This is a genomic window from Alteromonas sp. WD8-37 (assembly GCF_055326825.1).
In genome coordinates, this window is record NZ_JBUZOV010000004.1 from 57,672 (window position 1) to 115,342 (window position 57,671).

Below are 57,671 nucleotides of genomic sequence, written 5' to 3' on the forward strand. Positions count from 1 at the left end.
AAAACACAGAAGCAACTGTGTATCGTGCATCAAATTCGCCACTCGCTGCGCCACGTGAACTGGGAACGTTTATGCGATTTCTTTGATTATACGGCCGAGATGCGCAAGGCCATTTACACCACCAATGTGATTGAGTCGCTGAACGCGTCACTGCGAAAAATCATCATGGTACGCCGGACGCTCTCGAGTGACGAAGCCCTCATGAAACTGCTGTACTAAGCCTTGCATCAGGCTTTGAAAAAGTGGACGATGCCACACGCAACTAGAAACCGGTCATGGCGCAATTCGAAATAATGCAACAAGACCGGATTTAACTTCTTAATCAGTCATTTACATAAAAAATTTTACACTCTTGGTTTTATTGTCGAACGCTTGTCTGCTTTTAGGCGTCGAATTAAGCAAGAGTCTTTGATTCTTTTAATTCTTGTCCTAAATACGTTCTCTCAGATTGTTCAACAACTTGCTGATAAAACTGATTCATTCTTTCGCCAATTTTTTCTGCGCAATAATTCTTCTCAACCCAGCTGCGAGCATCCGTTTGAATTTTTGTCCATGAAGTTTTTTTGTTTATTAAAAGCTCGATTTGCTTTGTGATAGCCAAGGCGTCTCTGTCAGTTACCAAGAACCCAGATTTTCCGTCGTCTATACATTCCGGAATACCTCCTGTCTTAGTGGCGATCGTTATAAGTCCGCTAGCTTGAGCTTCTTGCAGAACAACACCTTGAGTTTCTTCATGAAAGCCATCAGTTGAACGTAAACTGGGAAGTATAAAAAGATGCGAACCGGCGTATATCCTTCGAAGTTCAGCATCAGGCACCTTTGTTCGAATAGAAATATGGGCATCCAACTTAAGCTTTTTGCAGTAATCTCGAAGGTTTTCAACCTCTGGACCGTTTCCCACCATTGTATAGTGGACATTTATTCCTTTATTCAAAAGCTGCTTAATCGCATCTATAGCATAGACATGGCCTTTATCGACATGAAATCTTCCCACAGTGAGGATTCTAACTGGTCCCGATTCAGGAAATGGCTTTGGAAGAAATGGCCAGTTTTTAAGATCAATACCTTGCGGCACTACTTTCACCTTATTTTCTGGTCCGCCTAAGGCCACATAGTGCCGCTTTGCAAATTCTGTGTTCACAAAAACCATATCTACAGATTCGGTGTACTGCTTCCTTATTTCCGGGCTCAACTTAGTGACCCCAACGGGAGGTAGGCCGTGAAAAGTTACTACATGAGGAGCGTTAGTAACCCTAATTAAGTTACTCAACTTAGCCCCCGCCACTTCTGCATGAGAGTGTACAATGTCTGGGTTAACATTAAATGCCGGAGAAAAGAGTAGTTCAAATACTAATTGTTTGGGTTTTGGAAATGTTCTCCTTACAGCGTACCCTTTAAGAAGTTTAGCAGCCGCGATTAGACGCTGGGGTTTGATTGCATTAGCAGAGAAGTGTTTCAGTAAGGATTTTCGATCGTCTGCAACACAGCAAAACTTTTGCAGGAGACCATGCTCGAGTACGGTATTGCTAAATACGTCTTCCTGACGTCTAGATATAACTCTATTGTCACCACCACGTTTTGCGATCTGGATGAGGTGATTTACTAGCCATGGCTGAATCAAGCTGGGGAAGGTTTCTGTTACCGTAAGAACATTCAAAGCGTTCTCAGAGCTCTTCTGCTCGAAGGGCTCAAAATATTTACATTCCATGTTGCTTTCTCCTTTGTAAGAGAAAGTATAATAAGTATTTCAATCCTAAAGTGCACGAAATATCACCTAAAATACTTACTTTTTAATACAATGCTTCTTCATAGCTGATTTGCCAGGCAGTCATCCTGTGGTACGCCGTATTATTCCAAATAATTCATAGTGATAGTCTGACTGGCGAGTGTTGCATTTTTTGCCCTAGCAATGCTGTGAAGCGTCTGTAGGAACATTTTCATTCAGAATAGACAAGATGCGTTACAGACACTGTGCACAAACCAGCTTTTTAGGCGAAAATTTGAGCTCTCGGTTATTAAAACCGTTTACGGTGAAACAAAAAGGTAGCTTTTGCTGTAATAGTTACTTCAAGTGCTTTCAGCCAAAATAATAGCGAGAAATCGTTGATTTAAGTTATGTTGCGTCAGCATCTTTGTATATGCTGTGCAGCAAACATTACAGAACAGAAGTCTATGTTTGTATCAGATTCATTGGTCTTTACCGAATTACACAAAACCGCAGGTAGCCACCTTTTAAAGTTATTATCAACCTACGTGGGCGGCCAGCAGGTGGGTAAACATAATCGAATACCGAAGGAGCTTCGTAGTAAGTTCGTCTTAGGTTCAATTCGTAACCCCCTTGATTGGTATGTCAGCTTATGGGGTTATGGCTGTGACCAGCAAGGCAGTGTGTATTTGCAGGCTACCCGCGGCACTAGCTGGCGTTATTGCTGGCAACAGCTACCTAAAGAGATGGGCCAGACTTACCCTGCCCCGGGCCAGTTTTACCGCCAGATGCGCCATGATGCTAACAAGGATTATCGTGCCTGGCAGGAAGTCTATGCCGATTCATCGGACGTTGAGGCGTTTCGAGCCTGGGTCAGAATGATGTTCGATCCGGCACGGGCGCTGGACATTGGTGAAGGCTATGGTTTTAGCCCATTTAGCCGGAGCGCGGGCCTGCTGAGTTACCGGTTTTTTAAATTATTTACCGGGCTGGACCAGAAAATTTATCATCCAGCGCTACAAACTGACGTAGAAAATTTAAAATTGATCTGGAAACGCGATGGCTTTGTAAATGCATTTGTTCGCCAGGAACAGCTCGAGCAGGATTTTATCCACGCACTGAACCAGGCAGGGGTCGCACTGAGCGATGCCGACAAGCAAGCCATCATGGATGGCAAAAACAACAAAACCAACACGTCTTCCCGCCAGGCCGCCGACCATTATTATGATACGGCTACCGCCGATATTATTATGCAGCGAGAGCAGTTTATCGTTGAGCGGTTCGGGTATGATGTAGAGACAGTACTGAGGTAATACATGGCTGGTACCCGCCTAAGAGCAGTGGCAAGGGAGTCGCTGGGAAATATTCTGCGCGAAATTAAAATAGGCCTCAAACCTACACCCAAACCCAAAAAATGGGTGTTTATTGTGGGCTGCTATAACTCTGGCACTACGCTTCTTTCAGAGCTGATGGGCCGACACCCGGATATGTCCGCTCTGCCCACCGAAGGCCATTTTATCACTGACCAGTTTAAAAAAGACTTTGAATTGGGGATCCCGCGCATGTGGGTGGATCGCGAGGACATTTTTTGCCTGAACGAAAATGATGTGGGCCCGGATGTGGAGCGCATCAAAAAAGAATGGGGTATGCGGCTGGATTTAAGCAAACCGGTACTGGTCGAGAAATCTCCGCCCAATGCCGCGCGCACCCGCTGGTTCCAAAAGCATTTTGAAAATGCCCATTTTATCGGCATCGTGCGCAATGGCTATGCCGTGGCCGAAGGGATCTCACGTAAAGGCGACCCTAAATCTATCAAAGATGGCTGGCCCATTGAAAAATCGGCCTGGCAGTGGGCGCGCAGTAACCAGGTGATGCTGGATGATGCCGAGCATCTGAATAAATTTCATTTGCTGAAATATGAAGATTTAGCAAGCGATCCGCAGGGTGAACTAGACCGCATCGCCGGCTTTCTGGATTTACCGGCATTTCCAGATATTGCCTCGCAAAACTTTGCTATCCATGAACGCAATGACAGCGTCAAAGACATGAATGCATCGAGCATCAAAAAGCTCAGCGAGCAGGAGATTGCGCAAATCAACCAGACAGCCGGCTTTATGCTCGACCGCCTGGGTTATCCTCGCCTGCCCTAACGGGCTTGCATCGCCTGGTAGAGCTCTACAATCTGCCGGGCGTTTTCCTGTGCCGAGTAGGCTTCTGGCAGCGACACCTGCGGGCGCTGGCTGACCAGCTCCACCAGCTTTTGCGCATAGCCTTCTGCAGTATGCTCGCTGACCAGCCCGTCACACTTTGCTGCGTTTAATAACGGTACCAGCCCCCCCACCGCATGAGTGACCATAGGCACATTAAGCGCCAGGCTTTCCAGAGCCGTCATGGGCAGGCCTTCATGATCTGACGGCATCACCAGCGCATCCATCTGCTTGATCCAGCCACGGATCTGGTCGGTATGGCCGTGAAACGAAAAGACTGCGTCTAAGTCGTGTTCCTGTACCCATTTTTGCTGGGCTTCACGCTGGCTGCCATCACCAAACACATGGTAGTGCACGGGTTTATCCAGCAACTTATTGGTGTAGATATGCCGCGCCATCTGTACAAACAGATCCAGCCGCTTTACCGGCTCCAGCCTGCCCACAAAGCCCACATGGTAGGAGCGCTTATCAACATTCAACACCATCTGCGCGTTGGCCTGAGCTTGCACAGCTTGTGCATCGATACCATTAGCAATGGTGAAGAGTTTATCGCTCGGATACAGATGTTTTAGTTTGCCGGTGAGATCGTCCGAGACACTGATAATGCCATCCTGCAGGCGCGTGCCACTAAAACGGTCCAGGGCCACTTGCAAACGCTGGCGAAAGTTAGGGGCAAACTCTGGGGCGCCGTGCACAGTACGAAAGCTGGGCACCCGCACCGTCATACGATTAGCCAGCGCGCCCAGAATATTCTCTTTTTGCCGGTGGGTATGCACCACGTCCGGTTGCCAGCGGTGCAGCTCCAGTTTGATTTTATCCAGTAGCCGGCGAAAGCCGAACTTGTTTTCATCATATACCGTGACGGTAACCCCGGCGCTCATCAGCGCCTCGGCCAGCTGGCCAGGGTTGAGTATAACAGCGTGCACCGTATGGCCTTGCTTAACCAGCTCGGTGCACAATGTCCATACCTGCACTTCCGCCCCGGCCCACTTATCGCCGGAAGCTATATGCAGAATTTTCATCCACGTACCTCAATTTGGGTCAGGGCTTTTAACTGCGGTGTCAGTGATTGTGCCATCACATCTGGCGCGGCACAGCGCACACTGCAGTTGACCTGCAATACAAAAACACTGGCTACGGGTGAACTGAAGACCTGGGTCAGTTGGGCGAGCTTGGTTTGCAGGCCGCCGGTGGTGACCTTATCGCCGACCTTGTACACCCAGTACACATTCTGGCCGCTGGCGGTGACACCTGCATTCACACTGACGCCATCCACCGCCACAGTACCCTGCTGGGTCATTTTGGCGGCAGGCCGGTTGGCATAGTAAATCAGCTCTTTACCCTGGGCCTGGCGCAGGTATGAGGCGACCCCCAGGGTAAGCCGGTAGTCATTGGCCTGGCCGGTAAAGATCTGGCTAAAATCATGGCCTTCATAGGTGGCACCAATACGCTGTAAGTTGGCGTTGCTGGGCGCCACACTTTGCAGCGGCTCTGGCAACTCCACCCCTAGCTGGGCACTTTGCGCCTGACCGGCTGACTGATTCCACCATAACGGCAATACCACAAAGGCCAGCATGGTGGCACCTAATGCCCCCAGCATTTTGCCGTTCAGTGGCAGTGATGACTTACTTCCGGTGCCGCTGAACTCGCCATCCTGACGCTCCAGACGCTTGGCATAAAAAAAGAAAAAGACAGCTAGCACAGCAAAGATGACCCAGCCGAAAAAGCCGTGTTCGTATACCAGCTCACTTTGCATCTTGGATTCATAGCCAATCAGAATCAGCAGGAACACCCGTAACCAGTTACCCACCAGCGACAGTGCGACAATCAGCGCTACTGCCTTAAGCTGTAAAACGCGGCTTTGTAAATTCAGGTACGCATAAAATACCCCTAAACATACACCGGCCAGCAGGTAATTTAAGCCCGCGCAGCCGTGGGCAATGCGCATCACCCCGTATGGCATGTGGATATCGTAACCATCAATAAAGGCGGTGATACCAATGGCGTGGATCATTTTGGTATTCACCCACGTGGTTAAGTTTTGCAGCGGTACCACCAGCACATCCATAATGGGCAATGCCAGATAAAGCGAGAGCACCGGCACCAGGGTTTTCATACTGTTTTTGATGCCGACCATGGCGGCCAGCGCGCACCACAGCACCACTGGCAGTATCAGGGTTTGAAACAACATGACCTGCACGGCATCGGCGGCCAGCCAGACCAGCCCGGCACCGAGTGCAAAGGGTAGCGGCCAGAAAGAAGGCGAAAATTTTTGCCAGCGAAAGTCGGTGACCAGTACATACACCACAAACATCAGCAAAATATACCCATGGGAATAGGTTTCGTTATTTTTGCTCCACAAGGTATGTAGGGTGAGATAAGTATCGGGAACAGCCAAACCGGTAATGGCCAACACCACCATGATGATCACCAGCGCTTTCACGCTTACCGATGACATAAAACCTGCTTTGTCCATATTCTTTTTTGTATCCTGTTACTACAACGGCTTGCTTAGGGTGGGCTCATCACATATTTGCGGTTAATACGTACTTACGTTTAAACAAATTTAATGTGCTGTTGAGCCTTATCTTACTCGTTACGTATATTAGTGCAACACGTGCCGCCAGTGCGCATTTTTTTAGCTGTAACCAGTCTTCGTAGATGCTTGTACTTCACTGAATTTTCTCTGTAAAGTAAGCATCTTGGGCTGTCAAACAAAGACAAATGGATATGACGTTTTTATTCTGGATACTCCTGCTACTTTCTGTATTTAGCTATTTTATTTACCCTTTTACCCTGCTTTTGCTTAACCGGTTCAAAGCAGACCATGCGGCGATCAATCCGCCGGATGAGGTGGAGGGCTATCCGCCGGTGACGTTAATAGTGACCGCCTACAACGAAGAAAAACGCATTCGCGAAAAAATCGAAAACTCCCTGGAGCTGGAATATCCCGAAGATAAACTGACTCTGGTAGTGGCGTCGGACAGCTCAACCGATGAGACCGACGAGATCGTTAAGAGCTATGCTGAGCAAAATGTGCGCCTGGTGCGCGCCGAAGAACGCTTGGGCAAAGAAAATGCCCAACTGGCCGCGATCAAAACGGTGGAAAGCGGAATCATTGTATTTTCTGATGTGGCCACCCGAATTGAGCCGGATGGTATCCTTAAGCTGGTTCGCTATTTTGAAAATCCGGAAGTGGGTGCGATTTCCAGCGAAGACCGCTTTGTCAGTAAAGACGGCCAGGTAGCCGGCGAAGGCGCCTATGTAAAATACGAAATGTGGTTACGCCAGCAAGAGTCTAAACTGGCAGGCCTGGTGGGCCTGAGCGGGTCATTTTTTGCCGCCCGGGTCGAAGTGTGTGACCAATGGGATATCCACGCGCCCAGTGATTTTAACACAGCGCTTAACTGTGCCCAGGCTGGCTACAAAGCCGTGACGGCACCGGATGTGCTGGGCTATTACACCGACCTGGCCGATCCAAGTAAAGAATATGCCCGCAAGATCCGCACTGTGATCCGTGGTATGACAGCCTTAGAACGTCATCCTGAAGTGTTGAACCCCAGCAAGTTTGGTTGGTTTGCTTATCAGGTATTGTCTCATAAATTACTGCGCTGGTCGGTTCCCTGGACCTTACTGGCGCTGTTCATCGTTACGCCGTTTTGCATGGATGAGGGCGGCTTTTATACTCTAGCCTATGTGGCGCAGGTGGCATTCTACGGAATCGCGCTGGCAGCACACTGGTCAGAATCCCTGCGCCAAAAATCCTGGGCCAAAATTATCTACTTTTTCACCCAGGTCAATATTGCGCTGTTTGATGCCGGCATTCAGTTTTTGTCGGGCAAACGTATGACGGTGTGGCAGCCTTCTGCGCGATGAAATGGTCGCAACTTCCCCCGGTGGGCACTCGTGCCCTGCCTCATTCCAAAGATTATCGCTCAAGCCCGCTGACATTCAGCGGGTTTGACCATCAGCTGGTCAATTCCGGCACTGCCGCCCTGGGAGCCATTCTGGCCTGGGCAGTACAGCGCAGTGATGGCACAGACTTTAATGTGGTAGTACCCGGCTATGCCTGCCCGGATCTTATAGCAGCGTGCGACTACGCCGGCGCGCATGCCCTGATTGTGGATTTGGCGGCGGATGCCTACCAGTACAATCTAACCCAGCTGGCATCTCTGGAGCATCCTGTGCATGCGGTGATCTGCCCGGCACTGTTTGGCTTGAGCATGCCGCTGGCTGACATCCGTCAGGCAGTGGGCGATCAAGCCTTGCTGATAGAAGACAATGCCCAGTGGTTTCCCGAAAAACGCTACACCAGTCAGTTGGCCAGCCTGAAAAACTACCCACTCCCGGAAGCCACCGAACAGGCTGACTTTTTTATTTGTTCGTTTGGCCGCGGCAAACCGGTGAACTTGCTGGGTGGTGGCTTACTGGCCTGGAATACCAGCCGGGTTAACGACTTTGCGCCACAGGTGGGGCCCGCGCCTGACGCGCCGCGAGGCTACAATACAAAGGCCCGGCTGTTTAATGCCATCTGTCAGCCACTGGCCTATGGCGCACTGACTCGTGTGCCCGGTATGAATCTGGGGGCCACCGAATATCACCCGCTTAGCGAGGTTACCCGGTTGGACGCGCTACGTGAACAGCGCCTGCCGGCCAGTATTCTGGCTTATTTGCGCCAGCGTCCATATCCGCAGCAGATTTTGCTGGCCGCTATCCCGGTGTTATGGCCGCAGCAAGCGCGTGCTAAGCGCTTACTGCGCTTTCCGCTGTTGACCCAAAGCAAACAGGCCCGCGAAACCTTGTTACGGGCGCTGAATCAGGCCGGGCTGGGCGCCTCGCCAATGTATGCCAGCACATTGCCCGCCATTGCCGGGGTGGCCGAACGCAGCACCACCTGCGGGCCGCTGCCGGTCAGCCAGGCACTGGCAGATCAGCTCATCACCCTGCCGGTGCATCAGGGCGTCAAACCGCATCATCTTCGTCGCATCATCAAAATTGTCGATAACCACCGTCAGTGGCTTACCGACAGACCGTTTCAAGAGTGACCCGATCATCATGGATATTGCAGCAGTAAAAGCCAAGCTAAAAACATTGAAAAGTGAAAAAGGCAAGATTGCCCGCCAGTTTAAACAAGTGGAAAACGGCAGCGCCGAGCATCAGGCATTGATTGAGCGCATGCAAGAGGTGAGTGGCCAGGTTAAGCAGCTGGAGAGCGAGCAAAAAGCGTTGCTCAAAGCACAAAATGACGAGACCCCCAAAGCTGACCAGCCGCCGCCTTTGCCAAGCCAGTTCAGCCAGCCCATCGCCCATTTGAACAGTGATTTTACCATCAGTCGGGTGGGCCCGGACGGCGACCTTAGCCAATGGTGGGAATATGTTGCTAAGAGTAACACCGCCAGTATCTATCATAGCCAGGCAGTGTGGGAGTTTTTATGCGAGCAGCCGCATACCGCCCCGGAGATCCTCATCGCCCGCAATGACAAAAACGCCATCGTGGGCGGCCTGCCGCTGGTCTTTATGGCGACCCCGTTGCTAGGTACATTTGGGGTGTCCCTGCCATTTTTTAATTACGGCGGGCCTGTGACCCGTTACACCAATGTGTTTGAAAAACTGCTGGAAGTTTGCCGCACTGATGCCAAGGACACGCAATCCGGCAGTAAATATACAGAAGTCCGTACCACGGTGAAAAGCACACTTTCCGCCTCGACCAAAAAAGTGTCTATGTTGCGGCCATTGCCAGAAACAATTGAACAGCTGGATGAGGAAATAGGCGCCAAGGTGCGCGCCCAGGTAAAAAAAGCCGACCCGTACAGCCCTAAGATCCGCTTTGGCCACAAAGAACTGCTGGATGATTTTTACACGGTGTTTGCCCGTAACATGCGCGACCTGGGCACTCCGGTCAACAGCAAAGCCTTTTTTGCCGACTTGCTGGACAAGCTGCCCCGGCACAGCCACCTGGTAGTGGCGTATGTTAGCGGTAAACCCGTAGCCACCGGCTTTTTGCTGGAGCACGGTGAGATGATGGAAATTCCCTGGGCCTCAACACTGCGCGAAGCCAATAAGATGGACATGAATATGTGGCTGTACCAGCGCATATTACAGTTTGCCATTAAAAAACAATTGCGCTGGTTTGATTTTGGCCGTTCTACCAAGGATGCCGGCACTTACCGATTCAAAAAACAGTGGGGCGCACAGCCGGTGCAGCATTATTGGTACAACTTTAGTGCCCAGGAGCAAACCGAGTCGCTTAACCCGGACAACCCAAAGTTCAAACTGGCCATAGCCACCTGGCAGCGATTGCCGGTGTGGCTAACCCGGCAGATTGGCCCGTACCTGTCACGCCAGTTGCCCTAATTATGAAGATCCGTATTGTGGATGGCCAACCGGCCATGGCCACCCTGCAACCCCACTGGCAACAGCTGGCGCAAGATACCCAGGCCAGTGTGTTTATGCACTATGCCTGGTGTGAACATCAGGCTCAACTGTCTGACAACCCGGTGCTGGTGACCGCTTGGGAAGGCGAAACCTGTGTAGGTATTTTACCACTGGCGGTACGCCAACTGTCAGCCAAGGCCTCGGTGCCGGTGCTGACCCATTTGTGCCAGCGGTTTACTGATTATCAGGGCATGCTCATCGCCGCCACCTATGATGGCCAGATCATGCTGGATGCCATGGTCGCCGCTCTGGCGCGTTCGGTATTCAAAGGGCATTCTTTGTTTATCCCCTTTGCCGACGCCCAGCTCGCCAAACTGTTGTCCCACTTGCCCGGCATTAAGTGCTGCCAGCACTGGCAACACACCCGCTTTGACCGACGCGGACCGGCGATAAAGGGCAAACTGGGCCGCGAGGCGCGTCGCCGGGAACGCAAGCTGGCAGAACAGGGCGAGCTGAATGTTCAGATTGGTCAGGCATTTGACCCGGAAGTGGTGCACTGGGTACTGGATACCGCGGCGCAGCGCCACGGGCCCAATGCGTTAACCGATCCAGCCCGTCGCAATGCGGTGTTGGCCTTGCTGGAACAGTGTGGACCGTCACTGCACCTAAGCTGGATTAAACAAAACGGGGAATTTCTGGCGGCGCATATGGGCTTCTGCCACGGGCAAACCCTGTATTATTATGTGCCGGTCACCAGCGACCGCCAGCGCCAGGCTTCGCCAGGGATTATATTGCTGAATCACATTATGGCCGGGTTGGAGCAAGCCGGGCTGACCACCATCGATTTTCTGCGCGGTGAAGAAGACTACAAACAGGACTGGGGAAATGTGCATGAACAGCAACATGCCTGGTTACTGCCGGCCAAATTTGGCCTGAATATTAAGCGCCGGGTGATGACCGCGGTGTGGTTACGGCGCAACCCGTAATTTTGCTTACGTAAGCAGCGGCCGGTTTACCCGGCCTGCCCCGCATAGTTGCCACTGGCCACACTGAGCCAATCACCCAGTACCGGAAAGTCTTTATCCAGATAGGCCTGTTCCATGGTTGTCCATTGGTACTTGCTGCACAGTTTAGACAATTTTTTAATCGCTGTTTTTTGGTTCACATGATGGCGAAAACGCGATTTAAAATTGCTTTCGATGCGCGGCTGATCCGGGTCAAACTCCCACGGGTGGGTATAAAAATTGGCGATCCGATCCTGTTGGCCTTTGCCAAACAAGAAGTCGAATACCCAGAAGGGCAACAAGCGAAAATAGCCGCCGCCACCGGCTGGAAAAACCCGATTACGCCACACTGCGGTGGTGACCGGTACTTCTAACAAACCGTTGGACAACCGGTAGGCGCCTCGCGGTGCATTGGGTACGCCGTATAAATCGTGCTGAATGGGGTAGCTGCTGGAGCTGTACTGATAGCCAGCTTTGGCAATCAGGTCATGGGCCCAGTTATTGTCGGCGCTGATGGAAAAGCACGGCGCGCGGTAGCCTTTCACCTGGACTCCGGTGATATCTTCGATCAGGGCCTTGGCTTTGCTGATATCCTCAAAAAACACATCGGCATTTTGTTTAGATAAATGCTGATGCATAAAGCCATGACTGGCTATCTCATGCCCTTCTGCCACGATGCGTTTAAGAATATCCGGATGCGCCTTGGCAATCCAGCCTAAGGTAAAGAAGGTGGCTTTAACGTCATTTTCAGCAAATGTGCCAAGCAATTTATCCATCTGTAGGGCCAAACGAGATTCGTATTTGGTCCACTCGTTCACCGAAATATCCTGCGCGAAAGCTTCGACCTGGAAATACTCTTCCACATCAACTGTCATCGCATTCACATTTGCCATTTTCATTAAAAACCTATATTCACGAGCCTGTTTGCAGGCTGACTTACTACTTTTATCTTATAGTTATATCATGCCGCAGAAGATCGTTTTTCAGGTCACTGTTTTTAGTACATTTACAAGCGGTGCGCTGAAAAACGCATTGCCCTGTCAGGGCTGCTACCAGATTGGCGCTGCGGCCAGATTGGCGCTGCGGCCAGATTATGGTAGCTTAAACAACCGACAGTATACAGCGATTGTGCTGGCGCGTCTTTGCAAGTCGGTTGCAAGATAAAACCCGGCCCGACAACACCTACCATGCCAGGCCAGCACAATAGTGAGTGCCAACCTGCTGGTGATAAAGTGGCCGTTTGAAAATTTTATCTGCTGCTTTTTTTTTGCTGGTGCGTATACAGGGTCGTGTACAAACCCAGGCCGCGGCGTTAGCCGCGGATGTTGCCAAGCAGGCATGCAGTCAATAAATGAGAAGTTGGACTAGACACTTGATACATTCGCTGTTTCTGAACAAGGGATTGAACTGGCTGTTAAATAAAGCCCTGAGCCAGCACGTTTGCATCTTTACCCTGCACCGCCCGGTGGGGCCACACGGCTTAAACGGCGTGGATTTATCCATGCTGGAGGGCTTTCTTCGCCTATTACGCCGCCATGGATGCGAATTTATCAGCGTGGATACTTTATTTGCCCGCCGTGCGCAGCTGGACCCGGCCAAAAACTATGTGTGCTTTACCGTCGATGATGGCTATCAGGACCAGGTAGAATCTCTGATCCCTATCTTGCTCAATTATGATGCACGCCCTACCCTGTTTGTCATCACCGACCTTATCGATAAGCAACAACTGCCCTGGGATGCGCAGATTGCTACCACTATACGTGCCACTAATCACACCGAGCTGGATGCCGGCGCTTTGGGTGTTCCCGGCGAACGGATCCTGTCATTACGTGATAAACGCCATGCCCGGCGGTATTTGTCGCTGCATGCAAAACGCCTGGAACGCAATGCCCGAGGCGAATTCGTGCAGGCGCTCAAAGAAACGTTGTGCGCCGATACGCCGATTGATACACGCCACTTTGAACCTACCAACTGGCAGCGGTTGCAGGAACTGGAAGCCCAGGGCCTGACAGTAGGCTCGCACACTTGTAGCCACAGCCCGCTGGCCACATTGTCCAAAGAAGATATTCGGCAGGAATTAAGCGAGAGCCTGAAGGTGCTGCATCAGTATCTTAAGCAGCCCTCTGATGTCTTTTGCTACCCGGTGGGTATGCAGGAAGATTTTGATGAGCGCGGCAGCGCTATTGTGGCAGAACACGGCTTTATTGGCGCGCTGACCTCAGAGCCGGGTTATTTTGTGCTGGAAACAGTCAACAAACATCCTTTCACTGTACCGCGCTTAAGCCTGCCAGCGACCACCAATACGGCGGTACGCTATGCCTCCTGGCTGGAAAAACTGCGCGCTGGCCAATAAACGATTTGAAACAGCTTAAACGGGCGTCAGGGCAGCTTTGAGGCTGTGGATTCAGTTATCTCAGTGACCGGCGGCGCTGTTACCGCAGTTTTGGTTTTTCGCCGTAATGCTTGTTTGGTTCGCCCCATAATGGCTTTCACCGGTCGCCAATAGGCGTCGGCTACACTGTGATGGCTGGCCTCTTGCCGGCCTAAACCAAAACGCAGGCGCTGCACTGGTGCCGACAGTGTCAGGCTGCCGGCCATCCTATCCCACAGTGCCAATGTGGTACCAAAATTCTTATCAAAATGTTTAGGATTGGTGGAATGATGAATCTGATGCTGCGCCGGGCTGATCAACCAGCGCTCCACCCTGTCGCCCCATTTCCAGCGCACATGTGAATGGCGCAGATTGGAGCCGGCCATATTAAACACAAACACAAAGATGTTGGCACCTAAGATGTCCAGCATACTGAGGGTGGGCCCGAACAAAAAGTAGCTAATGCCCACAGCGCAGCCCTGTGCCAGCGCCATGCGGGTGGCATACAAAAAGCTTTCCAATGGATGAGAGCGGTATATCGTCAGCGGGGTTAAGACCTGCGCTGAATGATGCACCTTGTGAAACTCCCACAGCCAGGGCACTTTATGCATGGCCATGTGCAATAAAAACCGGGTCAGATCATCCAGGATAAAGAGCAACAATGTAAAGCATACGGTTACCGTGAGTGCATCGGTTGTTAGCGGAGGCTGTTTGCCAAACAGGCTCTCCAGCATATCCGACAAGCCCAGTGCGATGGGTACCATGGAAAACAGCACCGGCGCCCAGATCACCAGGCGCACAATGCGATTGACCACCCATAAGCGGTAATCCAGGGTGGCTGAACGATGCAGCCAGACTTTGGGATTAAAAACATATCGCAACATGCCGCGCCACGAGCGGTGCTGTTTGGCCTGTACGCCAAACACCAGCATCGCCAGCACCGCAGCACTAACGGTATAGCCCACAAACAGCCGGGTATTGGGGTTGATTAATGCCCCAACCATCGCGCCGGCTTCGTTAGTGAGTGTTTGCCATACCGTTTCCCACATACGCTAATTATCCTGCCTTAGAACTGGTATTGATAGCCCAATTGCACCTGGCGCGGTTTACCCGGCCGGGCACCATAGGGCCGGCGGCTGACAATGTCTTCTTCTTCACTAACATTATCCAGCTTCAGGTACACTTTGCCGCGCCCGGATACGCGATAGGACGCCGCAATATCCAGCGTGAGCATGCTATCGGTACGAACCCCGGCCAGGGTGCTGTCACGGCTATCACCGGTCAGTGCAGTTTGCGCCGCTTCGGGCATATCTGACACATAGTTGGCCAGCAGGTACACATCCCAGCGATTACCCTGCACCCCAACACTGACTGAGCCGGTGTTTTCCGCCAGATACGGCACCGGGTTGCCCTCTTCCACAAAACCCCACTGGGCAAAAGAAGAATAGAAGGTGTTGTTAAACTCTGACTCGGTGCGGGTGTAGTTCACTGCTACCGGCAGGGTCCAGCCGTTAGGCAGACGGAAGCTGCTCTGCCAGGAGGCCTCCAGACCATAGACATCCACTTCACCGGCGGCAAAGGTTTGGTCGGTGGCACAGCCAGAAGACAGTGAACACGACTCAATCAGGTTGCTATAGTCACTGTAAAAGCCGGTTAATTCAACGCGATCGCCGTTGTTGATATAACGCCAGCCGGCTTCGTAATTGACACTTTCTTCCACGGCAATAGAGGCTGCCTGGATAGGACTGGTGGGCACAAAGCCTTTGTGAACCCCGGCAAACAGCCCTTGCTGGGCGGTCAGCGCATAGTAGCCGCTCAGGCTGGGTAACCAGATGCGGGTGGTTTTGTGCTGAAAATCTTGCTCAAAACCCGGATTGCGGTTCTGGTAGAACCCATCAATCAGCTCACCACGTACACCGGCGGTCAGGCGTAAGTCACCCAAAGTCACCGTGTCCTGCACATACACACTCAAGGCTTCGGTGTTCTCAGTATTGGTGGTAGTGGGCCGGGTGGCTTCACCCGTGGGGGTCAGCTCACCGCTGCGCATAAAATGATTGGTGGCTGTGTGGTTACGCTGAATCTCATCTTCGTGCCAGCGCAGGCCGGCAGCCACTTCATGGGTCAGGCCCCACACCGCAAACTCAGTATCCAGGTCAAACTGAATGCCTTGCGAGTAAAACTCACGGTCATTGCTGTTGAGCTGCAAAATTTCCTGCGAGGTACTGTCACGCTGGCCGGTCAGTACCTGATAAAAGCGCTGGTTGGCTTCGCTTTCTGGCCGGGTCAGTACTTCCAATAAAGTAGGCACCTGGCCACCCTGGGAGCTGGTAAAGTTATCCAGCTTAAACCAGTCACGCTCAAAGTCATTACGGTACAGCCGGGTGGTCAGTTGAATGGTGTCGGTTTCCAGCACATGGGTCAGCTGGACCTGGCGGTGGTCAGCTTCAAATGTATCCAGCTGGCTGGCGGCGTAGCGGCGATACGGATCCGCCGCAAAATCGGCATCGGAAAGGCCCAGGTAGGTTTCATCTGAGGTTTCATCGCTGCGGCTCAGCTTTAGCTCAATCAGTTGCGCGGTGTCGCCTACCGAAAACTGGTAATTGAACTTGGCCATCAGGTCGGTTTTATCAAACCCGGTATCACCGCCGCCATCCAGTTCTTTAAAGCCATCGGCACCCAGGGTGATAGCTTCCAGCAAATAACCAAATGCACCGTTGGTATTACCATAGTGCACATGACCTTTGTAATAGCCATCACTACCGGCAGACACATCCACGCGACCTTCGCTGTCGGTGGGGATGGCACGCGATACCAGGTTGATGGCGCCGGCCACGGTGTTCGGGCCATACTGAATGGTCGATGGTCCCTTGGTTACCTCTACGGCGGTCATGCGCGAAGCCATGGGAAAGTAGTACGCAGCCGGGGCAGAATATGGCGCCGGACCGATCAGTACACCATCTTCCATGATATTGATTTTTTTACTGCGCTCCGGGGTGACCCCACGAAAGCCGATATTCGGGCGCAAGCCGTAGCCATCTTCCTGGCGGATGTTCACGCCCGGCACCTGGCTTAAGATCCGGTTGATATCATCAAAATTAAATTGCTCAAGCTGCAATTCATCAATCACATCCACCGCACCGGCGGCCTGATCCAGTTTTTGCTGGCTACCGATGATGCTGATCCGGTCAATACTGGTGTCGCTACTTTTGTCAGCTTGCTGCGCCAGCGCAGGCGCACTACAGGCCGACGCAATCAGGGCGGCCAGAACAGACAGGCGACGCGTGCCTGCGCCACCAAAAAAGTTTACTGAATTAGTCATTGTCACCTGCCGATGTTGCTGGTAATTCCAAAGCCAGGCTTTGAATAAAGTCGGTCTTTAGGGTGTCGGTCACCTGTTTCACCCGATTATGCAGTTCTGTGGCCTGCTCGGTTTGATTTTCTACAATGCTGGCAAAGCTGCCATTCAAGCTTTCGGCAAACTGAATCGCATTGTCCAGGTCACTTAACATGCGCTCAGCAGTATCGGCATCCCCTACATCCACTAAAAAGTCATCGAAGCCAGTGTTGCCAGTGTCTTCTGACATGCCGCCGGTCAATAACAAGCGCATAGCTTTTAAGTTGGCGATGATATTTTGCAACGAGTGCTGGGCATACTGAGATTCAACATTTTGCGGGCACGGAGCCAGACCGCAGTCATTGGCCAGGATCCCAATTGGCGTAGCCAGCTTGGCATCCTTGGTTACCTCGGTCAGGTAAAACATGCTGTCGCTGACTTCATTGACCGCTTCTAGTGCCACCTGGTAATCACTGTCGGGCAAGCCGGCATTTTTCAGGCGTGCACCGTAGCCGCTGTCACCTTCCCAGGCATCCACCAGGGTTTGCGCGTTCGCAATAAGATCGGTCACAGCCAGTTGCGAATATTCACAGCGGGCCGCCTTACGGCTTTGTACGGTCTGATTATTCCAGCCTTCCGGCGCAGTCCCAAATGCGGTGCAGCTGTGATTTAGCTGGGTTGCAAATAAGGTATATTCCAGCGCATCCAGCCCCTTACGGGTGGCAGTGCGGGTTGAAATATCATAGTCAGCGTTGGCTGCAGCCATGGCCACATCCTGATCCACCGAACAGCTGCTGACATTAGGCCAGGAATAAATACGATTACGCAATGCGCTGTTGTTGTCGCTTAGCGGGCCCAACTGCATCATCTCGGCCAGTTGCCACACACTCATGGAACTTTGCCAGGCTTGCTGCACATCATCACGGCGCGGCGCTTCATTGTCGGTACCAATGGCGGCGCAGTAACTGTCCACAGAGTTTTGTAGCTGCTGAGCGCGGCTTAAAAAATCTTTGTAGGTAGGGATGATGGCATTATCCACCAACGACACTAATAGCGCGGTCTGATCAAACGAGGTATTGACTGGGGCCTGCTGTTCTCCATACTGCGCACCGGTTTCGCTACTGGTACTCTCACCACACCCAGACAGCGCCAGCACGCACGCGGTCGTGATTGCACTTAGGGCAACCTTGGTTTTCATATCTTTGCTCCTGAGACAAACAAACAGGGCATAGGGCCCTGTTTGTCAAATTGTTTGCAACAACTAATCAGCAATTACCAATTGGCGGTAGTCTCGCTGTCAAACTGATACGCGGCTTCCAGGATGGCGCGCGCTTCTAAAAGGTTTGCCTGATACGCTTCTACATCGCCGGTTAGCACTGGCGCGGTGCCCATCAGGTTGTGCAACTCTACAAATTGCTCATCGGTAACCGGAGAATGCGGGTTGAACTGCAGGCCCAGGGCAAAGCCCTTCATTTCAGACCAGTGCTTGGCCAGGTCGCTGTAGTTGAACTCTTCGCTGCCAATTGCGGCTAAATCAGCATTGGTATCGTTGATGTAGTGGATCACCGTGGCTGCGATGGATTGTTCCCAGGCAGACAGCGCGGTGTCACGGAAGTCTACCAACTCTTCCATTTGCGCGTCGGTCAGCGCCGAACCAGCTGTTTCATTTAACAGCGCACGGCCTTGCAGAAACGCGTTCATGGCATCAGCCGTCAGGTCAGTTGCCACGGTGGCACCTAAATCACGCTTAGCAGCGTTAGTCGACTGGCCAAAGTTGTACTCAGCGGTAAAGTCGATATCGCCGTCGCCGTCGGTATCATGATAACCCTGCCAATCATCCCGGCCACCTTTGCCAGCGATCTCGGCATCTGAGTAATCTAAGTAGTTGCGGGCTGCACCAAAGTAACCAAAGCCTTCATCAAACTGATGTTCCAGCGCGGTGTAGTTTTCACCGGTGTCAGTGTGATCAGACAGCAGCCCCTTACCTTCGGTGTCGTTATCCAGATAATCATCCGCGCCTTGTGAATAGGCGACTGACATCAGCAGGAACTTTTGGATAAGTTGCTTCAAGTCACGGCCATCTTCGGTCAGATACGGGGTGGTGATCTCACCGCCAAACGGGTCGAAGCGTGCTTCGCCATCAATGGTTGCCTGTACATTGTCACCCAGCATGTCGAAGAAGGTACGTACCAGGCCTGTCGGTGTGGTATCGCCGACCGAGCCCCAACCTGCAAACTCGGTTGCCCAGTCTTTATGTTGGCCGACTTCATCGGCACCGGCAATTTTGCCTACCAGATTTTTCTCAGAAGAAGATACTTCGGCCAGGGTGGTTTGTTCTGCCTCAGGTGAGGTGGTGGTCAACAGCGCGCGGGCTGACAAGGCTTCATAGTCAGCCACATCAAAATAACTTTCCAAAGCTGCAATTACGGCTGCTTTATCCGGGAAGGTGCTGGTGTCCAGGCTGTTGGCATCGCCAAAGTTGTTACCAATTAAAATGTTCAGATCGTTGATCAGCAGATGGCGGGCTGTCTGGCCGCTGTAAGACACCGCGGACTCGCCCGCAACAAAGGCACTGTCAAAGGCATAGATGTCAACTTCATCGTTGATGCTAATGGTGAAATCTTTGGTGTAGCTGGCGCCTGCTGCATCGGTAACTGTAACGGGTACCGTGGCGCTTTGGGTGGTCTCAAAGTCAAAGGTAACATCGGTGTTTAGTGCCAGCTCATTACCGTTGATAACAAAATCATCGTTGCTGGTTGTGAAGGTGAAGCTATCGTTTGCATCAGCATCTGTGGCAGACAGAGTACCGATAGTTACACCGGCTTTGTTTTCGGACACCGTGCTGGCACTTAGTGTGATATCTGTCGGTGCGCTGTTAACCGGCTGCTCGGGGGTGGGTTCCGGGTTGCTATCCGATGAGCCGCCGCATGCGGTAATCAAAAACGTAGAGGCTACGGCCAGTGCAATCGAATTAAACTTCATAACTGTTCCTTCGCTAAGTTGTGCTGATTTGTAAGCTGTAATGACAATACATACTATACGATTACAAATGAGAATCAATATTATTTGGATTTGTTTATGAGGATATGCTTATTTTTTGAGCGCTTGAGTGTGAAGATAAGCCGAACTGCCTGAATTGCAGGTTTGAGAAGCTAGATTATGGGGAGGGTAAGAGCATACAGCGCCCTTTTAGAGATGGCCGTTTAGAGTTACCCACTGGCCCAGGCGCCCGGTTCTAAATTAAGGTGTTGTTGTTACTGACATACAAAAATGCCGGCACAGCGCCGGCATTTTTAATCAGGATTGGTATTCTTTATCGGAATTGATAAGTCAGACCCACCTGAAGGCGGTTTTCAGTAAAGTTGCTGCCAAAGGCATTTTCGCGAATATCACCGCTACGCTCATTAAATGTATACCCTGCGGTAGCATTTAACTGTGGTGACAAGCGGTGAGACAACGACAGGCTCAGCGCAACATTGTCCCCTTCGCCCGCCGCAAACGGCTGGGTACTAAAGCGGCTTCTGCTTTGCGTAATATCCGCAAAGCTTAGTACCGCATTTAACCGGGTGAATGCGCCCACGCGGTAATTCAGATTAGTCCCATACGAAATGGTTTCACGCTGACGACCCTGCCCCAGAAAATCATCTTCTGAATAGCGGGCAAAAATCCCCAGCCGGGCAACGCGCGACTCATATCCCATCTCAAATGCACCCGCTTTACGCAAGATTACGTCATCTTCGATAGCATTGTTGTCATCGGAAAAGCGCACAAATTGCTCGCCATTTTGCAACTGATAGCCCAGTGACGGGGTTTGAAAGCAACCCGGTGAAAAGCCCGCGCCGGGGCACACAAATACGCCATCAATTTGGTTATCATTGATGAATTGCGAAAAGTTACGGACCTGTTCGGTGTAACTGACCACTGTACGAATTTTGCGTGTGGCATGCTGCAGCCTGACATTGGCCGAATCGCCGTAAAAACGCTGACCAAATTTAGCCTGCAAACTGGTGCGGGTAGTAAATGCCCAGTTGATATCCACCCCCGGATAGACGTCCCCATCATTATTCGGATTGGACGAGCTGGCTGAATTAGCGGTCAGCGAGATATAACGGTCATCACTGATCCTGTAAGTCAGACCCGCACCTACACTGTCGAACTCCCGGTCATTTTGAATAAAGTCGCCCAGGCTGCGAAATTCATACGACTCCGAATAACCAGTGACGCGTACGGCAACTTTGTCGAACACGTGACGATCGATAAATGCACTCACTTCATGCGAGGTAAAGTTGCCTAAATCTGCCTGTGAGCGATCGGTATCGCTGTAATTGCCCGAAAACTGCCACTTAAACCCCTGCACTGCCGAGCCTTCGGTAAACTGTGTGCCCACCGAAAAGGTCTCGTTATTCAGCCGCTGAGTGTTAATGAACTCACTGTCTTCAGACTTAACCTTACTGTATGACACCGACGCGGTACCCGACACAAACGGATTCTGACTGAAATCGGTCAGCGCCTGTATGGTGTCTGATTGGGTGCGCGCCAAATCGTTAGCATTGGTTAAAAAATCTGACACCAAAAAATTATTGGTGTTGGTATTCAAATAACTCGACCGGCCTTGAGCACTAAGTTGCAATAACCGCTCAACCACATCCAGGCTGGCGTTATAGTTATACTCAACATAGGTATCCTGCGTGGCGAAAGTATCATTATCGCGCTGCAGATGAGTGCCGGTCACAGTCGCCGACGCTCTGGCGCGCTTGGCGGTATACAATGCCCGTAAGGCAGGCTCCACCCGCCAGGTCAGAATATCCCGATCACCGCGCCCTTCCGAGTCAATTTGCTGAAAAATCGCACTGGAAGAAACACTGGGTTGCAAGGTGATATCACCCGCGAGAGCAGCCGGTGCCGCTAACGCGGCAACTGTACAGGCTGCTACTGAAGAGGCGCGCAAATTACGCCCCATTGGCCGTTTCCTGCTCTTGTGCATAATAGTATCCATAGTAGCCCGGGTCGTTAGCATCCTTATTTACTACCTTGTTTACCACAAACCCTATCGCCATATCGGGGTTCAAGCGCTCTACACTCAAGCGAATATCAGACAGCTTAGAACGCCCTTCCTCGGTCACCACCACCGCCTGGCCGGCAAAGTTGGCCAGAATCGCACTTTCGGTGATCCCGATAAGGGGCGGCGTGTCGATGATCACAATCCGATCCGGATAGCGATTGGCAAATTCATCCACGGTTTCGTGCATCTTTTGACTGGCTAGCAGCTCAGTCGACAGATGGTGTGTCCGGCCGGCTGGAATAATTTTTAGCTTATCCACATTGGTGGGATACAGCACATCGGCAATATCATCCACCTCACCGGTCAGGTATTCCATCAGGCCACGCTGACGTTGTAAACCAAAGGTATTAAGCACATTTGGCTTTAATACATCGGCGTCGACCAGCAATACGGTTTTGTCCTGCTCAGAGGCAATACTCAATGCCAGGTTGGTGGCAGTAAAGGTTTTGCCTTCTGAAGGACGGCCGCTGGTGACCATGATGATGTTGCTGTTTTTCAGCGTGGACGATAGCGGGCCAAACGCATTGGCCAGCAGTTTGCGCTTAATCTCACGGTATTCTTCATTGATGCCTTTACGCACCCCTGACAATGACACATGGCCATTGCGTTCCAACCGGTCTAAGTCGATATTTAGGGGTTCAACCAGGGTCTTGTCACCCATCGGGGCAGCGGGCCGTTTGGCTGCTTTGGCAGACGGTCGGGCCGGACTGGCCGGTGCGCCGGCAACCGGCTCGCCAGCATCGGCGGCCTGTTGCTCTTTTGCTGCTTTTTCTGCAGCCATCGCTTCGCGACGGCGCTGAAGGGCTTTTTCGATTGTACTACTCATGACAACACCCCATGCAAGTTGACGTTCATCAGCTCGGCTGTCATCAAGGCACCGTACACCACGACCAGTGCCAGCGAGGCGACAGCAAATACCGCGATATTACGCTTGTTGGCCTTGGTGATAGTCTCAACCTCAAGATGGGTAACCGTACCCCAGATAGGGAAATCGGAAAAATCCTTGAGCTGACGCGCCCGCACCAGAACCGGTGAAAGCTGATTAAGTAAAAAGGCCACACCGATCCCCACACCAAAGCCAATTAGCAATACCAGGGTGTACAGCATTAAACGCTGTGGCCCGGAAGGTTGGCTGGGTACCAGAGGCGGCTCGATGATTCGAAACTGGAATTCTTCGGCCGACACATCAGCCCGACGGCTTAAGTCTGCCGACTCACGCCGTGCCAACAGTTCTTCATAACGCTTTTTGGTAATACCATAATCACGGTTAAGCGAGGCTTGCTCGGCTTCAATCTGTGGCACCAGGTCGATCTTAGATTCCAGCTCCGTGATTTTTTCCTGCAAATCTTCTTCTTTCACGCGTAGCGAGGCAATATTGCTTTGCAGGCGACTCACATCCAGCGACAGCTGGCTGTTGTACTCGCCCAGCGGCTGATCTTCATCCACGCCCTGCTCTTGAAGAAAGTTGTCGATTTCTTCCTGACGCGCCTCTTCCAGACTGGTCAGCAACTGTTTGGTTTCAATAACATCAGGATGCTGCTCGGTATAGCGCAACGTCAGGCTGTCCAGTTGATCTTCTAAGGCTTTGATCCGTTGGTCGTAACGGGTTTGCAGCACCGAGCTACCCTCGTTACGCACGCCGAAGCTATCGGCCATTTTGGATGTAGAAATCTGTGCCTTCATAGCATCAATCTGTTGCTGGGTCTGGCGGATTTCTAACCGGGTTGTTTCCAACTCGCTGCGGGTGCGCTGCACTGACTCATAATAGGTGCCAGACATAGGCAAGATATCGCTGTACTTACGTTTAAATGCAGCCAGCTGTTGCTCTGCATCGGCCAGCCGATTTTCGTAATCAGCAATCTGCTCATCCAAAAAGCGCCCGGCTGTATCCGTGTCCCGTCGGTTGTTGCCTAACGACCCTTCTACAAATAAATCCAGCGTTTCCTGTACCACGCGCTGAGCGGTGGCCGGTAATTCGCTTTCATAGGCGATGTTATAGATATTGTCTTCACCGGTATCAATCAGTTTAATGTCTTTACTCAACCGGTTAATGAGATCGTTGAACTCTTCATCGGTGGTAGTGGTGATATCCAAATCACTTTCCCGGGCGATGGTTTCGAGGTTCGACCGGCTAAGTAAGGTTCTAGCCATCATTCTAATCTCTTCTTTAGGATTAGACTTGATGGCAATACCAGTTAAAACAGGCTCTAGAGGCGAACCGGTATCAACATATATTTTTGCCGCTGACTCATATTGGTTAGGTAAAGATGCCACATAGAGAAAGCCGATAGGGCATATTATCCATGAGCATATAATGATGATGCGCTTTTTTATCCATATTCCTTTGAGCAAGTCAAAGAATTGCGCAATAGATGGCTGTAAATCCTGCATTTAATATTGTTCCGCTACTACTAGAACCACGCTTCTGGGATAATTACGATATCGCCAGGCAAAATATCAACATTTTGAGAAATGTCTCCGTCACGGATTAAGTCATCTATGTTGATGTTGTAAGTACGCTTTTCGTCACCCTCAACCCGTACCAGCTTGGCGCTGTTACCATCTGCAAATTCAGTCAGGCCACCGACCTGGATCATCAGGTCCAGCAGTGTCATGTGTTGAGAGTAGCTAATTGCACGCGGGTTGGTTGCTTCGCCAATGACCCGGACTTGTTCGCTGAGCGGACCGGAGAAATTGTTTACGCTAACAGTTACGCGAGGATTGTTAATAAAGGTAGAAAGTTTTTCTTCGATTTCCCGTGCCAGGGTAGAAGGAGTGCGGCCAGCGACTTCAATGTCTTCAACCAGTGAAGTTGTGACCTTGCCGTCGGGACGAACCGTATATTGACCAGAGATCTCTGGGTTACGCCACACGAAGATGTTCAACGAATCACCGGGACCGATCAGGTATTGGTAATTATCCACACTTGTCGTTAATGATGCGCGAGTTTTCGCTTCAGGCAACTCGGAAGTGCTGGTACAGCCGCATAACAAAGATACCGCTGCTCCTAAAACAACCGGAACGATGCTTTTAGTCTTGTGCATAAGAGATCTTCCTAAACTCGTTATGGTGAAATTTTTTTGTTGAGACAATTTACCCTACGGTAAATACCACTATAATGCCAACATCATTTATAGTCTATTACATTGAATAGCTTTACGATGTACTTCGACTTTGCAGTATCAGGGGGCCAGGAATGGCATTAAATAGGCACAATCAAAGTAAACGTTCCAACATTTTAGTTGTAACGGAAGCATTACTCATAGCGTATATGGGGTACATTACGCATTTCATTTTGGTTCAGTTAGAGCTAACAAAATCTGTATCCATTGAGAAGCTTGCCGTTAACGTTGGATTGCTCACCGTAGCTATTCTTCTTTGCTCACTCTCTGTGGGCCTGTATGAAGCAAAACTGCGCGAAACCTTTCGCGGCATCATCAGACGCATCTTTGTCAGTGTCGGCTTAAGTTACTTCATGGTTGAAGTCATCAGCCGCGCATTTTTCGACAATCTGATCATGCATCACTACTACTTACCAGCCTCAGTGGCCTGCATTCTTATTACTTTAGTTGTTTTTCGCTATTTTACGAATCGGCTTGGATTGCTTGGGCTGGGCAAAGTCCGCATCGTGGTACTGGGTGCCGGCGAACGCGCCTCTATAATAGAAAAGCGGATGCGCCGGGATGTGGACCGAATCGCCTTTGACCTGGTGGGTTTTATTCCTATCCCGGGGGACAATCGCGAAGAAGGCATCAAAAATGAAGAAGTTATTCATGTAAAAGTGGATGAAAACTTCCAGCAGTTCATTATTGATAATGAAGTGGAAGAGATTGTGATTGCCTGTGATCAGCGCCGCGGCACCTTACCTATTGAAGTGTTGTTTGAATGTCGTTTACGCGGTATTGAAGTTACTGACCTGTTGGATTTCATGGAGCGGGAAACCGGCCAGATTGTGGTCAACCTGATGTACCCCAGCTGGGTCATCTATTCCAATGGCTTTCACAGTCAGAATTATCTGCGCGATGCGCTGGATTACTCCATCAATGCCCTGCTGGCAACGATAATCTTCCTCTTCACCTGGCCGTTTATGCTGCTTACCGCCACCATTATCTGGCTGGATGACGGCCTGCGTACCGGCACTTCGGTGTTCTACAAGCAGGAACGTGTAGGCCTGAATGGCAAGCTGTTTAAGATTATCAAATTCCGCAGTATGCGCCCGGATGCCGAAAAAGACGGCGCCAAGTGGGCCAGCAAGAATGATGATCGGGTAACCCGCATCGGCCACTTTATTCGCAAATACCGTATTGACGAACTGCCACAGTTGTTCAATGTGTTTAAAGGCGAAATGTCATTTATCGGCCCGCGCCCTGAACGCCCCGAGTTTGTAGAAAAGCTGGTGCGCGAAGTGCCCTACTACAATCAGCGCCATAATGTGAAACCCGGCCTGGCGGGCTGGGCGCAGCTGAACTATCCGTACGGCGCCAGCGTGGAAGACTCCATGGAAAAGCTGAAGTTTGACCTGTACTACGTCAAACATCAAAGCATGTTGCTGGATATACTTATCCTAATCCGGACTGTCGAAATCGTACTATTCGGTAAAGGCCGCTAAATCACTACGTGATACCAAGCCGGGGCAAGCCCCGGCTTTTTTGTGTCCGTGATTTGTGACAGATCCCTTTCATAGCCCTTGGACACCCACCTTTCCCCTGGACACCCACCTTTCCCTGGGCACCCACCATTCCGCTGGACACCCACCTTTGCCAGGACACCCACATGTTAATCACAAACAAATCAGCTTTTTATTATCAAAAAAAAAAGCCCGAAGGCTCTTTTTAAATTGCTTATGTAGTCTTAGCGTTGTCTTCTGCGTAACAGGAATAGCAAAGCCAGACTAGATAGTAGGCCAGTGGCCGGTGCGGAGACTTCAGGAATATCCGCAGGGTCGCGAGCCCACACAGAAATATTTGATAAGCCAGCGGGGTTTCCGCCACGATTGATCAAAGTTGAACTCATATCCCAGGTGCCTGTGAAGGCATAATTAAAATCATCTTCAAATACAGGATCCAGACCCAGTTCCGCCAAATCGAACTCATAAATAGCAAACCGATTGGCTGATTTAAAAACGATACCGACACGGTCGAAAAACTGGCCACCCAATAGTTCCATTAGCTCAGGTGGATTCATCGCAGGGGGATCCCAGCTGAATTCACCTTGCACAGCATCTTCGCCACAGCTTGTCGCCATGCCATCTTTATCCAGACAATTATCCAGCGTTAATAAATCATCGATGAATGTATAGGATGGGTCCCCACCTTCATTCATTGTGGCGCCTTCAAAATCGATATTATCGCCTTCGCCTTTGCCCACATAGATCCAGCCTGGATCAATGTTGCCCAAACCCTGCAGATTCTGTAATTCGCTTTCTTCAACAAACGCTCCGGGCGTATCCCAAAAGCCTAGATAGCTGTCCATATTGAACCAACCATCATCCTTATACCCCAGATTTTCGTCAGGATTCAGGAACAGGCTATTATTGCCTTCATAAGCGCCTAGACACGCTGTGGCTGACAACGGTTCAGCTAATACTTCAACGGGACTACCGTCGAGTACCTGAATAGTGTTTATATGCACGTCACCAACACTGCATGACTCGATTGTCGCAGCAGCATTGTGTGCAGCAGCAAGTAATAGTGCTCCCAATAACGCTTTTTTTGAATATTTCATTTTAACATCTCCAGTAATGGCAACCACGCCTTCACCCTCACCATGCACAACTCAGGCCAAAATTTAACAGATTGAAAAGTATAGTAAAAAAACTAACCAGAAAGAAAATTGTAAAATTTACAGACACCTTTGTATTAGCTACTTTTAAACTAAGACTTTTAATAGTGTCATGTAAAAGCTACAGACAAACATGTAGTTTTTGTGATGGCGTCAGTATAACTTACAACTAAGGCACTTCCCCTTTAAAACATTGAATCTATGCAGAATCTAACAGCTTGTATTTAGTGTACTTTCTTGTTTGTTAGTAAATGCACCCTGGTTGGCATCAGGTTTGCTTTAAACTTATTGGAATATGGAATGTGTAATATGTCTGCGAAGAGGCTTACACATAGCCTTGTAGAACAATCCGCGAACCCTTGTTCTCTAGGTGCAAAAAAGCGGGCAAAGCCCGCTTGGTAGTGTTTGGAATATGGACTTTGTAATTAGTAAAAGCGTCCGCAAAGAGGCTATCACATGAGCTTGAAGAACAATCCGCGAACCCTTGTTCTGCAGGCGAAAAAAAAGCGGGCAAAGTTCGCTTGGTAGTGTTTGGAATATGGAATTTGTAATTAGTAAAAGCGTCCGCGAAGAGGCTTACACATAGCCTTGTAGAACAATCCGCTAACCCTTGTTCTGCAGGCGAAAAAAAAAGCGGGCAAAGCCCGCTTGGTAGTGTTTGGAATATGGAATTGTAATTAGTAAAAGCTTCCGCGAAGAGGCTTTTTTTATTTCTCAGCTTTATTATGACACTACTTCGGTCGAAATTACCAGCATAAAAGTATGCTGAATTAATACTTTAGTACCAAACCCTATACCTTTGGCACTTTTGCTTCGCCTCTCTATTAGCTCCTAAATCGCTTTTTCAACATTACCATTCGGTATTGCAGTTTGCTCTGTCGAGCCAGATAACCAAAAAATTAGAAGCCGGGATAGTGGCTATCCCGGCTGACTTATTAATCGTCTTCTTTTAACCGCACATAGGTTTGATACTTTTTCTTAAGCAGCTTATCGATGTACTGGGTGAGTTTGATTTTATGGCTAATAGCATCGTCCAATGCATCCACTAATTCCCCCAGCATGGCTTTGTAATACTCGGCATCCTGTAATTCGTTGCCATTTGGCGTCAGCAGCTTTTTCTTCGGCTTGTGAGGCACACCCGGACCGACCGACGTTTCATACTCGGCCTCATCAATTTCTTCGTGCTCTTCCACTGTGGGCGTCTCAGGTAAAAACATTTCTTCGCTGACCTCATCGATCACCGCTTCCACTGCTTCACCGTTAAGTGTTTCCAGCTCTTCAAGAAATCCATACAGCAGGATCCGGTCCATCAGCGTATTAATTTTGCGTGGCACACCGCGGGTAAACTGGTAGATGCGCGCGTAGGCGTCTTCGTCAAACAAAGCACTGCCACTCCAGCCAGCGTGATGTAAACGAAAGACGATGTACTCTTTGGTTTCATCCAGCGTCAGAGGCGCCAGGTGACAAGATGCCACAATCCGTTGGCGAAACTGTTCCATATTGGGGGCACGCAAAATAGGCTGCAGCTCTTCCTGACCAAGCAAAAAGCTCTGCAGCAGCGGCTTGCCAAACTCTTGGAAGTTCGACAGCATGCGCAATTCTTCAATGGTTTCCAACGGCAGGTTTTGCGCTTCGTCCACCAATAACAACGCCCGTCGCCCGGTCTTGCTCAAATCGTATAAGAACACTTCCAGGCTTTTTAAAATATCGGCTTTGGTTTTGCCCGCCACATCCAACTCGAATTTGGATGCCACCATCTTAACCAGTTCATCTGGGGTCAATTTGGGGGTGACGATATGCGCCACCACAATATCATCCTCCAGCTCTGCCACCAGCGAGTTCGCAATGGTGGTTTTGCCGGTGCCGATATCGCCGGTAATCACTATAAAGCCTTCAGCCTGAGACAGGCCGTACTGCAAATACGACATCGCCCGTTTGTGCCAGCGACTGGCAAAGAAAAACGCGGGGTCTGGCGTCAGCTGGAATGGTTTGGAGTCCAGCCCATAATAACTTTCATACATGAAATTACCGCTTTACTTCTGGTTAACTGACTAAAAGATAGTCTAGCTTAGACTAAACCTGCGTGGCCGACTACCAGCTTCAGTTAACAATAATTCAATTCATGGGAGTTTTCACCTGCCCATCACGACCAACTATCTGCTCGATGATGCCGGTGGTCGAAACCCCCTGCTCAAAATGCAACACCTTGACCTGTCCGCCGTTGGCCATCACTTCAACGCCTCCGGCAATATCTTCCACCTTATAGTCACCGCCTTTTACCAACACATCCGGTAACAACCGGGCGATCAGCCGTTGCGGGGTATCTTCAGCAAATGGCACTACCCAGTCTACCGCGCCTAAGCCTGCCAGCACCGCCATGCGCCGTTGCACATTGTTAATAGGCCGGCCCGGTCCCTTTAAGCGACTAACCGAAGCATCATCATTGACCGCTACAATTAACCGGTCACCCAAGGCTGCGGCTGCCTGCAGATAAGACACATGCCCGGCATGCAAAATATCAAAACAGCCGTTTGTCATTACCACGGTTTCGCCCCGTTTTTTAGCCTGCGCCAGGGCTGCAGCAAGCTGGTCTTCCGCCAGCACGCCATTGTCTTTATGGCGATGCTGGTCGCCCAGAGCAATGGCCAGCTCTGTCGCAGTTACCGAGGATGTGCCCAGCTTACCTACCACAATGCTGGCGGCCAGGTTAGCCAATACACAGGCATCCTGCAGGCTCGCGCCCGCCGCATAAGCCACCGCCAAAGTTGAGACAACCGTATCGCCGGCTCCGGTCACATCAAACACCTCCTTGGCTTTGGCCGGCAGATGAAAGTCTTCCTGCTGCGCCTGATACAAGGTCATGCCTTCCTCCGACCGGGTCAGCAACAGTGCCTCCAGCGCCAGCTGCTCTTTAAGCTGATGTGCCTGAGCAGCACGGCTAGGTTCGTCATCGGCTACACCGGCGACCGCTTCAAATTCACTTTTGTTCGGCGTGATCAGGGTCGCGCCTGTATACTTCGCAAAATCTGTGCCTTTTGGATCAACTATCACACATTTATTGGCTTTTTTTGCAGCGATGATCAATGGCTGAGGATCGGCCAGGCATCCTTTGGCATAATCTGACAAAATGACTATGTCGGCATCAGCCAGTAGTGTTTCATATTGGGCGACCATGGCAGCTTTGTCGGTTTGCGCAAACGATTGCTCAAAGTCCAGGCGCAGTAACTGCTGATTTCTGCTCATTACCCGTAGCTTGGTGATAGTGTCTTTATCTGGCACCGCAGTAAAATGGCATTTCACATCAAATGCGGCCAGCCGCTGTTTTAAAATCGTGGCATTTTCGTCCTCGCCACATAACCCCAATAGATTTACCTTTGCACCTAGCATCGCGGCATTGATAGCCACATTGGCCGCGCCACCGGGGCGGTCCTCATTGGTGCTGACGTTGACCACTGGCACCGGCGCTTCAGGGCTGATCCGGCTGGTGCTGCCGCCCCAGTAGCGGTCAAGCATCAGGTCACCGACAATCAATACATTTGCGTTGCTAAACTCTGGTAAAATCATGATGGAAAAAACACAACTGTTGAAATAAGAATTGGCGCAAAGTATATCAGTCTCCACAGCAAATGAGGACAGCCCGGCCTGGTTTGTGTATATCCTGCAAAATCGCCTTGGTCATCTGTACACGGGCGTGACCACCGATCCTGCCCGGCGCATTCGCCAGCATCGTGGCGAGCTTGTCGGCGGTGCCAGAGCACTAAAGGGCAAGGCGCCGCTGGTATTTCAAGCTATCTGGCAATGCACTGGGCGCACCGACGCGCTTCAACTGGAGTACGCCCTTAAACAATTAACCCGCGCCACCAAGTGGCAAGTGATCCGGCAACAATGTGCGTTACCTGGCGGTATTGAGGCTACATGGGTTACCGGCGTTTTTTTATGATAAGAATTCCAAGATACCGTTGATAATTAGCGCCACACCCACGGTCAGACATAATTCCAGGCAGGCCACCCCAACATTGTGCTGTTTATCCACTTCCATGCGATAATCCAGCCCCCATAGAATCAGTTTTTTGCCTACATTCACCAGGGTGTACAACGCCAACGACAGCACCACTGACACTATCAGCCACCCAGTCACATTGCTCACATAGCCATCGGGGTGGTAGTTCAACAGGTGTCGCGCTGAAGCAACAATCAAGGCGGTGCCTAACAGGTTTCCGGCATGCTCAATGGCTAGGGCCAACTGGCCTTTTTGCAACGCGCCCTGAAAAGAATCATTCTGGTTGTCGCGCGCATAGCGCACTTCATAGATGCGGGTCATAAAGATGAGGATAAACAGCACCACAGTAAAGCCAGTGGCGATGGCGATCATGGCGTTCATGTCACTGCCATCCACCCACAACACCATGCTACGTAAAATGATAGCACTGGCAATCAGGCTAGCGGCATCCACCAGCGCGATGCTAACACTGCGATCATTGATCAGTGCCCGAGTGTCCACCCGGTTTAATACCAACTTGTCGTGAGCAAAGCGGCCGAAATTCACCAGCACAATACCAATCAGACCAAAGCTGATCATGCCCATGGCAGCGGATTCGAAGCCCTGCCCCACATGCCGCCCCACCACTGAGCCCAGTACAATGCATAACGATAACATGCCGCCGGCAATACTGATGCCAAAGGCAAAGTTGTCTTTTACCGCTAATTCTTCGGCCACTGAACTATTGCGAATTAATCCGGCAATCAGTTTGAGCAGTACCAGCAGTAGCAAGGCCAGCCCAAGGTCAATGATCAGATAGACCCATAAATCACGGGGAAGCGGCACTAATTTAACCAGTGTTTCCATGCAGGTTCCTTTAACGATGGTAAGTGCGGGCTGTAATAGTGGAGCTGTTCGCGATGATGTGACAGACTCCGTTCAACTATTCACCTCAGATATGGCGTGTATTATGCCTACGCAAGAGCAAATGAACAGGATTATCGCAGAGCGCACTCAGACCTTTTGGCAGAAGTTCGACGCTGACGAGCATACCGCGCAACCCGAGTCTGCGGACTACTATCTGCCCGGTTTAAGTGAATTTGTCAGCCGTTATCTTGAGCTGCATCCGGACTGGTTAGCGCAACCCAGCGACGACCCGGACTCACTCGATTATCCTGCCTTACTGCAAGCGCGGTTGGCCGAGGTTAACAGCGAAGATGACTTGCACCGTGCACTGCGTCAATTTCGCAATGCGCAGATGGCTAACCTGGCCCGCCGCGATTTGCTCAACCAGCAAAGTATCGAGACCTCCATCATCGCCATGTCTGATCTGGCTGATGCACTAATTTTAGCTGCCCGTGACTGGCTGTATCACCATTTAAGCCAGCGCTATGGCACTCCCGCCGGTCCACACGGTCCGCAGCCGCTGTTGATTTTGGGGATGGGCAAGCTAGGCGGACGGGAACTCAACTTTTCCTCTGATATCGATCTGATTTTTTGCTATCCCACCAAGGGTATGACCGAAGGCGGACGCAAACAAATGGAAAACCAGCAGTTTTTTAATAAGCTGGCGCAAAAGCTTATTGCAGCACTGAACACAGTGACCGTGGATGGCCAGGTTTTTCGGGTGGATATGCGGCTGCGCCCGTTTGGTGACAGCGGCCCGCTGGTGACCCATTTTGCTGCGCTGGAAGATTATTATCAGGAGCAGGGGCGCAGCTGGGAGCGCTTTGCGATGGTCAAAGCCCGGGTGCTTGGCGCGGAGAGTCCGTATTTGGCAGAGCTCAAAAATATCCTGCGCCCTTTTACGTTTCGTCGCTATCTGGATTTCACCACTATCGATGCGCTGCGTCATATGAAAGGGCTCATCACCCGGGAGATCCGCCGCCGAGGACTGACCGACAACATCAAGCTGGGCCCGGGCGGGATCCGCGAGGTCGAATTTTTTGCCCAAAGTTTTCAGTTAATCCATGGCGGACGCGAACCGGCTCTGCAGCAGCGCGGCCTGCATGAAACGCTCACAGCATTGGCCGATTTAGACATTGTGGAAGCTGGCACCATCCACACCCTGTACGACCATTATCAGTTTTTGCGTAAAGTTGAGCACACACTGCAACAATTTGATGATGCCCAGACCCAAACCCTGCCTGACGATGAGCACCAGCAGGCAGTCCTGTGCCAGATCATGGATTTTGCCGACTACGAAGCATTTTATGCTGAATTGAGCCAGCGGATGGAAGAGGTACATGCCCAGTTTAACGATCTGGTGGAAGAGCATCATCAAAGTCATTCCAGCGAAGACTCGCTGTATCTGGTGTGCAAAGATGCCTGGCAACTGGATATGAACCAGGATGATTTTGGCCTGTTGCTGGCCCCGTATGTGGATGACCACAATGCCGAGGCGGTGTATGAACAGCTCAACGGATTTCGAGCCAGTCTGCGTCAGTTTCGTATTGGTGAACGGGGCCAGAAAACCCTCGATGAACTCATGCCAGAGTTACTGCACACTCTGCTTGAGCAATGCCCGACCGATGCCCATACCGTGATGCCGCGGCTGCTAAATGTAATCCGGGCCATCACCGGGCGTACTACCTATTTAAATTTGCTGCTGGAAAATCTCGAGGTGCTAAAACAATTAGTGCATCTATGCCAGGGCAGTGATTGGATTGCACGGCAGATCCAACGTTTTCCCCTGTTGCTGGATGAATTACTCACCCCGCTGTATTTGCAGCAACAAAATAGCGGGCTGGAAGAAAGCCGCGCCGAATATACCGACGAGTTACGCCAGCAACTGCTGCGCATCGACCCGGACGATGTGGAGCAAACCATGGAAGCATGCCGCCAGTTTAAGCTGTGTCAGCAACTGCGGATTGCTGCTTCGGATATCAGTGGCTCGCTGCCGGTCACCCGGGTCAGTGACAAACTTACCGTGCTGGCAGAGGTGCTGCTGGAGTCGGTCATCAGCCAAGCCTGGGGGCAGGTCAGTGCCCGCTTTGGCGAACCTGAGCATCTGCAGGACAACCAGCGCGGCTTTGCGGTAATTGGCTATGGCAAGCTGGGTGGCTATGAACTGGGCTATGGGTCGGATCTGGATCTGGTATTTGTGCACAACGCACCGGATGGCAGCCATACCAACGGCAAAAAAGCGGTGGGCGCTCAGCAATTTTATATCAAGCTGGCGCAGCGCATCATGCACTTACTGAACACCACCACGCTGTTTGGCCAGCTGTATGAAACCGATCTACGTCTGCGGCCGTCCGGCTCTGCGGGCTTGCTGTGCTGCCATATCGACGGCTTCGAAAGTTATCAGCGTCAGCAAGCCTGGACCTGGGAGCACCAGGCGCTGGTCAGAGCCCGAGGCGTGGCCGGCGACCCGGCTTTACTGGAGTCTTTCGTGGCTATTCGCAATGCCATATTACAAGCCGAGCGCGACGCCTCTTCGCTGGCCGAGGAAGTGGTGACCATGCGCGAAAAAATGCGCAGTCATCTCAATAACAGCAAGCAACAGGATGTGGATTTGAAACATTGTGTGGGGGGCATCACCGATATTGAATTTTTGACTCAGTACTGGGTGCTGGCCGGTGCCCATGACCATTCGGTGCTGACCCGCTACACGGATAATTTGCGTATATTAGAACAAGCCAGCGCGCTAGCGATCATTGATGATGGCACCAGCCGTACCCTGGCCAATGCCTATTTGTCATTGCGTAATCAGTATCATCATCTGACCCTGGCCGATGACAAGCTGGCGGTGTCCAATGAGGCATTAGAGCAGCTACGCGACAAGGTCAGCGCCATCTGGCAGCAAACTCTGGCTAAGCAGACTGAACAAGCCAGTAAACCGGACTAGTCTGGTTACTGGCGGGTGCAGTGAGTCTGTAAAAAGTCGGTGGTTTTGTCGGTCACCACCAGCGAGCGCTGATGCGGGCACACAAAGGTGCTGACCTGGCCGGCAAAATTGCTGTCTACCGCGCTGGCGATCTGGCCCAGCGAACCGACGATAGTATCGTCCATCTGAAACTGGTGTTTAATAACAAAATCCTGGTGCAGATCCCAGATAACCTGCATCCCCTCTTTCTCAGCATAGGCGGAAATCGCTTCACGCAGGGTATTGCCCGCTTTGAAGGTGCGGTGCTTGTGCTCGCCAACCCAGCTGTCCTTGACCGGCCGCAGTTCGCTGGCCATCGCCTGCAGGCGCGAATCCAGCGGCATGTCAGCATTGTTCACATCCAACACAAAATCGCCGGTGGGCACTTCCGGGCTGGAAGGCGAACTGCTGCGAAATTCGCTGTAAAAATCACTTAAGCCTTTGGACACCGAACGCTCTTCGGTGCCCATCTCAGCACTTTCTTCATTGTGTTGCTGGTTGAGGTAAATCAACACACTGGCAATTACTATCAGCACCAGCGCCAACATTATCTGTTTGGCCCAAAAAGCGGTGCTCGAAAATCCCTTTGTTGCCATACTGCTCGTCTCGTGGGTTTTTTGACCAGGTTAACTTAATACTACAGTGAAATTTACCTCAGTGACAAATTTATCCCGCCAGGGTGAAGACCCTCATTCATCTGCGCGGGCACGTCTTGAGCCGCTTAGCTGGTGTATGGCTTAACCGGTGTACAGCGACGGGTCGCTGTCATGGGGCCGGGTTTTAAAGCGCTTGTGCATCCACAAATAACTTTCAGGCTGTTCTGCCACGATTTTGGCCACATGTTCGTTGAGCAGGGTCAGCGCAGCATGATCATCCAGTGTGGCCAGTTCGGGCAACGGAGGGTATATTTTTATGCGATAGCCGGAGGCGGTGTACTGCGAGGTGAAAATCATCGGCACACAGTTGGCACGACGGGCAAACATCAAGGTGGCGGTGGACGTCGCGGTTTGCGCCACTCCGCCAAAGGGCACAAATATGCTCTGACTGCGGCCATAATCCTGATCCGGCAGGTACAAACATAGCTCCTGACTATCCAGTGCCGCCATTAGTGCGCGGGCGTTACGTTTGTGGATCATGTATTTATTGGAGCGGGCACGGCCGTGATACTGCAAATAATCCACCAACGGATTATTGTGCTTGCGGTAAAACGCAATGGCTGGGTGAGTATAACCTAAACCGCGGCAGGCAAATTCCAGATTCATATTATGCAGCGCCAGGCCGAACACCCCTTTGCCTTCGGCCAGCGCCGCTTCCACATGCTCAAAACCTTCAATTTCGATATGCCGTTTGACGCGCCAGTCTGGCCACCACCAGCCCATGGCGGTTTCAAACAAGGCATTGCCGGCGCGCGCGACATTGTGCCGGGTCAGTCGGGTCACTTCCTGCTCGCTCAACTGGGGATAAGTCAGCTCGATATTACGGCGAGCCACCGCCACCCGTTTTGGCACAATACGGCCAATCAGGCGCCCCACTCCACGGCCTAACAAGCGGATGGCTGGTAGCGGTAGCCAGGTCAGCAGGTACAGCACCCCGGCACCCAGCCACACCGGCCAGTATTTGGGACCTAGATATGCAATTTTAAAAGACGGGGGGGTAATGCCTGCCAACGCCAATAGCTCCTGAAATTTTTTGCCTATTGTACTTGCTGGGCCACTGAATGCCAGTGTTTCGCCGATGTACAAAAAAGCCCGCCATAAGGCGGGCTTAGCAACTGTAGTCTGAATTAAGCTGCCAATCCAGTTCAGTACTCTTCGTCGATGGATTTTAGCTTTTTAGTAAACTGATTAACGTGTTCATCTGACTCATAATCAAAATGATACTGATTATGAAAGCCATATTGTAGCTTCACTTTGGGATCTTCTATAAACAGGGTATAGCCGTCCATATCGGTAAACGCAGTGATGCCATTTAACTGATAGCGATCATCCTGCTTGGTCCCAAACTGGCGGATTTTATCGAAAACCCTGAGCACAAATGTGTTGTCCAACTCATTTTTCATGAATATCAGCACCTTTACGTTGGTTTATCTATTCATACCGTGCACTGGGCGGGAAAGTTTACTCGACAACCCACTCGCTGGCTGACTAATTAAAATTATACCGAAATGCCAGATTGAACAAGTTGGCGGAAAACTCATCTTCGCCGCGCACATATTCGTATTCCAGCCGGATCATACTGTTGAGCCCCACATGAAAATCAAAGCCCAGCCCAGCCATGCCGGCGACAATGCCATCATCAAACTGGCAGTTGGTGCACGCTTCGGTCATCGCCTGGCCGCGAATATCAGTGCGCATCACACCCAGCTTATAAAACAACTCACCATGGCGGCCACCGGCCTTGCCCAGTAGCGCCAGATACAGCCCATCAGCTTTAAGTGCTACCAGCTCGTTTTCATCATCAAACAGCCGCTTAAAGCCTGCCTCGACATACCATTGGGGGCTCAGTTCATGGCCAAACGCCAGGTACAGAGTCTCACTGCCTGCATCCACCTGCTGGTACTCGCCATCGCCATATCCGCTGCCCACAATGCCATACATCTTATCCGTGGCCTGCGCGCTGAAAGTGGTAAGTCCTGCCACACTAATCAACGCTCCAATCCATTTTTTTATCATTCTCTATACCACTATTTATTAGAAAAAATACTCCAGCGTTACCTGCACATGATCATCGCGCCGCAAAAAGAAAAATGTATCGAACTCATCATCGGATGAAAATAGATAGGCATCCACTTTCCAGCGCCAGTTGTCGGTCATCCGGCTGGAGGCCTCTACGAAGGCATTATAGGTGCCGGTATCATCCAGGTCCTGCACAAACCCAGCCAGTACCTCGGTACCGTCGATATCATTGAATGACCAGCGTGCGCCCACCATTAAATCATTCTGGCCGGTACTAAAAAAGTTATTTTCGCGCTCATCAAACTGATATTCCATCAGAAGGCCTACATCGTGATTGGTCCCTAGTACCCCCACCGAAGTGCGCTCAAAGCCGGCCACCGCGGCCGTAAAGTCTTCACTCTGGCCTTCACGATAGATCCCCTCAAATTTAAGTAACCAGGCACCCTGCACTTTTAGCAGATCGACCCCGAACTGCTGGATCTGGGCATAATATGGAAAAATAAACGGCTCGGTGATCACATCCTGGCCAACCTGCAGCTCCGGCTCCCGGGTGGTGCCGTTAAAGTACGACAGGCCTACCTCATACTCGCCGATACTGTGCATGTAGCGCAGCGCATAGTCCAGGTGATGCTGTTCAGCGCCGGATTCATACTCCGCACGGTCGGTATCTACCGGCAGTGGTGGCCTAAAGCGCCCTTCCAGGCCAGAGAAAGTGCGCTCGCGAAAATACGGTAATACATAGGCAGACAAGGTGCCCCAATCCCCGTAGGTGGTAAAATTCACCATGGGCTGACCGAGCTTTTCTTCGCCGTCCACCTGCTCAACCAGGTCGGTCTGGTTAATGATATCTACCAGATGTAAGGATTCGGTCTGGCCCCAAAAGACCTTACCTACCCCGACCCGGGTTTCCCAGTTATCGGCAACATGCAGCCACTGCAGTTCACGAACATCCCAGTGGGTGCGCTCGCTGTCCTGATTATCCAGGCGAGCAAATGGCTTGAACAACAAACTGTCCTGGCCGTCGTTCCACTCGGTATACCATTCCGGCTCAACAGCCACCGAGGCTTGCGTGCGGGGCTGCTCAGGATACGCGGCATCCTGCAAAAAATAGCGCCCTTCAAATGAGGCACTGCCGGCCATCTCAATATCCCTGAGCACCTGGGCCTGACTGGAAAGCGCTGCCGTCGCCATGGCAGCCGTGAGAAGTCGGAATTTAAATTTCATAGCGTTAGCGGGCTCTGCGTAGGCTGTTTTTGTCAAAATCGGATTCATCGAGTTCCTGTTTAAATAACAGATTCTCGGTCACCAGCTCGGTGGATTTACCGGTTTGCTGGTTGTACATGTAGCTGCGAGAGGGGCGCCAGAATGTTTTACCGTCTACCTCGTACGAGGAATAGTCCTCAAATTCCAGGGTTTTCAGCGCATCGTCTTTACGGTCGAAAAACTCCACCTTGCGCACCCGATAGTGTTCCTGATCAATCCACACGATTTGCTTGGAATAACCAGAAAATTCATCCTGAGGAATTTGTTCAATCACATACACTTTATCGCCCTGATACGTGTCTTCGCGCAAAAAGTCGTAGTTAAACTTTTCCACCTCAAACGAGGTCATGTCTTCAAAGGCAAATTCACTGCTCATAAACGGGCCGGATTTATTGCGCGAGGCAATCCGCTTTACCCGCTTGATGGCCGGCAAATAAATCCACTGCTCATCCGGCTCCATGGCATGAGAAAAACTCAAAAATGCGGTGCCCGCCACATCCCGTGGCGAATCAAATACGGTTAATGCCTTATCACCATCGTCCTGCACTTCCAGCGAGTCCACGCGCATCTGGCGGGTCGCTTCCTGGCCCTGGGCATTGCGTAAAATCATGGTGATTTCAGCCACACTGTTATCCCAGCCGCTGTCCTTGGCTTTACGAGTTTCGGCGATCTCCAGCCCTTTTTGCTGGGATTTTTCATCCGCCCAAAGCGGCGCGCTAAAGGCCAGCAGTGCACATAACAGCCAGTGCTGGCGCGGTTTATACAGTTGTTTCATGTTCACCTCTGAACGTCTTTTTTTGCACGCGGGCCAGCCATAACAAAAAGGCTGGCAGCAATAATAAATCAACTAAAAGTGCCGCGACAATGATGATCACGGTCAGTGTGCCCATATCCGAATTCAACCGGAAGCTGGACAACATCAATATGCCAAAGCCGGCCGCCAGAACCAAAGTGGTGGTCACCAGCGCCTGTCCTACCGTGGCAAAAGTATATCGGATGGCTTCGTGCACAGTGCGGCCGGCATGGCGGGCCAGCTGATACTTAGATAAAAAATGCACTGTGTCATCAACAATGATGCCCATGGTCATACTTAAGACCACCGACAAAGCCATATTGATTTCGCCGGAAACCATGCCCCAGACCCCAAAGCCAATCCCAGCTGGGACCAGATTGGTCATCAGACTGACCAGCCCAAGGCGCCAGGATTTCAGCGCCACCAGGATCAGCCCGGAAATTAACACCAGCGCCAAAACGGTGCCCCACACCATACTTTGCATATTGCGCGCGCCGATGTGGGCAAACATCAATGGCGGGCTGGCCGCCTCCATACGCAATTGCGGTGCCAGGTCAGCAAATTTGGCCTTCGCGCGCTGTTCAAACTCGGTAAATTCATTACTGCCCAGGTTATCCAATACGGCAATCACCCGCACCGCAGATTTGTTTAGGTCAATTTGATTGTTCAGGTCGAGCCCGTACGGCAGCGACATTTCATACAATAACAGGTACTGCGAAGCCGTATCAGCATCCTCGGGTAAACGATAATAGGCCGGATTGTCATCATTCATATTCATGTTGAGCCGCTTCATGGTATCACTGAAGCTGGTCACGTGATGTACTTCCGGCTGTTCATTTAACCAGCGCGAAAAGCTGTCTACTTTTTGCAACACCTCTGGTTGGGTGACGCCGTATTCTTCATCGGTGTGGATCACAAAATCGATGTTTGACATGCCGCCCATGGTCTCTTCCTGCACATTCACCGCCTGGCGAAAGGTGCTGCCATGGTCAAAGTATTTCACCGCCACATCATTGAGCACATTGTTGGTGGAAAACACCAGCGTCACAATCACAACCAGTAGAGACACCGGCAAAATGCGGCGATGATGGCGACACACCCAGTCGCCTGCCTGTTCAAAGCGGCCGGTGTGGCGGCCATGCTTGGCCGGCAAGCGCAGCGGCAGCATGTTCAGCAGTGCCGGCAATACGGTTAATGAGAACAAGCAGGCACACATCACGCCCACCGCGGTCATATTCCCCAGATCAGCCAGTATTGGCACAGCTGAGAAATTGAGCATCAAAAAGCCAATGGCAGTGGTAACACTGGTGATCAGGACCGGCTTGGTATTTACCTTCATGCTCTCGGCCAGCGCTTCGTGCTTGGCCATGCCCTGGCGGGCAAACTGGCGAAAGCTGACAATCACATGAATACAGTCCGCCACGGCCAGGGTCATCACCATGGTGGGCACATTGACGGTGGCGGTACTTAAAAATAACCCGGCCCAACCGGCCAGGCCCATGGTCACCACAATGCAGGAGCCTACAATTACCAAGGTGGCCAGCGCGGCAATCACCGAGCGGGTTAGTAGCGCAATCATCACGGTAATCACCACAAACATCAGTGGGATCAAGGTTTGCGCGTCGTCCTGGGCGGCCACCGCAAAGGCATCGTTCATGATCACCATGCCGGTCAGATAAATCTCATGATCCGGGTAGGTTTGCTCAAACTGTTGCTCTAACTGACGCGCGTAATCGGCAATCTCTATCACCTCTTTGGTCTGGTCACCATCAGGCAGTTGAATCGTGGCATTGATGACCGCCACCGAGCCATTGGCGGCCACCAGCCGGCCGTCTACCTCCGGCGTGCTTTGCACCACCTCGCGCACCCAGCGGATATGCCCCTTGTCATACTGGCCCTGCCGAATGAGGTCGGTGACCACCAGATCGTCATCTTCAGCATAGGTGTGCTGATAATTGGCAATGGACTCGACCCGGGTGGAAAGCGGCAGTTGCCAGGCTTGCTCAGTTAACTCGTGAATCAGCTTAAAGGTGTCGGTCTGAAACACCGTTTGCGCTTTGGGCACAATTAAAAACGAGACATTCTCGCTTTTATTAAAGGTGTTTTGCATTTGTTCAAAAGCCTGGCGCTGAGGATTGTCCGGCTCAAAAAAGACTTTATAGTCGCCACGAAAATACAGGCTGGAAGCGCCCCAACCGGTGGCAGCGCACACAATAATAAAGAGCAGGACAGCAAGTTTGGGTGAATGCAGACACCACTGCATCCAGGCGGGCAGTTTTTGCATAGAACCGGCGTACCTTGTGATGATCAATGAACAGCCCACAGTGTAGCGAGATTTACCCGGTAAATGTAAGCCACCTGTGGGTTTTTATTCTGATGCTTAGGTATCAGAACACGCCTAAACCCTGTAGCCAGCCATCTAATAGGATTAAATTTCATTAAACCTGTTAACAATGCACTAACCAGATTTGATCTTTGGGCCCGATGGTGTAATATTCGAATCATACAACTGGTCAGATGAGCGGATGAGTGATTATGAGTATTAGACAAAGCCTGAAAAAAGTTCTTCCTCCTATTTCGGTAACCGAACAGGAAGCACTGGATGCTGGTGACATTTGGATTGAATCATCAATTTATCAGGGTAAGCCTGATATGGACGCGCTGCGCGCTGTGCCAAAAGCTCAGCTGAGCGCTGACGAGCAAGCCTTTTTAGATGGCCCGGTGCAAGAACTGCTGGGCATGATCGACGATTTCGAGCTGGGTAATGGCAAGCATATTCCTCAGCCGGTATTGGATTTTCTGGGTAAAAACCGGTTCTTTTCGATGATCATTCCGAAAAAATTTGGTGGCCTGGAATTCAGCCCGTATGCCAACTCCACTGTGGTAGCGACGATTGCAGCGAAAAGCGGCGCGATTGCAGTAACCGTGATGGTGCCTAACTCATTAGGCCCGGGCGAGCTGCTGATGCATTACGGCACCACCGCACAACAAGATTACTGGTTGCCGCGTCTGGCGGTTGGCCAGGATATTCCGTGCTTTGCCCTGACCAGCCCAGAAGCGGGTTCAGATGCCGGTGCCATTCCGGATGCTGGGATTGTGACCAAGGGTGAGTATAACGGCGAAGAAGTACTGGGCCTGTCGGTAACGTGGGATAAGCGTTATATCACGCTGGCGCCGATTGCCACGGTATTGGGTCTGGCCTTTAAAGTGTACGATCCAGACGGTTTACTGGGTGGCAAAAAAGAGCTGGGTATTACCTGTGCCCTGCTGCCTAAGTCGCACCCTGGCGTAGAGCTGGGTAACCGTCATGACCCCATGGGCCAGCGTTTTTACAATGGTACTACCCGTGGTGAAAATGTGTTTATTCCGATGGACTTCATTATCGGTGGCCAGAAAAATATCGGCCGTGGCTGGCAGATGCTGGTGAGCTGCTTAGGCGCTGGTCGTGGTATTTCTTTGCCGGCGATGGGTGTAGCAACTGCTCAGTCATCATTTAAAGCGGCCTCTGAGTACAGCTTTGTGCGTGAACAGTTCAGCCTGAACATCGGTAAGTTCGAGGGTATTCAGGGCAAAATGGCGGACATCGCCGGCAAAACCTTCTTGCTTGAAGCCATGCGTGTGTTGACCACCGAAGGCCTGGGCATGGGTCTTAAGCCGTCGGTAGTAACCGCGATTGCTAAATATCACATGACCGAGCTGGGCCGTGATGTGTTGAACTCAGCCATGGATATCCAGGCGGGTAAAGCGATTCAACGTGGTCCACAGAATACTCTGGCCGGTGCCTATGGCGCGATGCCGATTGCCATCACGGTTGAAGGGGCCAATATTTTGACCCGTAACCTGATGATTTTCGGCCAGGGCGCAATGCGCTGTCACCCGTATCTGAAAGACATGGTTGAGCTGATCCACAGCAACGACAGCAGTGCTGATGCAGAATTTAATACTGTGTTGCGCAAAACTATCAGCTTTAGCGTGAAAAACTCACTGCGCAGTATTGTGCAAAGTTACGCGCCCTTTGCCCGTGATGCTAAATCAGCATTGCCAGAAGTACGTCGTTATGAAAAACGCGTTAACAGCCTGGCAGCCAAGCTGGCGCCACTGGCCGATTTATCGCTAGCGGTTTTGGGCGGCAACCTGAAAAAAGCAGAACTGCTCTCTGCCCGCTTAGGCGATGTGATGAGCTATCTGTATGGTGCCATGGCGGCGATTCGTTTTTACGAGCAGCGCATTGATGATCGCCAGCAAGCGCGGCCTTATTTTGAATATGCCATGCAGTGGTCATTGATGCAGGCGGAAAAAGCGATTGTTGATTTCATCAGCAACTTCCCGAACACCGCAACTCGGGGCCTGATGCGTGTACTAACCAACACCTACACCAACAGCACCTCTACCGTTTCTGACAAGCTGGTGACTGAATTATCAGCCGCGGCGATGGAAGACAGTTCGGTGAAAGCGCAGCTGACTCACCTGGTGCGCCCGGTAGCTGGCGACGGTAATGACATCAACGAGCAGGCCTTTAAAGCCAAGCACGCGGTGGCACCGCTGTTAGGTAAAGTGCAAAAAGCCTTGCGTAAAGAGCCAGTGGTGCCGTTTGTTTCGTTTGAAAATGCGCTGAACAAGCTGCAGGAAAAAGGCGTAATCAATGCCTCTGAAGCTGCCCAGCTGCATGACTACAACGAAAAACGTAAACTGGCGGTACGCGTGGATGAGTTCACCTTCGACCTGGAATTGCTCAGTGCCGAAGAAACTATGCCTGGCAGCACTCCGGTAGCGCCGGCCAAGGATGAAAAAGCCGCCTAAATCGACAGCAAATTCTGCCTGTAAACAGGAGCCCTTGTGGCTCCTGTTTTTGTTTGTGCGCCTGGCCGAGAAGTTCGCACATTGCTTGCCAAGTTGGTTACAATGGGTCTTTGGCTCACCCGACCGGCGTGCTACGGCCCCGGCGCATAAGAAAACAAACTCTATGGCCCAGCTTTATTTTTATTACTCGGCAATGAATGCCGGTAAATCCACCGCCCTGCTGCAGTCTGCATACAATTATCGCGAACGTGGCATGCATACCCTCATTTTCACTGCCGAGGTGGATGATCGCTACGAGATAGGCAAGGTCACCTCACGCATTGGCCTGCAGGCTGAAGCCTTGCTGTATAACGCCCAAGACAATATTTATCAGGCTGTATTTAAACAACACCGCAAGCAACCGCTCGACAGTGTGTTTATCGACGAAGCCCAGTTTTTGACCCGTAAACAGGTGCGTCAACTGGTAGAGATTGTCGATGAGCTGGATATTCCGGTGCTTGCCTATGGCCTGCGCACCGACTTTTTGGGCGAAACCTTTGAAGGTAGCCATTATCTGCTGGCCTGGGCCGACAAACTGGCGGAGCTCAAAACTGTGTGCCATTGTGGTCGTAAAGCCAGCTTTGTGGTGCGCCTGGATGATGAAGGCAATGCCGTGACCTGCGGCGATCAGGTGCAAATTGGCGGCAACGATCGCTATGAGTCGATGTGCCGTAAACATTTCAAACAATTGGTCTGGGACTAAGCTTTTGCCTATGCGCAGGAATATTTTGATCACCGGAGCCAGCTCCGGTCTTGGCCGAGGAATGGCCATTGAGTTTGCCCGCCAGGGTCATAATCTGGCGTTATGCGCCCGGCGGGCAGACCATCTGGACTCACTGAAAACAGAGTGCCTGGCGATTAACCGCGGGCTTAAAATCAGTGTTCAGACATTGGATGTTAATGATCATGATGCTGTTTTTGAAACCTTCCAGCTTTTTGAAAAACAACTGGGTGGCCTGGACCGGATCATCGTGAATGCCGGGATGGGCAAAGGTGCGTCGATTGGCACCGGCCATTTTGATGCCAACAAACAAACAGCCATCACCAATTTTGTCTCGGCTCTGGCGCAGTGTGAAGCGGCCATGGAGATTTTTCGAAAGCAAAATTACGGCCATCTGGTGACAATTTCGTCGGTCAGCGGGATCCGTGGCTTTCGCCGGGCACTGACGGTCTATGCAGCTTCCAAAGCCGCGTTGACCTCATTGTCAGAAGGAATCCGGGTCGATGTGATGGACACCCCGATAAAAGTCACCACCGTGCATCCCGGCTTTATCCGCTCGGCCATCAATGAAAAAGTCAAAAATGTGCCATTTATCGTCGATACCGAGACCGGCTGCAAGGCACTGGTCAAGGCTATCAACCGCGAACCCGCCAATGCCTTTGTCCCCGCCTGGCCATGGGCTGTGGTGCGCTATTTTCTGCGCGTGGCGCCACTCTCCGTACTGTCAAAAATGAGCTAATTGTCTTGCCGGCTGCTGCCGGCCTGGCGCTTTTTGTTTGCCCCTTTGATTTAGAAATCCCATGTGGCCTGGACACCCACCTTTGCCTGGACACCCACCTTCGGCCTGGACACCCACCTTCGGCCTGGACACCCACCTTTAGCCTGGAGACCCACCTTCGGCCTGGACACCCACCTTTGGCCTGGACACCCACCTTTGGCCTGGACACCCACCTTTCGCCTGGACACCCACCTTTAGCCTGGACACCCACCTTCGACCTGGACATCAACCTTTGGCATGGACACCCACCTTTGACTGGACATCCACCTTGGCCTGGGCACCCCCAAAATCATCGGACTCTGTTTTCTCACATACTCTGGCTGTACCCTGCTGACCACCAGGTGGCCGTAATTGACGTGGATATTTTAATTAGGGCTCGAGGCTGACTATGGGTGTCCAGCATCATGGCTTTCCAATTGACGTCCGTCCCATTAGCCTATGGATGTCCAAAATAGATGGATGTCCGATAAACACTCTTCGCGTGAACACGTGGATGTCCCAAATGAGATGGTCGTCTTGTCTACGGTTTTGTCTACGATGGGTGTCTCAACAACGTTGGCTGCGCCTTGGGTATACCGCTGCCCTAACCATGGCCGGCAAAGTCTAGACTAATGAATAAGGGCGAAGTCGACGAGGCTGTTATACAGTTAAAGTATTAGGTAATAACTATATGGCGGTTGCGGGCCGTCGTTAGCCCTGTGAATGTTACTATGCTTGCACCATCTGCCATCACTCAGCTTAGCCTTGCACTAAGTCGCGCGACCCTGTCTGATTCTGATAAAGCCAAGGCTGTGTGTCAGTGCATGCTTACAATGTTACATGGCTTACGCCGGGTTTCGGTGTGGCGTATCGATGCTGCCAGTCAACAGGTGCAGTGTCTGGCGATGATGATGCCGGGCCGTGATGCAGTCGTTCCCGACACCAGCCTGTGTATGACAAACCATGCTGATTTTATCGACCAGCTCCAGCAACATCAGGTGATCATATCCAGACAGGGCCCGGCCCACCCGGTGATCCAACAGCTCAATCGCCACTGCGAGTGCGCCCCAAACGCTGCCACCGCAGTCCACTTTCGACTTGACCAGAATCAGAAAATACGTGGATTTTTAACCTGTGAGTCGGGTGCTCCTGCCACAGACTGGACAGATACCGATCGGCTACTGCTGTCACGCATTGCCAGTACCGCGGCACTTTTTATCTAGCAGATGTAAGCGCCTACATACTGTTTGTAGATAAATTTTAACAGGTTTCACCGGGGAGCAGCTCAAACGGGAGGGTGACAGAATTCTCGTCGCCGGCTATCAAAATTTGCGCGGCCAGTTCCCCTTTGCTGATACTCGACTGGCACACCGTAGTCAGGTTGGGCCGCGTTCGGGCGGCTTCATCAATGCCATCAAAGCCGGTGATTTTTAACTGGCCGGGCACGTCAATGCCTTTGGCAATGGCACACTGCAACAATTCCAGCGCGATAATATCACTCATGCACAGCACCACAGTGGGCCGCGGCTCACAATTAAGTACTTCATTGGCAGCTTGCCGGGCATAACTGCCCTGACTCTCCGGGATATGCCATATCTGGTCGCGGCCAATACTGTTGCCTGAGTCAGTGATGGCGCGCTGATACCCGTTAAGACGGCGATGCGAAATGGACGTTTCATGGCCTAACAATGGACTATCGTAAATTCGGCACGTGTTGGGCGAGTCAATCAGCTTCAGACCCAGTATGGCGACACGTTCTGGCCCTTGCATCGCTTTCAGGGCGATATCATACGCGGCCTGTTCATTGTCAATATTGACCGACGGCACGCCTTCAATATTAAAATCGACGGTGACCACCGGTTTGGGCGCATCCGCCAACTGGTCGATGAGCGCAGTATTTTGCGGCGCCCCGTAGCAAATAAACCCATCCACGAAGTCGCTGATATCCCGAATGGCGCCATCATTGCCGCTGAACAGCAATACATGTTTACTGTGCTGCTGCAAAACGCGCGATACGCCTTTGATAAAGGTGCTGGCCACCGGATCGCTGACCATGTATTCCAGGTTGTCCGCCAGGATCAGCGCCACAATCCCCGACTTTCCTTTGCGTAATATTTGGGCGGCCTTGTTCGGCCCGTGGTAGCCAATGTGTTCACACGCTGCCAAAATTTCCGCACGCTTTTTGGCCGACAGCTGATCCGGGCGGTTAAACGCGTTAGAGATGGTTGCAGTAGACACACCAATCAGTTTGGCGACGTCTTTGAGGGTAAGTTTATTTTTATTCATAGCCACACAGACAAGGACGCCAATCATCATGATTGGCGTCGTGGGATTTCATCACATCGAACAGTATACACTAAGAGAATCTTAATCGATTAACCTAGCACAGAAAAAAGTTAAAAAAGTGTAAATTTAAATCGACGTGGTTTGTCCGCCGGCAAAAAAAATTTTCGCTACGCCTACCGGGTGCCGAAAATACGATCGCCGGCATCGCCCAGACCGGGCAGAATATAGCCATGCTCATCCAGTCTGTCGTCGATGGCTGCGGTATAAATATCAATATCCGGATGGGCGTCGGTCACTGCCTTGATCCCTTCTGGCGCTGCTACTAAAAACAGCCCCATAATCCTTGTACAACCACGTTGTTTAAGCAAATCGATGGTGGCGATAAGCGTGCCGCCGGTGGCCAGCATGGGGTCAACAATAAGCGCGGTACGCTCATCGATATCTTTGACAATTTTATCAAAATACGCCACCGGCTCGAGAGTTTCTTCATCGCGGTACAGGCCCACCACACTGATTTTGGCATTAGGGATAAGCTCCATCACCCCATCCAGCATACCTAGCCCGGCACGTAAAATGGGTACCACGGTAATCTTTTTACCTTTTATTTTTTGCACGTCGATGTGCGACCCCGACCAGCTCTCGATGGTGGCGGTTTCGGTTTGCAGATCCCGGGTTGCTTCGTAGGTCAGCAAGTTTCCCACTTCACTGGCCAGCTGACGAAAATCTTTACTGCTTAGATTGCTTTCGCGCATCACCCCCAGCTTGTGCTGAACCAGTGGGTGTTTGATTTCATGAACTGCCATAATGCCCTCCGAACAAGCGATTGCGATTTCGATAAAGTACCTGTCTCAATCTGAGTCTGTGCCAGGCGCTTACATACAGCGCGTATTATCCTGATTTACGCTGGTTTTTCGAATTTTTCTGCTCCTGCACCTGTTTTTTGCGCAATCTGGCTGGCTTACTCAGCAAAAGCAGAGTCGCGCGCTGGTCGAATCGGAGTGACTTCAGCTCTGGCCGGCTTTTCGATGATGTAAATCAGGTCGTTGTAGTGCCACGCCAGCTTGCCGCCTGAAAACAGATTGACCAGCTGCACAAAAACCCGAATGCACTGGTCACGAAACGAGCGCTTGCGCAGATAATTGTTTTTTCCCAGCACCGCCTGCACCTGCAACCCACTTTGCCGGCAGTAGCCACTCAGCTTGGCCTTGCCCAACATCTCATCGTAAACTGTCGGATACGGCAGGTAGCCGGGCTTGCCGGCATTGGGGTTACCTTTGATGTAGCGGTAGTACCACACATGAAACCAGTGCGGAGTAATCCGCGCCAGATAACCATACACAGAATCACGATCCGGCACCTTAATGATTATGATCCCGCCAGGCTTCAGCCAGCGCTGAAAATTATCTAAAACCCGTTTTACATTATCGACATGCTCAAGCACGTACGCGGTGTAGATCACATCAAAACGATTGTCAGGCAGCGACACAGTGCGTAGATCGCCGATAATCACTTCATCGAGGTCGTTGAATTTTTGCTGGCGCAATGCCACCGCATCATGGTCCACATCCACACCGGCCAGCCAGTATTGCAGGCCTTGTAAAGATAACTGCCATTTGTTACCGCAACCGGCCTCCAGAATTCTCAGCGGCTCATCGTCTGAGGCCCGGCTCTTTATACACTCTTCTAAAATGGTTTTTTCATGCGATGTATCCGACACTATTGTTACACTCACGGTCGGTATCTCCTTATACTGATGCCTGCAGGATGCTGCATACCGGGCTTTTTTACGTAACAGGGCTACGTGCAGATTACCGGGCGGGCTGATCACAATGCCCGCCCGGCAACAGCGCTTTTAGCTTAGATGCTCAGCACAATTTTGCCAAAATGCTGGCCAGATTCTTCGTATTTAAAGGCCTCTGCCAACTCATCCAACGCAAATGAACGGTCGATCACCGGCTCAAAGCCCATCGTTTCTAAGCCATTAACAAATGCTTGCTGATGTTCATGGCTACCCACAATGACACCGGTCAGCCGAATCTGTTTACTCATCAGCGCAGCCGTGGGCACTTCACCGCCCATACCGGTGAGCACACCGATAAGCACAATGCTGCCACCGATGCGGCAGGCTTCGATGGATTGTGCCAGCGTGGCAGGCCCGCCGACTTCGACCACATGATCAACACCACGCCCGCCGGTCCAGTCGCGCACTGTTTCGCCCCAGTTTTCATCGGTGCGATAGTTGACAGTAAAATCTGCGCCCATGTCACGGGCCTTGGCCAGCTTGTCATCACTTGATGAGGTAATGGCCACGCGCGCGCCCATCGCCTTGGCAATTTGCAGCGCGTAAATAGACACTCCGCCAGTACCCAGTAACAGCACTGTGTCGCCGGCTTTTAGTTGGCCTTCCACCACCAGTGCCCGCCACGCTGTCATGCCGGCGGTAGTAATAGTGGCAGCCTGTGCATGTGACCAGCCTTGCGGCGTGCGCGTAAACCAACTGGCAGGAGCGGTCACATATTCACGGGCATAGCCGTCAATGCCATCGCCGGGGGTGCGGGAAAAGTCCGCCACTTTAGGTCCTCCGGTTTGCCAGTCAGGAAAAAACACAGAGACGACATGGTCGCCTTCGGCAAAGTCCGTTACCTCACTGCCTACCGCGGTCACCACACCAGCACCATCTGACATTAAAATTCGCCCTTTTTCACCGCGCATCGCGCCAGAAGCCACCGCATAATCATGAAAATTCAGTGAGGAGGCTTTTAGCTCCACCATAATTTCATGGGCCTGCGGCTCAGGCGGCGGCGCCACATCGGTCACACTCAGGCCATCTAGGCCGGCATCGGGATCCGCAATTTGTACTTGTCTCATAATGGTCTCGTCTGTCTGGAATGAATCATTGCTTATACTGTGCACCCTGCCACATTGATTATTTTGTTTAGCAGAACAGCGGCCAGACACCCACATTCAAAGGTAAGTCGCCGTCGCCTGGCTGCCAAGATTTGTTAACATGGTATTTACTGAGGTATAGATATTCACGTATAACATCAGCATCAAAAACCATTATAAAAAGAGGCTTTATGAGGATTTCCACATTACTGCTTACAGCCAGCCTGGGGCTGGCGACCATCCACAGCTCTGGCGTGCTGGCAGAACCGGCCAAGGATCACAGCCGCTCTATTGAGGCTGAGAAAGCGGTGGTGACCGAGCACAAAACCACTATCAACGGTGAGCGGGTGGCATTTCGCGCCGAAGCAGGCATGCAACCGGTGTGGAATGATGAAGGCCAGGCCATTGCCACTTTGCAGTACACCTTTTATGAGCGCACCGATACCAAAGACAATCAAACCCGGCCGTTACTCATCAGCTTTAACGGTGGCCCTGGTTCGGCCTCAGTGTGGATGCACCTTGCCTACACCGGCCCGACCATTTTAAATGTGGACGATGAAGGCTACCCGGTGCAGCCATATGGGTTTAAATCTAACCCCTACTCGGTGCTGGATGTGGCTGACATTGTGTATGTCAATCCGGTCAATACAGGCTACAGCCGGGTGTTACCGGATGCAGAAGGCAAGCTGCCGTCCAAAGAAGAACAAAAGAAAATGTTTTTTGGCGTGAATGCCGATGTGACCTATCTGGCAGAATGGATCAATACCTTTGTGTCGCGCCAGGATCGCTGGCGCGCGCCCAAATACTTAATTGGCGAAAGCTATGGCACCACCCGAGTGTCGGGCCTGGCACTGGCCCTGCAAAATCAGCAGTGGATGTACTTAAACGGGGTGATCCTGGTCTCGCCCACCGAGCTGGGTATTCCGCGCGAAGGCGTGATTGAAGCTGCCAACCGCTTGCCCTACTTCGCGGCTGCTGCCTGGCATCATCAAATGCTGGATAAGCATTATCAGGACATGGCGCTGACTGCTTATTTAGATGAGGTGGAAAAATTCACCCTGGATACGCTGATCCCGGCGTTAAGCCGCGGCGGTTTTATTACCGACGAGCACAAAGCCAGGGTCATCAAGCAGATGGCTGCCTATTCGGGGTTAAGCGAGCAAGCCATTGCGCAAAATAACCTGGATGTCAGTACCGCCTTTTTCTGGAAAGAATTGCTGCGCGAAGAAGGCAAAACCCTGGGCCGGCTGGATAGCCGTTATTTAGGTATTGATAAGCAGGAGACCGGCTCGCGCCCTGACTACAATGCTGAACTAAGCTCGTGGCTGCATTCGTTCACCCCCGCCATCAATCATTATCTGAAACATACACTGAAGTTTGACACCGATGTGAAATACAATATGTTTGGGCCGGTCCATCCATGGGATCGCTCAGATAACAACACTGGTGAAAATCTGCGCCTGGCCATGGCTGCCAACCCGTACCTCAATGTGATGGTCCAGTCTGGCTATTACGATGGCGCAACCAATTATTTTGATGCCAAGTACACCATGTGGCAGCTGGATCCCAGCGGCAAGATGCAAGACCGGCTAAGCTTTAAAGGCTATAAGAGCGGCCACATGATGTATCTGCGCCGCGATGATTTAAAAACTGCCAATGACCATGTGCGTGATTTTATCCGCGCCACTATCCCGGCTGACGGCCAACCCGCCCGCTACACCCGCGACTAATCACCTGGCAAAAAAAAGCTCCCGCACCAGGCGGGAGCTTTTTTGTTCGGGTATTAGCCTATTCAGGCAATGTGATGTTTAACTCCAACACACTGCAATCATCACTGTCTTCGACCTGCACCGACACCTGGTCATCAGCGATCTGTACATATTTGCGGATCACCTCCAGGATTTCTTTTTGCATCATCGGCAGATAATCGGGCTCTGTGCGTTTACGCCGCTCATGCGCCACAATGATTTGTAAGCGTTCTTTTGCCACCGCTGCTGAATTAGGCTTCCCCTTTTTCAGCAGATAATCAAAAATGCCCATTATTTTCCTCCAAGCAGGCGCTTAAAGAAGCCTTTTTTCTGTGCTTCTAAAAAGCGGTGTTCCACTTCTTCACCCAGCAAGCGGCGTACCGCATCTGAATAAGCCTGCCCGGCTGTTGATTCCTGGTCTAGAATAACCGGCGCACCCTGGTTAGACGCCGCCAGTACTGCCTCTGACTCAGGGATGACACCCAGCAAAGGCACTGCCAGGATTTCTTCCACATCACCAACGCTCAGCATTTCTGCGGTGGCTACCCGGTGCGGGTTGTAGCGGGTTAGCAACAGATGCTCTTTGACATTTTTACCCTGCTCGGCGCGCATGGATTTGCTTTGCAAAATGCCCAGAATACGATCCGAGTCACGCACAGACGACACTTCCGGGTTGGTCACCACAATGGCTTCATCGGCAAAATACAGTGCCATTTGTGCGCCTTGCTCAATTCCAGCCGGTGAATCACAGATGATAAACTCAAACTCTTTGCTCAAATCGTTCAGCACAGTTTGTACGCCGTCCATGGTCAGCGCATCTTTGTCGCGGGTTTGCGAGGCTGGCAGAATAAACAAATCTTTGGTGCGCTTATCTTTGATCAGCGCCTGATTCAGACTGGCTTCTTTGTTGATCACATTGACAAAGTCATACACCACGCGTCGCTCACAACCCATAATAAGGTCTAAGTTACGCAAGCCTACATCAAAATCCACCACCACCGTTTTGTGCCCCTGCAAAGCCAACCCTGTGGCGATTGCCGCGCTGGAAGTGGTTTTGCCCACGCCGCCTTTACCAGAGGTTACAACAATTATTTTTGCCATCTTACTTGTCCTCGACGAAAACGTTTACCTTTACCCCAGCTGGGCTACCAGTAACGTATCCTCTTCTAAATATGCCTGTGCTGGTTTTTTCCAGCATTGTGTTTGTATTGTGTCCTGCATGACAAACCGGCCTGCTATTGAGAGCAGCTCGGCTTCCATCTGCTGGCAAAATATTCGTGCGTTGGCGTCGCCTTTTACGCCAGCCAGTGCCCGGCCGCGCATGGTGCCGTACACATGGATATTACCATCTGCTAATATTTCTGCACCTTCGCTGACCGGTGCCAGAATAATTAAATCGGCTCCTTCGGCATACACCTGCTGTCCGGAGCGCACCGGCCGTGTAACTAGGCGCGTTTTACTGTCGCTGCTGGCAACTGGCGCAGCCGGCGTGGGCGCGGTTTCATTGTCAGGTAAAGCCGTATCGGCTGCCTTGCTTTGGCTGATATCCGATAGCCCTAAATCATTGATGGTAGCTTTTAACTCACCCACTTCACCGCGTACTGCCATTGGCTGCATATTGTGTTTGCGGCACAAGGTCACCAGCAATTCCAATTCGGTGGGCGATACGGTGTGATTTAACTGTATGATCAGTGACGAGCGGGTAAAAAATTGCGGGGCGCTGGCCACTTTAGCCGCCAGTTGCGCATCAAAGTCATCGGGGTCGAAGGTAAGTATATCCAGCACAATGCTGGTCAGCGTTGTGCCTTTCATCCGAAAGCATTGCTCTGCCATTCGTGGTTCCTGCAGTTTACCAGGCGCAGCGGCGGGCAAACATGGTTAATCAATAGACTATGGCGAACAACTCTATCAAATTCCAGGCCTACGGCAATAGGCGAGACACATTCAGATCAGATAACTGCGCATTATTTAAACATTCAGCGAGAAAAGCCGCCTTGCGGCTACTCGCGCTGCTGATATGGGGAGGTTTGCTGCTTATTCATTTGCTCGAGATCTTCCGGGGTATGATCTGCCACAAATGCGCCACGCTCGCCTTTTGGCCGATTTTCGCCCACCGTACTGTCTTTACTGGTTTGCAATTCCACCGCCGAGTTGAGCTCAGCGCCCAGCAAGATGATATAGGCACTTAGATACAACCACATCAATAAGATGATAATGCCACCTACCGACCCGTAGGTTTTATTGTAGGTGGCAAACTGGCTTAAATAAAATGAAAAGCTGTACGAGGCCAGGATCCACAATACGGTGGCCAGCATCGAGCCGGGCGTGACCCAGCGCCATTTTGCCCGCTTGCGGTGCGGCCCATAGCGGTACAGTGCCGACAAACTGCCGTTAAATAACAATAGCATTATTGGGATTGTTATCGCACTGGCGTGCGCCGCGGAAAGATAGCCGCCCGCCATCCAGCTGATCCATTTAGGCACCACCGTGATCAGCGCCAGCGCAGCGATGACGGTTAATATGATACTAACTGTTCCGGTGATGCGCGCCACAATGCCCTTAACAAACCCCCGCCCCTGCGACTCGCTATAGGTAATGTTGCAAGCAGTAATCAGCGCGTTGGCGCCTTTGCTGCTACTCCACAAAGACAGTACCAGTGAAAACAGTAAACCCCAGCTTAAGGTTGAGCTGGATTTTTCGGTCAGATTTTGCAGTTGCTCTTCCAGAATATAGCGACTTTGGGATGGGACCACATCCACCAGCATCGCCATGTGCTCACGTAATTCTTCGGGGGAGACCATCAACCCGTACGACGAAATGATGGCCCCGAGTAGCGGAAAAATGGCCAGCAAAAAATAAAACGCCACGCCCGCGGCAATCAACGATAAATTGTGCTCTTGCGAATTTTTCACCATCCGCTTGCCGGCTTGCCACCACTGTTTGACAGGCATAGATAATACAGACGACACAGGGTGGTGGGTTTTCGACATAGCACGTTTCATCAGTTACGGGATTCTGTTTACCTAATACTGGTCGCCCTTGTACTAGGATTACCTGGCGCTAACTTTTTTAACCGCCTGCTGGCAGGCGTTTGAACTATTGTCTAAAGGCGGGCGTTGGGCAAGCGGCCTATGCTGGAGAAAATACAAGGAGCTTTTGGTATGGCCTATTCAGGTAGCCGGGACACGGAACCGTCCATTTTAATTGTGGATGATCAACAACAAAATCTTACCTTGCTGGAACAGGGCCTGAATGATTTGGCCACTATTGTGTGCTGCCAGCAGGCCCGGCATGCCTTTGCCATGGCTATCAGGCACACCCCGGCCCTGATCCTGCTGGATATTGAAATGCCAGATGGCAACGGCCTGCAGTTATGTAAAGCATTAAAAAGCTCTGTGCGCACCCGGCATATTCCGATTATTTTTATTACAGCGCATCAGGATGTCGCCACAGAAACCCAGGCACTATCATTAGGCGCTATTGATTTTATCACCCGCCCTATTCATCTGAATATCTGCCGTATGCGGATTTTTAACCATTTGACATTACAGCAACAAAGCCGCCAGCTAAGCGCACTTAACCATACCCTGCAACATCAGCGCGAGCAGTTACATATTATTTTGCAGGCCATGCAGGATGGGGTGGTGGCGGTGGACGAAACGCAATGTGTGTGCTTTATCAACCCGGTCGCACAGCAAATGACCGGCTACAACTCAGCCGAGGCGGTCGGTAAACCACTTGGGGCCATTGTGCAGCTTACTGATGCCAATACGCAGGGCCTGCTGACCAACCCGGTAGTCGCCGCGATGCATAGCAACTGCCACCAGGATTTACCTGCTGGGGTTAAACTGCTGCACCGTAACCAGCCGCCGTTGTGGGTGCGTTGCAGTGCCAGCCCGACCCGGGACAGTCAACAGTGTGTTTCCGGAGCGGTATTGATGCTTGAGGATATTAGCCGGCTTCATCAGCAGGTTCATCCACCCATCGGGTTAGCTAACCACAATCGCCACACCGGCC

Annotated in this window: 47 protein-coding genes and 1 pseudogene (2 of these 48 cut by a window edge); 17 read left to right on the plus strand and 31 right to left on the minus strand. The window is 51.4% G+C overall.

What is annotated here, in order from left to right; genetic code table 11:
- Positions 1-314 (plus strand): annotated as a pseudogene (locus tag ACTUJZ_RS11005) (transposase) (its annotated part extends 9 nt beyond the left edge of the window); the annotation flags it as partial.
- A gap of 80 nt (positions 315-394) precedes the next feature.
- Here the strand turns inward: ACTUJZ_RS11005 and ACTUJZ_RS11010 are convergent.
- Positions 395-1,708: a glycosyltransferase family 4 protein gene (locus ACTUJZ_RS11010; protein ID WP_463636362.1), complete on the minus strand. Its 1,314-nt coding sequence runs from the start codon at positions 1,706-1,708 to the stop codon at positions 395-397.
- Between the two features lie 464 nt (positions 1,709-2,172).
- Between ACTUJZ_RS11010 and ACTUJZ_RS11015 the strand changes: the two genes are divergently transcribed.
- Both ACTUJZ_RS11015 and ACTUJZ_RS11020 read left to right on the plus strand, forming a co-directional pair.
- A complete protein-coding gene (locus tag ACTUJZ_RS11015; protein ID WP_463636363.1) occupies positions 2,173-3,018 on the plus strand; it encodes a hypothetical protein in 846 nt (281 codons plus the stop codon).
- Between the two features lie 3 nt (positions 3,019-3,021).
- Positions 3,022-3,855: a sulfotransferase family protein gene (locus ACTUJZ_RS11020; RefSeq protein ID WP_463636364.1), complete on the plus strand. Its 834-nt coding sequence runs from the start codon at positions 3,022-3,024 to the stop codon at positions 3,853-3,855.
- On the opposite strand, the gene ACTUJZ_RS11025 is transcribed toward ACTUJZ_RS11020, so the two are convergent.
- On the minus strand, positions 3,852-4,934 hold the full coding sequence (locus ACTUJZ_RS11025; protein WP_463636365.1) for a glycosyltransferase: 1,083 nt from the start codon (positions 4,932-4,934) through the stop codon (positions 3,852-3,854). The genes ACTUJZ_RS11020 and ACTUJZ_RS11025 overlap by 4 nt on opposite strands.
- Complete coding sequence (gene xrt, locus ACTUJZ_RS11030) at positions 4,931-6,370, minus strand: exosortase (protein WP_463636366.1); 1,440 nt, start codon at positions 6,368-6,370, stop codon at positions 4,931-4,933. Before xrt ends, ACTUJZ_RS11025 begins: the two co-directional genes overlap by 4 nt.
- Before the next feature lie 272 nt (positions 6,371-6,642).
- Here xrt and ACTUJZ_RS11035 point away from each other — a divergent pair, with 272 nt between their 5' ends.
- From ACTUJZ_RS11035 to ACTUJZ_RS11050, 4 genes are read left to right on the plus strand one after another with little or no spacing between them, the layout of a single operon-like run.
- Positions 6,643-7,788 carry a glycosyltransferase family 2 protein gene (locus ACTUJZ_RS11035; RefSeq protein ID WP_463636367.1) on the plus strand — a complete coding sequence of 382 codons (1,146 nt, stop codon included), beginning with the start codon at positions 6,643-6,645 and terminating at the stop codon, positions 7,786-7,788.
- On the plus strand, positions 7,785-8,957 hold the full coding sequence (locus tag ACTUJZ_RS11040; protein ID WP_463636368.1) for a DegT/DnrJ/EryC1/StrS family aminotransferase: 1,173 nt from the start codon (positions 7,785-7,787) through the stop codon (positions 8,955-8,957). Before ACTUJZ_RS11035 ends, ACTUJZ_RS11040 begins: the two co-directional genes overlap by 4 nt.
- A 10-nt stretch (positions 8,958-8,967) precedes the next feature.
- Complete coding sequence (locus ACTUJZ_RS11045) at positions 8,968-10,266, plus strand: FemAB family XrtA/PEP-CTERM system-associated protein (protein WP_463636369.1); 1,299 nt, start codon at positions 8,968-8,970, stop codon at positions 10,264-10,266.
- 2 nt (positions 10,267-10,268) lie between these two features.
- A complete protein-coding gene (locus ACTUJZ_RS11050) occupies positions 10,269-11,273 on the plus strand; it encodes a GNAT family N-acetyltransferase (protein ID WP_463636370.1) in 1,005 nt (334 codons plus the stop codon).
- A gap of 26 nt (positions 11,274-11,299) precedes the next feature.
- On the opposite strand, the gene ACTUJZ_RS11055 is transcribed toward ACTUJZ_RS11050, so the two are convergent.
- On the minus strand, positions 11,300-12,190 hold the full coding sequence (locus ACTUJZ_RS11055; RefSeq protein ID WP_463636371.1) for an XrtA system polysaccharide deacetylase: 891 nt from the start codon (positions 12,188-12,190) through the stop codon (positions 11,300-11,302).
- Between the two features lie 473 nt (positions 12,191-12,663).
- Here ACTUJZ_RS11055 and ACTUJZ_RS11060 point away from each other — a divergent pair, with 473 nt between their 5' ends.
- Complete coding sequence (locus tag ACTUJZ_RS11060; RefSeq protein WP_463636372.1) at positions 12,664-13,644, plus strand: polysaccharide deacetylase family protein; 981 nt, start codon at positions 12,664-12,666, stop codon at positions 13,642-13,644.
- Between the two features lie 26 nt (positions 13,645-13,670).
- Here the strand turns inward: ACTUJZ_RS11060 and ACTUJZ_RS11065 are convergent, their stop codons facing one another.
- The 8 genes from ACTUJZ_RS11065 to ACTUJZ_RS11100 form a co-directional block, all read right to left on the minus strand.
- Positions 13,671-14,711, minus strand: a complete 1,041-nt coding sequence (locus tag ACTUJZ_RS11065) for a sterol desaturase family protein (RefSeq protein WP_463636373.1) — start codon at positions 14,709-14,711, stop codon at positions 13,671-13,673.
- A 17-nt stretch (positions 14,712-14,728) separates the two neighbouring features.
- Positions 14,729-16,981, minus strand: a complete 2,253-nt coding sequence (locus ACTUJZ_RS11070; RefSeq protein WP_463636374.1) for a TonB-dependent receptor family protein — start codon at positions 16,979-16,981, stop codon at positions 14,729-14,731.
- Positions 16,974-18,194, minus strand: a complete 1,221-nt coding sequence (locus ACTUJZ_RS11075; protein WP_463636375.1) for an imelysin family protein — start codon at positions 18,192-18,194, stop codon at positions 16,974-16,976. The genes ACTUJZ_RS11070 and ACTUJZ_RS11075 overlap by 8 nt, the downstream gene beginning before the upstream one ends.
- Positions 18,195-18,268: 74 nt before the next feature.
- Positions 18,269-19,978, minus strand: coding sequence for a DUF4856 domain-containing protein (locus ACTUJZ_RS11080; RefSeq protein WP_463636376.1), 1,710 nt, complete (start codon positions 19,976-19,978; stop codon positions 18,269-18,271).
- A 331-nt stretch (positions 19,979-20,309) separates the two neighbouring features.
- On the minus strand, positions 20,310-21,956 hold the full coding sequence (locus tag ACTUJZ_RS11085) for a TIGR03016 family PEP-CTERM system-associated outer membrane protein (RefSeq protein WP_463636377.1): 1,647 nt from the start codon (positions 21,954-21,956) through the stop codon (positions 20,310-20,312).
- A complete protein-coding gene (locus ACTUJZ_RS11090) occupies positions 21,946-22,884 on the minus strand; it encodes an XrtA-associated tyrosine autokinase (RefSeq protein ID WP_463636378.1) in 939 nt (312 codons plus the stop codon). Before ACTUJZ_RS11090 ends, ACTUJZ_RS11085 begins: the two co-directional genes overlap by 11 nt.
- Entirely contained in the window at positions 22,881-24,449 is a 1,569-nt protein-coding gene (locus ACTUJZ_RS11095) for an XrtA system polysaccharide chain length determinant (RefSeq protein WP_463636379.1), read from the minus strand. The genes ACTUJZ_RS11090 and ACTUJZ_RS11095 overlap by 4 nt, the downstream gene beginning before the upstream one ends.
- 20 nt (positions 24,450-24,469) lie before the next feature.
- The gene (locus tag ACTUJZ_RS11100) at positions 24,470-25,102 is read right to left on the minus strand and encodes an XrtA/PEP-CTERM system exopolysaccharide export protein (protein WP_463636380.1); all 633 of its coding nucleotides are present in this window, start codon (positions 25,100-25,102) and stop codon (positions 24,470-24,472) included.
- A 152-nt stretch (positions 25,103-25,254) separates the two neighbouring features.
- On the opposite strand from ACTUJZ_RS11100, the gene ACTUJZ_RS11105 reads away from it, so the two are divergent.
- A complete protein-coding gene (locus ACTUJZ_RS11105; RefSeq protein ID WP_463636381.1) occupies positions 25,255-26,667 on the plus strand; it encodes a TIGR03013 family XrtA/PEP-CTERM system glycosyltransferase in 1,413 nt (470 codons plus the stop codon).
- A 242-nt stretch (positions 26,668-26,909) separates the two neighbouring features.
- On the opposite strand, the gene ACTUJZ_RS11110 is transcribed toward ACTUJZ_RS11105, so the two are convergent.
- The 3 genes from ACTUJZ_RS11110 to hldE form a co-directional block, all read right to left on the minus strand.
- Positions 26,910-27,782, minus strand: a complete 873-nt coding sequence (locus tag ACTUJZ_RS11110) for a hypothetical protein (protein ID WP_463636382.1) — start codon at positions 27,780-27,782, stop codon at positions 26,910-26,912.
- 992 nt (positions 27,783-28,774) lie between these two features.
- Positions 28,775-29,860, minus strand: coding sequence for an XrtA/PEP-CTERM system-associated ATPase (locus ACTUJZ_RS11115; RefSeq protein WP_463636383.1), 1,086 nt, complete (start codon positions 29,858-29,860; stop codon positions 28,775-28,777).
- Positions 29,861-29,954: 94 nt separating this feature from the next.
- On the minus strand, positions 29,955-31,403 hold the full coding sequence (hldE, locus tag ACTUJZ_RS11120) for a bifunctional D-glycero-beta-D-manno-heptose-7-phosphate kinase/D-glycero-beta-D-manno-heptose 1-phosphate adenylyltransferase HldE (protein WP_463636384.1): 1,449 nt from the start codon (positions 31,401-31,403) through the stop codon (positions 29,955-29,957).
- An 85-nt stretch (positions 31,404-31,488) separates the two neighbouring features.
- Between hldE and ACTUJZ_RS11125 the strand changes: the two genes are divergently transcribed.
- On the plus strand, positions 31,489-31,779 hold the full coding sequence (locus tag ACTUJZ_RS11125; RefSeq protein ID WP_463636385.1) for a GIY-YIG nuclease family protein: 291 nt from the start codon (positions 31,489-31,491) through the stop codon (positions 31,777-31,779).
- Here ACTUJZ_RS11125 and ACTUJZ_RS11130 read toward each other — a convergent pair.
- Entirely contained in the window at positions 31,774-32,685 is a 912-nt protein-coding gene (locus ACTUJZ_RS11130; protein ID WP_463636386.1) for a DUF350 domain-containing protein, read from the minus strand. The two genes, ACTUJZ_RS11125 and ACTUJZ_RS11130, sit on opposite strands and share 6 nt — an antisense overlap.
- Before the next feature lie 103 nt (positions 32,686-32,788).
- On the opposite strand from ACTUJZ_RS11130, the gene glnE reads away from it, so the two are divergent.
- Positions 32,789-35,668, plus strand: a complete 2,880-nt coding sequence (gene glnE, locus ACTUJZ_RS11135) for a bifunctional [glutamate--ammonia ligase]-adenylyl-L-tyrosine phosphorylase/[glutamate--ammonia-ligase] adenylyltransferase (RefSeq protein WP_463636387.1) — start codon at positions 32,789-32,791, stop codon at positions 35,666-35,668.
- A gap of 5 nt (positions 35,669-35,673) precedes the next feature.
- On the opposite strand, the gene ACTUJZ_RS11140 is transcribed toward glnE, so the two are convergent.
- From ACTUJZ_RS11140 to ACTUJZ_RS11170, 7 genes are all read right to left on the minus strand, one after another.
- Positions 35,674-36,282 (minus strand): TcpQ domain-containing protein, encoded by a 609-nt coding sequence (locus tag ACTUJZ_RS11140; RefSeq protein ID WP_463636388.1) that lies wholly within the window; start codon positions 36,280-36,282, stop codon positions 35,674-35,676.
- A gap of 141 nt (positions 36,283-36,423) precedes the next feature.
- Positions 36,424-37,353 (minus strand): LpxL/LpxP family Kdo(2)-lipid IV(A) lauroyl/palmitoleoyl acyltransferase, encoded by a 930-nt coding sequence (gene lpxL, locus ACTUJZ_RS11145; protein ID WP_463636389.1) that lies wholly within the window; start codon positions 37,351-37,353, stop codon positions 36,424-36,426.
- A 134-nt stretch (positions 37,354-37,487) separates the two neighbouring features.
- Positions 37,488-37,745, minus strand: coding sequence for a DUF3081 family protein (locus tag ACTUJZ_RS11150; RefSeq protein WP_463636390.1), 258 nt, complete (start codon positions 37,743-37,745; stop codon positions 37,488-37,490).
- A gap of 85 nt (positions 37,746-37,830) precedes the next feature.
- On the minus strand, positions 37,831-38,325 hold the full coding sequence (locus ACTUJZ_RS11155; protein ID WP_463636391.1) for an autotransporter outer membrane beta-barrel domain-containing protein: 495 nt from the start codon (positions 38,323-38,325) through the stop codon (positions 37,831-37,833).
- Between the two features lie 51 nt (positions 38,326-38,376).
- A complete protein-coding gene (locus ACTUJZ_RS11160) occupies positions 38,377-39,585 on the minus strand; it encodes a hypothetical protein (protein ID WP_463636392.1) in 1,209 nt (402 codons plus the stop codon).
- A gap of 4 nt (positions 39,586-39,589) precedes the next feature.
- Entirely contained in the window at positions 39,590-40,399 is an 810-nt protein-coding gene (locus tag ACTUJZ_RS11165) for an outer membrane lipoprotein-sorting protein (RefSeq protein ID WP_463636393.1), read from the minus strand.
- Entirely contained in the window at positions 40,383-42,701 is a 2,319-nt protein-coding gene (locus tag ACTUJZ_RS11170) for an efflux RND transporter permease subunit (protein WP_463636394.1), read from the minus strand. Before ACTUJZ_RS11170 ends, ACTUJZ_RS11165 begins: the two co-directional genes overlap by 17 nt.
- 251 nt (positions 42,702-42,952) lie before the next feature.
- Between ACTUJZ_RS11170 and ACTUJZ_RS11175 the strand changes: the two genes are divergently transcribed.
- The 4 genes from ACTUJZ_RS11175 (at position 42,953) to ACTUJZ_RS11190 (ending at position 47,957) form a co-directional block, all read left to right on the plus strand.
- Positions 42,953-45,217 (plus strand): acyl-CoA dehydrogenase, encoded by a 2,265-nt coding sequence (locus ACTUJZ_RS11175; protein WP_463636395.1) that lies wholly within the window; start codon positions 42,953-42,955, stop codon positions 45,215-45,217.
- A gap of 163 nt (positions 45,218-45,380) precedes the next feature.
- Positions 45,381-45,959, plus strand: a complete 579-nt coding sequence (locus ACTUJZ_RS11180; RefSeq protein ID WP_463636396.1) for a thymidine kinase — start codon at positions 45,381-45,383, stop codon at positions 45,957-45,959.
- Between the two features lie 10 nt (positions 45,960-45,969).
- Complete coding sequence (locus tag ACTUJZ_RS11185; RefSeq protein ID WP_463636397.1) at positions 45,970-46,716, plus strand: SDR family oxidoreductase; 747 nt, start codon at positions 45,970-45,972, stop codon at positions 46,714-46,716.
- 749 nt (positions 46,717-47,465) lie between these two features.
- On the plus strand, positions 47,466-47,957 hold the full coding sequence (locus ACTUJZ_RS11190; RefSeq protein WP_463636398.1) for a hypothetical protein: 492 nt from the start codon (positions 47,466-47,468) through the stop codon (positions 47,955-47,957).
- Positions 47,958-47,994: 37 nt separating this feature from the next.
- Here ACTUJZ_RS11190 and ACTUJZ_RS11195 read toward each other — a convergent pair whose 3' ends face one another.
- The 4 genes from ACTUJZ_RS11195 to ACTUJZ_RS11210 form a co-directional block, all read right to left on the minus strand.
- Positions 47,995-49,020 carry a LacI family DNA-binding transcriptional regulator gene (locus ACTUJZ_RS11195; protein ID WP_463636399.1) on the minus strand — a complete coding sequence of 342 codons (1,026 nt, stop codon included), beginning with the start codon at positions 49,018-49,020 and terminating at the stop codon, positions 47,995-47,997.
- 173 nt (positions 49,021-49,193) lie between these two features.
- Positions 49,194-49,823, minus strand: a complete 630-nt coding sequence (gene upp, locus ACTUJZ_RS11200) for a uracil phosphoribosyltransferase (RefSeq protein WP_463636400.1) — start codon at positions 49,821-49,823, stop codon at positions 49,194-49,196.
- 155 nt (positions 49,824-49,978) lie between these two features.
- Positions 49,979-50,752: a class I SAM-dependent methyltransferase gene (locus ACTUJZ_RS11205; protein ID WP_463636401.1), complete on the minus strand. Its 774-nt coding sequence runs from the start codon at positions 50,750-50,752 to the stop codon at positions 49,979-49,981.
- A 125-nt stretch (positions 50,753-50,877) separates the two neighbouring features.
- Positions 50,878-51,888 (minus strand): zinc-dependent alcohol dehydrogenase family protein, encoded by a 1,011-nt coding sequence (locus ACTUJZ_RS11210; RefSeq protein ID WP_463636402.1) that lies wholly within the window; start codon positions 51,886-51,888, stop codon positions 50,878-50,880.
- A gap of 209 nt (positions 51,889-52,097) precedes the next feature.
- On the opposite strand from ACTUJZ_RS11210, the gene ACTUJZ_RS11215 reads away from it, so the two are divergent.
- Positions 52,098-53,636, plus strand: a complete 1,539-nt coding sequence (locus ACTUJZ_RS11215) for a S10 family peptidase (protein WP_463636403.1) — start codon at positions 52,098-52,100, stop codon at positions 53,634-53,636.
- Positions 53,637-53,694: 58 nt separating this feature from the next.
- Here ACTUJZ_RS11215 and minE read toward each other — a convergent pair whose 3' ends face one another.
- The 4 genes from minE to ACTUJZ_RS11235 form a co-directional block, all read right to left on the minus strand.
- Positions 53,695-53,946, minus strand: a complete 252-nt coding sequence (minE, locus tag ACTUJZ_RS11220) for a cell division topological specificity factor MinE (RefSeq protein WP_463636404.1) — start codon at positions 53,944-53,946, stop codon at positions 53,695-53,697.
- On the minus strand, positions 53,946-54,755 hold the full coding sequence (gene minD / locus ACTUJZ_RS11225; protein WP_463636405.1) for a septum site-determining protein MinD: 810 nt from the start codon (positions 54,753-54,755) through the stop codon (positions 53,946-53,948). The genes minE and minD overlap by 1 nt, the downstream gene beginning before the upstream one ends.
- Before the next feature lie 30 nt (positions 54,756-54,785).
- Positions 54,786-55,487 (minus strand): septum site-determining protein MinC, encoded by a 702-nt coding sequence (gene minC / locus ACTUJZ_RS11230; RefSeq protein ID WP_463636406.1) that lies wholly within the window; start codon positions 55,485-55,487, stop codon positions 54,786-54,788.
- Between the two features lie 167 nt (positions 55,488-55,654).
- Positions 55,655-56,644 (minus strand): YihY/virulence factor BrkB family protein, encoded by a 990-nt coding sequence (locus ACTUJZ_RS11235; RefSeq protein WP_463636407.1) that lies wholly within the window; start codon positions 56,642-56,644, stop codon positions 55,655-55,657.
- A gap of 171 nt (positions 56,645-56,815) precedes the next feature.
- On the opposite strand from ACTUJZ_RS11235, the gene ACTUJZ_RS11240 reads away from it, so the two are divergent.
- On the plus strand, positions 56,816-57,671 hold the 5' portion of the coding sequence (locus ACTUJZ_RS11240; protein ID WP_463636408.1) for a response regulator. Its footprint extends 527 nt past the window's final position; the window shows 856 of its 1,383 coding nt (coding positions 1-856); the start codon lies at positions 56,816-56,818; its stop codon lies off the right edge, out of view.

What these genes read in the sequence shown, in the direction of transcription:
- ACTUJZ_RS11010 (WP_463636362.1), bottom strand. Translation starts at nt 1,708, where the DNA reads ATGGAATGTAAATATTTTGAGCCCTTCGAGCAGAAGAGCTCTGAGAAC.
- ACTUJZ_RS11015 (WP_463636363.1), top strand. Translation starts at nt 2,173, where the DNA reads ATGTTTGTATCAGATTCATTGGTCTTTACCGAATTACACAAAACCGCA.
- ACTUJZ_RS11020 (WP_463636364.1), top strand. Translation starts at nt 3,022, where the DNA reads ATGGCTGGTACCCGCCTAAGAGCAGTGGCAAGGGAGTCGCTGGGAAAT.
- ACTUJZ_RS11025 (WP_463636365.1), bottom strand. Translation starts at nt 4,934, where the DNA reads ATGAAAATTCTGCATATAGCTTCCGGCGATAAGTGGGCCGGGGCGGAA.
- xrt (WP_463636366.1), bottom strand. Translation starts at nt 6,370, where the DNA reads ATGTCATCGGTAAGCGTGAAAGCGCTGGTGATCATCATGGTGGTGTTG.
- ACTUJZ_RS11035 (WP_463636367.1), top strand. Translation starts at nt 6,643, where the DNA reads ATGACGTTTTTATTCTGGATACTCCTGCTACTTTCTGTATTTAGCTAT.
- ACTUJZ_RS11040 (WP_463636368.1), top strand. Translation starts at nt 7,785, where the DNA reads ATGAAATGGTCGCAACTTCCCCCGGTGGGCACTCGTGCCCTGCCTCAT.
- ACTUJZ_RS11045 (WP_463636369.1), top strand. Translation starts at nt 8,968, where the DNA reads ATGGATATTGCAGCAGTAAAAGCCAAGCTAAAAACATTGAAAAGTGAA.
- ACTUJZ_RS11050 (WP_463636370.1), top strand. Translation starts at nt 10,269, where the DNA reads ATGAAGATCCGTATTGTGGATGGCCAACCGGCCATGGCCACCCTGCAA.
- ACTUJZ_RS11055 (WP_463636371.1), bottom strand. Translation starts at nt 12,190, where the DNA reads ATGAAAATGGCAAATGTGAATGCGATGACAGTTGATGTGGAAGAGTAT.
- ACTUJZ_RS11065 (WP_463636373.1), bottom strand. Translation starts at nt 14,711, where the DNA reads ATGTGGGAAACGGTATGGCAAACACTCACTAACGAAGCCGGCGCGATG.
- ACTUJZ_RS11070 (WP_463636374.1), bottom strand. Translation starts at nt 16,981, where the DNA reads ATGACTAATTCAGTAAACTTTTTTGGTGGCGCAGGCACGCGTCGCCTG.
- ACTUJZ_RS11075 (WP_463636375.1), bottom strand. Translation starts at nt 18,194, where the DNA reads ATGAAAACCAAGGTTGCCCTAAGTGCAATCACGACCGCGTGCGTGCTG.
- ACTUJZ_RS11080 (WP_463636376.1), bottom strand. Translation starts at nt 19,978, where the DNA reads ATGAAGTTTAATTCGATTGCACTGGCCGTAGCCTCTACGTTTTTGATT.
- ACTUJZ_RS11085 (WP_463636377.1), bottom strand. Translation starts at nt 21,956, where the DNA reads ATGGGGCGTAATTTGCGCGCCTCTTCAGTAGCAGCCTGTACAGTTGCC.
- ACTUJZ_RS11090 (WP_463636378.1), bottom strand. Translation starts at nt 22,884, where the DNA reads ATGAGTAGTACAATCGAAAAAGCCCTTCAGCGCCGTCGCGAAGCGATG.
- ACTUJZ_RS11095 (WP_463636379.1), bottom strand. Translation starts at nt 24,449, where the DNA reads ATGCAGGATTTACAGCCATCTATTGCGCAATTCTTTGACTTGCTCAAA.
- ACTUJZ_RS11100 (WP_463636380.1), bottom strand. Translation starts at nt 25,102, where the DNA reads ATGCACAAGACTAAAAGCATCGTTCCGGTTGTTTTAGGAGCAGCGGTA.
- ACTUJZ_RS11105 (WP_463636381.1), top strand. Translation starts at nt 25,255, where the DNA reads ATGGCATTAAATAGGCACAATCAAAGTAAACGTTCCAACATTTTAGTT.
- ACTUJZ_RS11110 (WP_463636382.1), bottom strand. Translation starts at nt 27,782, where the DNA reads ATGAAATATTCAAAAAAAGCGTTATTGGGAGCACTATTACTTGCTGCT.
- ACTUJZ_RS11115 (WP_463636383.1), bottom strand. Translation starts at nt 29,860, where the DNA reads ATGTATGAAAGTTATTATGGGCTGGACTCCAAACCATTCCAGCTGACG.
- hldE (WP_463636384.1), bottom strand. Translation starts at nt 31,403, where the DNA reads ATGATTTTACCAGAGTTTAGCAACGCAAATGTATTGATTGTCGGTGAC.
- ACTUJZ_RS11130 (WP_463636386.1), bottom strand. Translation starts at nt 32,685, where the DNA reads ATGGAAACACTGGTTAAATTAGTGCCGCTTCCCCGTGATTTATGGGTC.
- glnE (WP_463636387.1), top strand. Translation starts at nt 32,789, where the DNA reads ATGCCTACGCAAGAGCAAATGAACAGGATTATCGCAGAGCGCACTCAG.
- ACTUJZ_RS11140 (WP_463636388.1), bottom strand. Translation starts at nt 36,282, where the DNA reads ATGGCAACAAAGGGATTTTCGAGCACCGCTTTTTGGGCCAAACAGATA.
- ACTUJZ_RS11150 (WP_463636390.1), bottom strand. Translation starts at nt 37,745, where the DNA reads ATGAAAAATGAGTTGGACAACACATTTGTGCTCAGGGTTTTCGATAAA.
- ACTUJZ_RS11160 (WP_463636392.1), bottom strand. Translation starts at nt 39,585, where the DNA reads ATGAAATTTAAATTCCGACTTCTCACGGCTGCCATGGCGACGGCAGCG.
- ACTUJZ_RS11165 (WP_463636393.1), bottom strand. Translation starts at nt 40,399, where the DNA reads ATGAAACAACTGTATAAACCGCGCCAGCACTGGCTGTTATGTGCACTG.
- ACTUJZ_RS11170 (WP_463636394.1), bottom strand. Translation starts at nt 42,701, where the DNA reads ATGCAAAAACTGCCCGCCTGGATGCAGTGGTGTCTGCATTCACCCAAA.
- ACTUJZ_RS11175 (WP_463636395.1), top strand. Translation starts at nt 42,953, where the DNA reads ATGAGTATTAGACAAAGCCTGAAAAAAGTTCTTCCTCCTATTTCGGTA.
- ACTUJZ_RS11180 (WP_463636396.1), top strand. Translation starts at nt 45,381, where the DNA reads ATGGCCCAGCTTTATTTTTATTACTCGGCAATGAATGCCGGTAAATCC.
- ACTUJZ_RS11185 (WP_463636397.1), top strand. Translation starts at nt 45,970, where the DNA reads ATGCGCAGGAATATTTTGATCACCGGAGCCAGCTCCGGTCTTGGCCGA.
- ACTUJZ_RS11190 (WP_463636398.1), top strand. Translation starts at nt 47,466, where the DNA reads ATGCTTGCACCATCTGCCATCACTCAGCTTAGCCTTGCACTAAGTCGC.
- ACTUJZ_RS11195 (WP_463636399.1), bottom strand. Translation starts at nt 49,020, where the DNA reads ATGAATAAAAATAAACTTACCCTCAAAGACGTCGCCAAACTGATTGGT.
- upp (WP_463636400.1), bottom strand. Translation starts at nt 49,823, where the DNA reads ATGGCAGTTCATGAAATCAAACACCCACTGGTTCAGCACAAGCTGGGG.
- ACTUJZ_RS11210 (WP_463636402.1), bottom strand. Translation starts at nt 51,888, where the DNA reads ATGAGACAAGTACAAATTGCGGATCCCGATGCCGGCCTAGATGGCCTG.
- ACTUJZ_RS11215 (WP_463636403.1), top strand. Translation starts at nt 52,098, where the DNA reads ATGAGGATTTCCACATTACTGCTTACAGCCAGCCTGGGGCTGGCGACC.
- minE (WP_463636404.1), bottom strand. Translation starts at nt 53,946, where the DNA reads ATGGGCATTTTTGATTATCTGCTGAAAAAGGGGAAGCCTAATTCAGCA.
- minD (WP_463636405.1), bottom strand. Translation starts at nt 54,755, where the DNA reads ATGGCAAAAATAATTGTTGTAACCTCTGGTAAAGGCGGCGTGGGCAAA.
- minC (WP_463636406.1), bottom strand. Translation starts at nt 55,487, where the DNA reads ATGGCAGAGCAATGCTTTCGGATGAAAGGCACAACGCTGACCAGCATT.
- ACTUJZ_RS11235 (WP_463636407.1), bottom strand. Translation starts at nt 56,644, where the DNA reads ATGTCGAAAACCCACCACCCTGTGTCGTCTGTATTATCTATGCCTGTC.